General features: G+C 74.0%; 58 protein-coding genes and 1 pseudogene (1 of these 59 cut by a window edge). 29 read left to right on the top strand and 30 right to left on the bottom strand.

Going from position 1 to position 55357, the window contains the following annotated elements:
* The 3 genes from NFX44_RS17905 to NFX44_RS17895 all read right to left on the bottom strand — a co-directional run.
* Positions 1–229 carry the beginning of a sodium:solute symporter family protein gene (locus tag NFX44_RS17905; protein ID WP_262284697.1) on the bottom strand. It extends 1427 nt beyond the left edge of the window, so 229 of the gene's 1656 nt are visible here — the first part of the coding sequence; it begins with the start codon at positions 227–229; the stop codon falls past the left edge of the window.
* Between the two features lie 131 nt (positions 230–360).
* Positions 361–1311, bottom strand: coding sequence for a hypothetical protein (locus tag NFX44_RS17900; RefSeq protein WP_262284696.1), 951 nt, complete (start codon positions 1309–1311; stop codon positions 361–363).
* Positions 1312–1324: 13 nt separating this feature from the next.
* A complete protein-coding gene (locus tag NFX44_RS17895) occupies positions 1325–1918 on the bottom strand; it encodes a hypothetical protein (RefSeq protein WP_262284695.1) in 594 nt (197 codons plus the stop codon).
* Positions 1919–2368: 450 nt separating this feature from the next.
* Here NFX44_RS17895 and NFX44_RS17890 point away from each other — a divergent pair, with 450 nt between their 5' ends.
* The 7 genes from NFX44_RS17890 to NFX44_RS17860 all read left to right on the top strand — a co-directional run bounded on the left by NFX44_RS17890 (position 2369) and on the right by NFX44_RS17860 (position 10941).
* Positions 2369–4789 (top strand): nitrate- and nitrite sensing domain-containing protein, encoded by a 2421-nt coding sequence (locus NFX44_RS17890; protein ID WP_262284694.1) that lies wholly within the window; start codon positions 2369–2371, stop codon positions 4787–4789.
* On the top strand, positions 4789–5205 hold the full coding sequence (locus NFX44_RS17885; protein WP_262284693.1) for a roadblock/LC7 domain-containing protein: 417 nt from the start codon (positions 4789–4791) through the stop codon (positions 5203–5205). The genes NFX44_RS17890 and NFX44_RS17885 overlap by 1 nt, the downstream gene beginning before the upstream one ends.
* The gene (locus NFX44_RS17880; RefSeq protein WP_262284692.1) at positions 5195–5581 is read left to right on the top strand and encodes a DUF742 domain-containing protein; all 387 of its coding nucleotides are present in this window, start codon (positions 5195–5197) and stop codon (positions 5579–5581) included. Before NFX44_RS17885 ends, NFX44_RS17880 begins: the two co-directional genes overlap by 11 nt.
* Entirely contained in the window at positions 5562–6164 is a 603-nt protein-coding gene (locus NFX44_RS17875) for an ATP/GTP-binding protein (RefSeq protein ID WP_107078959.1), read from the top strand. Before NFX44_RS17880 ends, NFX44_RS17875 begins: the two co-directional genes overlap by 20 nt.
* Positions 6165–6280: 116 nt before the next feature.
* Positions 6281–7315 (top strand): lactonase family protein, encoded by a 1035-nt coding sequence (locus NFX44_RS17870; RefSeq protein WP_262284691.1) that lies wholly within the window; start codon positions 6281–6283, stop codon positions 7313–7315.
* Between the two features lie 177 nt (positions 7316–7492).
* The gene (locus NFX44_RS17865; RefSeq protein ID WP_262284690.1) at positions 7493–9253 is read left to right on the top strand and encodes a VWA domain-containing protein; all 1761 of its coding nucleotides are present in this window, start codon (positions 7493–7495) and stop codon (positions 9251–9253) included.
* 203 nt (positions 9254–9456) lie between these two features.
* On the top strand, positions 9457–10941 hold the full coding sequence (locus tag NFX44_RS17860; RefSeq protein WP_262284689.1) for a sugar transferase: 1485 nt from the start codon (positions 9457–9459) through the stop codon (positions 10939–10941).
* 22 nt (positions 10942–10963) lie between these two features.
* On the opposite strand, the gene NFX44_RS17855 is transcribed toward NFX44_RS17860, so the two are convergent.
* Complete coding sequence (locus NFX44_RS17855; protein WP_262284688.1) at positions 10964–12094, bottom strand: PP2C family protein-serine/threonine phosphatase; 1131 nt, start codon at positions 12092–12094, stop codon at positions 10964–10966.
* A gap of 95 nt (positions 12095–12189) precedes the next feature.
* Between NFX44_RS17855 and NFX44_RS17850 the strand changes: the two genes are divergently transcribed.
* Complete coding sequence (locus NFX44_RS17850; RefSeq protein ID WP_262284687.1) at positions 12190–12714, top strand: MarR family winged helix-turn-helix transcriptional regulator; 525 nt, start codon at positions 12190–12192, stop codon at positions 12712–12714.
* Here the strand turns inward: NFX44_RS17850 and NFX44_RS17845 are convergent.
* Both NFX44_RS17845 and NFX44_RS17840 read right to left on the bottom strand, forming a co-directional pair.
* A complete protein-coding gene (locus tag NFX44_RS17845; protein ID WP_262284686.1) occupies positions 12679–14337 on the bottom strand; it encodes a PP2C family protein-serine/threonine phosphatase in 1659 nt (552 codons plus the stop codon). The two genes, NFX44_RS17850 and NFX44_RS17845, sit on opposite strands and share 36 nt — an antisense overlap.
* A gap of 131 nt (positions 14338–14468) precedes the next feature.
* Positions 14469–15728: an ROK family protein gene (locus NFX44_RS17840; RefSeq protein ID WP_262284685.1), complete on the bottom strand. Its 1260-nt coding sequence runs from the start codon at positions 15726–15728 to the stop codon at positions 14469–14471.
* Positions 15729–15780: 52 nt separating this feature from the next.
* On the opposite strand from NFX44_RS17840, the gene xylA reads away from it, so the two are divergent.
* From xylA to NFX44_RS17825, 3 genes are all read left to right on the top strand, one after another.
* Positions 15781–16968 (top strand): xylose isomerase, encoded by a 1188-nt coding sequence (gene xylA / locus NFX44_RS17835; RefSeq protein ID WP_262284684.1) that lies wholly within the window; start codon positions 15781–15783, stop codon positions 16966–16968.
* Between the two features lie 11 nt (positions 16969–16979).
* Entirely contained in the window at positions 16980–18428 is a 1449-nt protein-coding gene (xylB, locus tag NFX44_RS17830) for a xylulokinase (protein WP_262284683.1), read from the top strand.
* Positions 18429–18497: 69 nt separating this feature from the next.
* Complete coding sequence (locus NFX44_RS17825) at positions 18498–19913, top strand: MFS transporter (RefSeq protein ID WP_262284682.1); 1416 nt, start codon at positions 18498–18500, stop codon at positions 19911–19913.
* A 40-nt stretch (positions 19914–19953) separates the two neighbouring features.
* Here the strand turns inward: NFX44_RS17825 and NFX44_RS17820 are convergent, their stop codons facing one another.
* The 5 genes from NFX44_RS17820 to NFX44_RS17800 form a co-directional block, all read right to left on the bottom strand.
* Entirely contained in the window at positions 19954–21597 is a 1644-nt protein-coding gene (locus tag NFX44_RS17820) for a glycoside hydrolase family 13 protein (protein WP_262284889.1), read from the bottom strand.
* 36 nt (positions 21598–21633) lie between these two features.
* Complete coding sequence (locus NFX44_RS17815; protein ID WP_262284681.1) at positions 21634–22704, bottom strand: LacI family DNA-binding transcriptional regulator; 1071 nt, start codon at positions 22702–22704, stop codon at positions 21634–21636.
* A 61-nt stretch (positions 22705–22765) separates the two neighbouring features.
* The gene (locus NFX44_RS17810) at positions 22766–23725 is read right to left on the bottom strand and encodes a carbohydrate ABC transporter permease (RefSeq protein WP_262284680.1); all 960 of its coding nucleotides are present in this window, start codon (positions 23723–23725) and stop codon (positions 22766–22768) included.
* A gap of 1 nt (position 23726) precedes the next feature.
* On the bottom strand, positions 23727–24773 hold the full coding sequence (locus tag NFX44_RS17805; RefSeq protein WP_262284679.1) for a carbohydrate ABC transporter permease: 1047 nt from the start codon (positions 24771–24773) through the stop codon (positions 23727–23729).
* 71 nt (positions 24774–24844) lie between these two features.
* The gene (locus NFX44_RS17800) at positions 24845–26185 is read right to left on the bottom strand and encodes an ABC transporter substrate-binding protein (protein ID WP_262284678.1); all 1341 of its coding nucleotides are present in this window, start codon (positions 26183–26185) and stop codon (positions 24845–24847) included.
* A 262-nt stretch (positions 26186–26447) separates the two neighbouring features.
* On the opposite strand from NFX44_RS17800, the gene NFX44_RS17795 reads away from it, so the two are divergent.
* Complete coding sequence (locus NFX44_RS17795; protein ID WP_262284677.1) at positions 26448–27221, top strand: peptidoglycan DD-metalloendopeptidase family protein; 774 nt, start codon at positions 26448–26450, stop codon at positions 27219–27221.
* A gap of 36 nt (positions 27222–27257) precedes the next feature.
* Here NFX44_RS17795 and NFX44_RS17790 read toward each other — a convergent pair whose 3' ends face one another.
* The 5 genes and pseudogenes from NFX44_RS17790 to NFX44_RS17770 all read right to left on the bottom strand — a co-directional run bounded on the left by NFX44_RS17790 (position 27258) and on the right by NFX44_RS17770 (position 29668).
* Positions 27258–27752: a TspO/MBR family protein gene (locus NFX44_RS17790; protein ID WP_262284676.1), complete on the bottom strand. Its 495-nt coding sequence runs from the start codon at positions 27750–27752 to the stop codon at positions 27258–27260.
* A gap of 143 nt (positions 27753–27895) precedes the next feature.
* Positions 27896–28042 carry a GPGG-motif small membrane protein gene (locus NFX44_RS17785; RefSeq protein WP_165949678.1) on the bottom strand — a complete coding sequence of 49 codons (147 nt, stop codon included), beginning with the start codon at positions 28040–28042 and terminating at the stop codon, positions 27896–27898.
* Positions 28033–28810: pseudogene (locus NFX44_RS17780) on the bottom strand (metallophosphoesterase). Before NFX44_RS17780 ends, NFX44_RS17785 begins: the two are co-directional and overlap by 10 nt.
* 10 nt (positions 28811–28820) lie before the next feature.
* Positions 28821–29030, bottom strand: coding sequence for a hypothetical protein (locus NFX44_RS17775; RefSeq protein WP_225853614.1), 210 nt, complete (start codon positions 29028–29030; stop codon positions 28821–28823).
* A 56-nt stretch (positions 29031–29086) separates the two neighbouring features.
* The gene (locus NFX44_RS17770; RefSeq protein ID WP_262284675.1) at positions 29087–29668 is read right to left on the bottom strand and encodes a nucleotidyltransferase family protein; all 582 of its coding nucleotides are present in this window, start codon (positions 29666–29668) and stop codon (positions 29087–29089) included.
* A gap of 152 nt (positions 29669–29820) precedes the next feature.
* Between NFX44_RS17770 and NFX44_RS17765 the strand changes: the two genes are divergently transcribed.
* On the top strand, positions 29821–30552 hold the full coding sequence (locus NFX44_RS17765; RefSeq protein WP_262284674.1) for a dTMP kinase: 732 nt from the start codon (positions 29821–29823) through the stop codon (positions 30550–30552).
* Here the strand turns inward: NFX44_RS17765 and NFX44_RS17760 are convergent.
* Entirely contained in the window at positions 30537–31226 is a 690-nt protein-coding gene (locus NFX44_RS17760; protein ID WP_262284673.1) for an SDR family NAD(P)-dependent oxidoreductase, read from the bottom strand. The two genes, NFX44_RS17765 and NFX44_RS17760, sit on opposite strands and share 16 nt — an antisense overlap.
* Before the next feature lie 302 nt (positions 31227–31528).
* On the opposite strand from NFX44_RS17760, the gene NFX44_RS17755 reads away from it, so the two are divergent.
* The 3 genes from NFX44_RS17755 (at position 31529) to NFX44_RS17745 (ending at position 34837) form a co-directional block, all read left to right on the top strand.
* Positions 31529–32443, top strand: a complete 915-nt coding sequence (locus NFX44_RS17755; RefSeq protein WP_151461072.1) for a MurR/RpiR family transcriptional regulator — start codon at positions 31529–31531, stop codon at positions 32441–32443.
* Complete coding sequence (gene murQ / locus NFX44_RS17750; RefSeq protein ID WP_262284672.1) at positions 32440–33387, top strand: N-acetylmuramic acid 6-phosphate etherase; 948 nt, start codon at positions 32440–32442, stop codon at positions 33385–33387. Before NFX44_RS17755 ends, murQ begins: the two co-directional genes overlap by 4 nt.
* Before the next feature lie 460 nt (positions 33388–33847).
* Positions 33848–34837 (top strand): RNA polymerase sigma factor RpoD/SigA, encoded by a 990-nt coding sequence (locus tag NFX44_RS17745; protein WP_208602949.1) that lies wholly within the window; start codon positions 33848–33850, stop codon positions 34835–34837.
* 68 nt (positions 34838–34905) lie between these two features.
* On the opposite strand, the gene NFX44_RS17740 is transcribed toward NFX44_RS17745, so the two are convergent.
* Entirely contained in the window at positions 34906–35874 is a 969-nt protein-coding gene (locus tag NFX44_RS17740) for a C40 family peptidase (protein WP_262284671.1), read from the bottom strand.
* A gap of 493 nt (positions 35875–36367) precedes the next feature.
* Here NFX44_RS17740 and NFX44_RS17735 point away from each other — a divergent pair, with 493 nt between their 5' ends.
* Complete coding sequence (locus tag NFX44_RS17735; protein ID WP_262284670.1) at positions 36368–36883, top strand: DUF6232 family protein; 516 nt, start codon at positions 36368–36370, stop codon at positions 36881–36883.
* Between the two features lie 9 nt (positions 36884–36892).
* Here the strand turns inward: NFX44_RS17735 and NFX44_RS17730 are convergent, their stop codons facing one another.
* Both NFX44_RS17730 and NFX44_RS17725 read right to left on the bottom strand, forming a co-directional pair.
* Positions 36893–37222 (bottom strand): DUF3817 domain-containing protein, encoded by a 330-nt coding sequence (locus tag NFX44_RS17730; RefSeq protein ID WP_262284669.1) that lies wholly within the window; start codon positions 37220–37222, stop codon positions 36893–36895.
* A 25-nt stretch (positions 37223–37247) separates the two neighbouring features.
* Positions 37248–37664 (bottom strand): hypothetical protein, encoded by a 417-nt coding sequence (locus NFX44_RS17725; protein WP_262284668.1) that lies wholly within the window; start codon positions 37662–37664, stop codon positions 37248–37250.
* A 122-nt stretch (positions 37665–37786) separates the two neighbouring features.
* On the opposite strand from NFX44_RS17725, the gene NFX44_RS17720 reads away from it, so the two are divergent.
* From NFX44_RS17720 to NFX44_RS17710, 3 genes are read left to right on the top strand one after another with little or no spacing between them, the layout of a single operon-like run.
* On the top strand, positions 37787–38086 hold the full coding sequence (locus tag NFX44_RS17720) for a DUF6158 family protein (protein ID WP_262284667.1): 300 nt from the start codon (positions 37787–37789) through the stop codon (positions 38084–38086).
* Positions 38086–38409 (top strand): hypothetical protein, encoded by a 324-nt coding sequence (locus NFX44_RS17715; protein ID WP_262284666.1) that lies wholly within the window; start codon positions 38086–38088, stop codon positions 38407–38409. The genes NFX44_RS17720 and NFX44_RS17715 overlap by 1 nt, the downstream gene beginning before the upstream one ends.
* Positions 38410–38440: 31 nt before the next feature.
* Positions 38441–38980, top strand: a complete 540-nt coding sequence (locus NFX44_RS17710; protein ID WP_262284665.1) for a DUF1360 domain-containing protein — start codon at positions 38441–38443, stop codon at positions 38978–38980.
* Positions 38981–39042: 62 nt separating this feature from the next.
* Here the strand turns inward: NFX44_RS17710 and NFX44_RS17705 are convergent, their stop codons facing one another.
* The 3 genes from NFX44_RS17705 to NFX44_RS17695 are packed head-to-tail and all read right to left on the bottom strand — an operon-like array spanning position 39043 to position 40653.
* On the bottom strand, positions 39043–39252 hold the full coding sequence (locus tag NFX44_RS17705; RefSeq protein WP_262284664.1) for a hypothetical protein: 210 nt from the start codon (positions 39250–39252) through the stop codon (positions 39043–39045).
* A 42-nt stretch (positions 39253–39294) separates the two neighbouring features.
* Positions 39295–39519 (bottom strand): hypothetical protein, encoded by a 225-nt coding sequence (locus NFX44_RS17700; RefSeq protein ID WP_262284663.1) that lies wholly within the window; start codon positions 39517–39519, stop codon positions 39295–39297.
* Positions 39520–39567: 48 nt separating this feature from the next.
* A complete protein-coding gene (locus tag NFX44_RS17695) occupies positions 39568–40653 on the bottom strand; it encodes a 3-deoxy-7-phosphoheptulonate synthase (protein WP_262284662.1) in 1086 nt (361 codons plus the stop codon).
* Positions 40654–40916: 263 nt separating this feature from the next.
* On the opposite strand from NFX44_RS17695, the gene NFX44_RS17690 reads away from it, so the two are divergent.
* Entirely contained in the window at positions 40917–41132 is a 216-nt protein-coding gene (locus tag NFX44_RS17690) for a hypothetical protein (protein WP_262284661.1), read from the top strand.
* Here the strand turns inward: NFX44_RS17690 and NFX44_RS17685 are convergent.
* Positions 41099–41821 carry a phosphodiesterase gene (locus NFX44_RS17685; RefSeq protein WP_262284660.1) on the bottom strand — a complete coding sequence of 241 codons (723 nt, stop codon included), beginning with the start codon at positions 41819–41821 and terminating at the stop codon, positions 41099–41101. The two genes, NFX44_RS17690 and NFX44_RS17685, sit on opposite strands and share 34 nt — an antisense overlap.
* A gap of 81 nt (positions 41822–41902) precedes the next feature.
* On the opposite strand from NFX44_RS17685, the gene NFX44_RS17680 reads away from it, so the two are divergent.
* The 7 genes from NFX44_RS17680 (at position 41903) to NFX44_RS17650 (ending at position 49373) form a co-directional block, all read left to right on the top strand.
* Complete coding sequence (locus tag NFX44_RS17680; protein WP_262284659.1) at positions 41903–43195, top strand: pitrilysin family protein; 1293 nt, start codon at positions 41903–41905, stop codon at positions 43193–43195.
* The gene (locus NFX44_RS17675; RefSeq protein ID WP_262284658.1) at positions 43192–44538 is read left to right on the top strand and encodes a pitrilysin family protein; all 1347 of its coding nucleotides are present in this window, start codon (positions 43192–43194) and stop codon (positions 44536–44538) included. The genes NFX44_RS17680 and NFX44_RS17675 overlap by 4 nt, the downstream gene beginning before the upstream one ends.
* A gap of 279 nt (positions 44539–44817) precedes the next feature.
* Positions 44818–45843: an aspartate-semialdehyde dehydrogenase gene (locus tag NFX44_RS17670; protein WP_262284657.1), complete on the top strand. Its 1026-nt coding sequence runs from the start codon at positions 44818–44820 to the stop codon at positions 45841–45843.
* 5 nt (positions 45844–45848) lie between these two features.
* Entirely contained in the window at positions 45849–46289 is a 441-nt protein-coding gene (locus tag NFX44_RS17665; RefSeq protein WP_262284656.1) for a PPOX class F420-dependent oxidoreductase, read from the top strand.
* A 73-nt stretch (positions 46290–46362) separates the two neighbouring features.
* Entirely contained in the window at positions 46363–46779 is a 417-nt protein-coding gene (locus NFX44_RS17660; protein ID WP_262284655.1) for a CBS domain-containing protein, read from the top strand.
* A gap of 162 nt (positions 46780–46941) precedes the next feature.
* Positions 46942–47310, top strand: coding sequence for an SCP2 sterol-binding domain-containing protein (locus tag NFX44_RS17655; RefSeq protein WP_262284654.1), 369 nt, complete (start codon positions 46942–46944; stop codon positions 47308–47310).
* Positions 47310–49373 (top strand): glycogen debranching N-terminal domain-containing protein, encoded by a 2064-nt coding sequence (locus NFX44_RS17650; RefSeq protein WP_262284653.1) that lies wholly within the window; start codon positions 47310–47312, stop codon positions 49371–49373. Before NFX44_RS17655 ends, NFX44_RS17650 begins: the two co-directional genes overlap by 1 nt.
* Positions 49374–49422: 49 nt before the next feature.
* Here NFX44_RS17650 and NFX44_RS17645 read toward each other — a convergent pair whose 3' ends face one another.
* Positions 49423–49815: a VOC family protein gene (locus NFX44_RS17645; protein ID WP_262284652.1), complete on the bottom strand. Its 393-nt coding sequence runs from the start codon at positions 49813–49815 to the stop codon at positions 49423–49425.
* 19 nt (positions 49816–49834) lie between these two features.
* The gene (locus NFX44_RS17640; protein WP_262284651.1) at positions 49835–50482 is read right to left on the bottom strand and encodes an alpha/beta hydrolase; all 648 of its coding nucleotides are present in this window, start codon (positions 50480–50482) and stop codon (positions 49835–49837) included.
* A 111-nt stretch (positions 50483–50593) separates the two neighbouring features.
* Here NFX44_RS17640 and NFX44_RS17635 point away from each other — a divergent pair, with 111 nt between their 5' ends.
* Positions 50594–51343, top strand: coding sequence for a 1-acyl-sn-glycerol-3-phosphate acyltransferase (locus NFX44_RS17635; protein WP_262284650.1), 750 nt, complete (start codon positions 50594–50596; stop codon positions 51341–51343).
* A 108-nt stretch (positions 51344–51451) separates the two neighbouring features.
* Here the strand turns inward: NFX44_RS17635 and NFX44_RS17630 are convergent, their stop codons facing one another.
* The 4 genes from NFX44_RS17630 to NFX44_RS17615 all read right to left on the bottom strand — a co-directional run bounded on the left by NFX44_RS17630 (position 51452) and on the right by NFX44_RS17615 (position 55322).
* Positions 51452–52195, bottom strand: a complete 744-nt coding sequence (locus NFX44_RS17630) for a hypothetical protein (protein ID WP_262284649.1) — start codon at positions 52193–52195, stop codon at positions 51452–51454.
* A 73-nt stretch (positions 52196–52268) separates the two neighbouring features.
* Positions 52269–52985, bottom strand: coding sequence for a response regulator transcription factor (locus NFX44_RS17625; protein WP_262284648.1), 717 nt, complete (start codon positions 52983–52985; stop codon positions 52269–52271).
* Positions 52955–54106 (bottom strand): hypothetical protein, encoded by a 1152-nt coding sequence (locus NFX44_RS17620; protein WP_262284888.1) that lies wholly within the window; start codon positions 54104–54106, stop codon positions 52955–52957. Before NFX44_RS17620 ends, NFX44_RS17625 begins: the two co-directional genes overlap by 31 nt.
* A 40-nt stretch (positions 54107–54146) precedes the next feature.
* Positions 54147–55322, bottom strand: coding sequence for a sensor histidine kinase (locus tag NFX44_RS17615; protein ID WP_262284647.1), 1176 nt, complete (start codon positions 55320–55322; stop codon positions 54147–54149).
* Positions 55323–55357: the final 35 nt, after the last annotated feature.

Here is a 55357-nt window from a genome sequence, read left to right as displayed (position 1 = left end):
ACTGGGCGCCGTTGGCCGCCATGCCGATGATCTCCAGGGCGCCCAGGTTCGCCGAGACGAACGCGAGGCCGGTGACCCAGGCGGGCAGTGACCGCCCGGAGAGGAAGAAGTCCACACTGGTCCGGATGGCCCGGCGTGCGGCGAAACCGATGCCGAGGACCGTGATGAAGTAGAGCGCCAGGATCAGATAGTCCAGGGCGTTCATGTCCAACCGAAGGCCGTCACCCATCCCGTGCTCCCTCCCTGGCGACACTGCGCCCGCACGTACCCACTTTGGGAATTTTCATGCCGGGAGTGCGGTCTGTCGCACATGGTGGAGCCCCGGCCGTTCACCGGCCGGGGCTCCGCGGAGAGGTGTCATCAGCGGCCCAGGACCCGGTCCAGGAAGTCCCGGTAGCCGCGCACGGCGACCCTGAGCTGCTCGGTGTCGGTCGAGCCGGACTCCTGCCAGCTGCCCAGCCTGGTCTTCTGCTCGCGCAGCGCGGCGGAGAGCGCCTCGATGGCCTCCTCCACCAGCGACTGCGCCTCGCCGACCGCCGCCTGCGGGTCGTCCACGAAGCGGAGCTGGACGTCCCGCCAGCGGTCCCGGAAGTCCTGGGCGGTCTCCTCGGCGAAGAGGGTGGCCGCGTCCGCCGGCACGGCGCCCGGCGTGGGCCGGGCCGCACCGGCCAGGGCGGCGCCGGCCGCGCCCGCGCCGGCCGCGGCGGTGCTCGTGTCCGGGTCGACCATCGCCGGCTCGGCGCTGCCGTACCCGGCCCCGGCGGCGGCCGGGCCGTCGTCGGGCGCCGCGCCGGAGTGGGCCGCCTCCCAGCGGTCCGGGTCGTGCAGCCGGTCGCCCGCCGTCGGGTCGGCCCGCTCGTCGTCGAACGCGTCGGTCCGGCCCGGAGCGCCGTCGCCCGGCGCGGCGGTGTCCTCGCCGCGCGGGTCCCGCTCGTCCTCGGGCCGGCCGCTGGCCATCGCCGAGGCGGCCACCGCGTCGCCCACCGAGGTCGCCCCGAAGGCGGTCGGCAGCGGCGCGGGGTCGTGGTACACCGGACGGTCGTCGGCGTCGGCGGCCTCCGCGTCGCTGAGTTCCCCGGCGTCGTACGCCCGGGTCTCGTCGGATCCCGCGTCCCGGCGCTCGGCGCGCTCGTCGGCGACCGCCGGGTCGTCGAAGGTGCCCCGGTCGTCCAGGGCGTCCTCGGGCACGTCGGCCCGGTCGGCGTCGGGCCCGTCGCCGGCGGCCCGGTCGCCCGAGGGCGGGACCGGCACCGGCGTGGACCGGACGGCCTCGGGGTGGTCCTGCGTGACCTGCTGCTCTTCCTGACGCATGGCGGCGGCCTCCTCAGCGGCTCGTGGCGTCGTGCTCGTGGTCGGGGTCGCGCTGCTCCGGCGGCTGGTGCCCGACCGGGTCCTCGCCGAGCAGGTCGGCGAAGAGGGCGCGGTAGTGCACGAGCGCCTGTCGGAGATCCTCGGTGCCGGCCTCGCCGCGCTCGTTGCGCAGCCGGATGTCGTGGGCGTCGCGGTAGTGGGTGAGGGTGCGGGCGTGCTCGACGGAGAGGTGGGCGATCTGTTCGGAGAAGTCCCCGGTGGGGTACCCGCGCTCCGCGATCAGCCGGGTGACCAGTTCGTCGGCGTCGCCGACGGTTTCCGCGGGGGAGTCGACGAAACGCACCTGGAGTTCCTCCCAGGCGGCGGCGTAGCGGGCCCGGGACTCCGGGCTGAGCGGGGTCAGCTCCAGCTCGGCGTGGCGGCGCTCCCGCTCGCGCAGCTCCCGCTCGGCGGCGCCGCGGCTGTCCTGCTCGGCGACGGCCCGGTCGTACTCGGGGCCGAAACGCTGCCTGAGGGCCCGGCGGCGGCTGGCGACCACGGCGACCGCGGCGAGCGCCGCGAGCACCAGAACGACGATGACTATGACGACTACCTGGGTGGGCGACATGGCTCCTCCTTCGCCCGCTGGTATTCCCTCCGGTCCGTGATCGTCAATCCCGATCGGCGGTACTTTCCTGCGCGATCGTGCCCCCGGAGCCTGCCCACGGCACGGCCGGCCACACATCCGTTCCGCGCCGGGAAAGGTGGACCGGCCCCAGAAGCGGCGTTCGGGTGACGAACCGGGCGTCCGCTCCGGGCGGCGCGCGACGGGGCCGGCGAGCCGGTCTCCCGTACGCCCCTTGTGGACGAAATCCCGCCGGTCCCTTCCGGCGGTGCTCTGCCGTCCAACGGTGTCCACAGCGAACATTCCGGACCGTAGTGAGGGGCGAGACGGCCGGTAGTGCATCCGGCTGGGATTACGTATCCTGCCCAAGGCGCCCGGGCCGGGGCCCGGCGTCGCGGCCCTCCGGCCGGTGCCGGCGCCACCCCTGCGACACCTTCCCCCGGGCGAGGTTGGATGAACACCCGAGACTGGCCGATCCGCGCCAAGCTGACCGCGCTGGTCATCGGTCCGGTGACCGGGCTGCTGGCACTGTGGATCTTCGCCACCACGCTGACCTTCGGGCCGGCCCTCGACCTGCTCGCCGCCCGCACCCTCCTCTATGACCTGGGCCGGCCCGGTGAGAGCGTGGTCGCCGAGCTGCAACGGGAACGCCGGCTCTCGGTCGTCCAGCTCGCCGGTGACACCGCCGTGCCGGCCCTGGCCGAGCAGCGCGTCCGCACCGACCGGGCGATCGCCGAGCTGCGCCGCCGGGTCGACGGGGACAAGCTCCGCGACGCCGCCGACGACCTTCTCGACGCCCGGCTCGACCAGCTGGTGTCGGCCCTCGACGCGCTGCCGGCGGGACGGGGCTTCATCGACGGCCGGAAGGTGGACCAGGCCGGCGCCGTCGGGCTCTACAGCGGGATGATCGGCTCCGCCTTCCAGACCTTCGCGGCCATGGCCACGCTGCCCGACGCCCAGCTCAACCGGCAGGCGCTGGCGCTCACCGGGCTCGGCCGGTCCCGGGAGCTGCTCGGCCAGGCCGACGCGCTGCTGGCCGGCGCGGTCACCGCCGGCCGGTACGCCGAGGGTGAGCACGAGCAGCTGGTCCGCACCATCGAGAACCAGCGCTTCCTGGCCGAGAACGCGGTGGCCGACCTGCCGCCCGCCGAGCGGACCGGCTACCAGCGGCTCACCGAGGGGGAGGCGTTCGTCCGGCTGCGCGCCCTCCAGGACACCCTGGTCCGCGCCCGCGACCTGCCGGCCGGGTTCGACATCCGGGCCTGGGAGACCAGCCACGCCGCGGTCTCGCAGGGCCTGCGGGACTTCGAGCTGCGCGGCGCGGACACCCTCACCGAGCGGTCCGTGCCCATGGCGGTCCAGATCCTGGTCCGGCTGGCCGCCGCCGGGGTGCTCGGCCTGGTCGCCATCGTGGTCTGCGTGCTGGTGGCGCTGCGGGTCGGCCGGTCCCTGGACCGCCGGCTCACCGGCGTCCGCACCGCCGCGCTGGAGATGGCCGAGCACCGCCTGCCCGACGTGGTGGCCCGGCTGCGCCGCGGCGAGGAGGTCGACGTCGCCCGCGAGGCGCCCGAGCTGGACCACGGTGGCGACGAGATCGGCCAGGTGGGGCGCGCCTTCAACGAGGTGCGCCGCACGGCCGTGCAGGCGGCCGTCGACGAGGTCACGCTGCGCCGCGGCCTCAACGAGGTCTTCCTGAACATCGCCCGGCGCAGTCAGGGCCTGGTGCACCGGCAGCTGGCCCTGCTGGACCGGCTGGAGCGGCGGACCGAGGACCCGGACGAGCTGGCCGGGCTGTTCCAGGTCGACCACCTCGCCACCCGGCTCCGGCGGCACGCCGAGGACCTGGTCATCCTGGCCGGCGCGGCCCCCGGCCGGGGCTGGCGCAACCCGGTCGCCGCGGTCGACGTGGTGCGCGGCGCGATCTCCGAGGTCGAGTCGTACGACCGGATCGACGTGGGCGAGGTCCAGCCGGCCGGTGTGCTCGGGCGTGCCGTCGGCGACCTGATCCACCTGCTGGCCGAGCTGGTCGAGAACGCCACCGTCTTCTCTCCGCCCGGCACCCGGGTGGACATCACCGGCCGCACGGTGCCCGGCGGCTACACCGTCGAGATCACCGACCGGGGGCTCGGCATGTCCCCGACGGCCCTGGCGGACGCCAACCGCAAGCTGTCCCACGCCCCGGAGTTCGACCCGACCGACAGCGCCCGGCTCGGCCACTTCGTGGTCGCCCGGCTGGCCGCCCGGCACGGCGTCCGGGTCGAGCTCCGGCCCGCCGCGCCCGGCGGGATCACGGCCGCCGTGTTCGTCCCGTCGGACCTGATCACCGCCGAGCCGGCGATCGGCCCGACCGGCCCGGACGCCGACCGACCCGGGCGGGACGACCGGCGGATGGCCAAGGTGACCCGGCTGGCCACGGTCCCCCGGACACGGGCTTCCCGGCCCGGCCGGGACCGCCCCGAGTCGGCGGTCGTGCCGCTGCCCAACGGCCGTCCCTCCAGCGTCGAGACGCCGGCCGACGCCGACGGCCTGCCCCGCCGGGTCCGTCGGCGCGGGCCGGCGGCCCGGCCCCGGCCGGTCGTCGCGGACAACCCGGCGCACCGTCCGCCCGAGGAGGCCCGGCGAGCCATGTCCGCGCTCCAGGCCGGCACCGCCCGGGGCCGCCGTGACGGCTCCCGCGCCGCCACCGACCCCGGCGCGGCCCGCAGCCGGCCCGCCCCGGCGGCGGCCGGCGGACCGGCCGCCGACCCCACCGCCGCCCCGGGCCGGGCCGGCGCTCCGCCCACCGACGCGGCCCGTACCCGGGCCACCGAGCCCTCCCCGCCCGAACCGGCGGCGGCTCCGGACCAACGAACCGCGACTGAGAGGGACGCCTAGTGGTGCACACGACGCGGCAGAACGCCGATCTCGACTGGTTGCTCGACGACCTGGTGGAGCGGGTGCCGGGCGCCCGCCAGGCGGTGGTGCTGTCGGCGGACGGCCTCCTGCTCGGCGCGTCCGCCGAGCTGGACCGCACCGACGCGGAACACCTCTGCGCCCTGGCCTCCGGTTTCTCCAGCCTCGCCAAGGGGGCCACCCGGCACGTGGGTGGCGGTGCGGTCCGGCAGACCGTGGTGGAGATGGAATCGGCCTACCTGTTCGTCACGGCCGCCGGGCAGGGCGCCTGCCTGGCCGTGGTGAGCGACGCCGACGCCGACATCGGCCTGGTGGCGTACGAGATGGCCATGCTGGTCATCCGGGTCGGCGAGAACCTCAGCGCACCGGCCCGCACGGCGGCGACCGATGCGGGCTGAGTCGCCGGGGCCCCAGCATGAGTGGCTGGACGCCGCCGCCGGCCCCGTGGTCCGCCCGTACACCGTGACCGGCGGCCGGGTGCGCCCCCCGGTCGACGGCTTCGACCTGGTGGCGTTCGTGCTGACCACGCCGGGGGCCGATCCGGCCGGCGTGCCCGGTCTCCAGCCGGAGCACCGGCGCCTCGCCGAACTGGCCCGCCGACCGGTGGCCGTGGCCGATCTCGCCGCCGACCTGGATCTCGCCGTCGGCGTGGTCCGGGTGCTGCTCGGCGACCTCCTCGCCCGGGGGCTGGTCACGGTGCGCCGGCCGGCCGCCGCCCACCTGCCCGACGACAACATCCTCAAGGCGGTGGTCAGTGGACTCCGTGCGCTTTGACCGGGAGCCGGCCGCGCCGCGGGTGCCGCTGGCTCTGAAGATCCTCATCGCCGGCGGCTTCGGCGCGGGCAAGACGACGCTGGTGAGCGCGTTGAGCGAGGTCCGGCCGTTGCAGACCGAGGAGGTGCTGACCGGCGCCGGCATCGGCACCGACGACGTCTCCGGGGTGGAGCAGAAGTCGACCACCACCGTGGCGATGGACTTCGGCCGCATCACCATCAACGACGACCTGCAGGTCTACCTCTTCGGCACCCCCGGGCAGGACCGGTTCTGGTTCCTCTGGGACGAGCTGGCGTTCGGGGCGCTCGGCGCCGTGGTGCTGGCCGACACCCGGCGGCTGGCCGACTGCTTCCCCTCGATCGACTACTTCGAGCAGCGGGGCATCCCGTTCGTGGTGGGCGTGAACTGCTTCGACGGGTCCCGCCGGTTCAGCCTGGAGGCGGTCCGCGACGCCCTGGACCTGGACCCGGACGTGCCGCTGGTGCTCTGCGACGCCCGGGACCGGCAGTCCGGCAAGCTGGTGCTGATCTCGCTGGTCGAGCACGTCGCGCGGCAGCGCGGCGAGCCGGTGCCGGTGGGCTGATCCCGCCGCGCCCACCGGTCCGGCCGGAAAGCCGGCGCCGGGAATGACGCCTAACCTGCCGGCTGACCGGGAAGGCTCTGGTTGGATCAACGGTGGGACGGCGGAAGGTGGGAGTGGTGAGCGGGCAGGACGCGATCGTCCACATCGGGGGCTACACGGCGGAGTCGGGCGGGCGGGCCGAGGGCATCGTCGCCGCCCGGCGCGACCCGGCGACGGGGGCGCTGACCCCGCTCGGCACGGTGGCGGTCACCCCGTCGCCGTCGTTCCTCGTCCGGCATCCGGCGCTGCCGGTGCTCTACGCGGTCAACGAGCTGGCCGAGGGGCAGGTCAGCGCCTTCCGGACCGGTCCGGAAGGCGACCTGGACCCGCTCGGAGTACGCCCGACCGGCGGGGCGGAGCCCTGCCATCTGGCGGTGGCACCGGACGGCCGGCACCTGTTCGTGGCGAACTACGGCGGCGGGAGCGTGGCGGTCTTCCCCCTCGACGCCGACGGCACGCCGGGGGAGCGCAGCGACCTGGTCCGGCACGAGGGGCACGGCGCCGACCCGGACCGGCAGGAGAAGGCGCACTGCCACATGGTCTCGCCCGACCCGGCCGGCGGTCCGCTGCTCGCGGTCGACCTGGGCACCGACTCGGTCTACCGGTACGACCTCGACGCCCCCTCGGGGCGGCTGGTGCCTCGCGCCCCCCGGCTGCGGACGCCGGCCGGCACCGGGCCCCGGCACCTGGCCCGGCACCCGGACGGGCGGCGCTGCTGGCTGGTCGGCGAGCTGGACGGGACGGTCACCGCGTACGACCTGACACCGGACGGGCTGCACCAGCGGGTCCGGGTGGACGCCAGCGGCCGGGCCGGGCACGTGCAGCCCTCCGAGGTCGCCGTCGGGCCGGACGGTCGCTTCCTCTACGTGGGCAACCGGGGCGTGGGCACGGTCGCGGTGTTCGCGCTGGACGGGGAGGCGCCCGAGCTGGTGGCCGAGGTGGACACCGGTGGGGAGTGGCCCCGGCACTTCGCCCTGACCGGCGAGCACCTCCACGTGGCCGACGAGCGGGCCGGCATGATCAGGATCTTCCGGGTGGACCCGGGCACCGGCGTGCCGGAGCCCGTGGGAGAGCCGGTGCCGGTGGCGAGCCCCACCTGTGTCTGTCCGTGATCGGGCGGTCACCGGAACACCGTCCGCAGTGGACCTTGATCACCTGGGATGACTGATCGCTCACTCAGTGTGATGATTTGGCGATCAACTGTTTCTCCTGCGTAACTTTCGTCCGAACGGTTGTGGCACTAACCCCACGAGATACGCAAGATGGTCACCGTGTCTGGCCGCCATCGCATGCGTTCGAACCTCCGTGGGGCAGGTGCCGTTGCCGCGGCGACCGCGCTCGTCGTCGTCGTAGCCGGCTCCTGGTTCGGTTATCAGCAGCTGGCCGGCCCGAACTGCTCGGGGCGGATCGAGCTGTCCGTCGCGGCGGCCCCGGAGATCGCCCCCGCCGTGCGCGGAGCCGCCGATCAGTGGGTCGCCGACGGCGCGGCGGTCGGCGAGACCTGCATCGCCGTGAATGTCTCCTCCGCCGAGCCGGTCGATGTGGCCGCCGCGGTGGCGAGCAAGCACGGCGCCACCCTGGCCGGGGTCGGGCAGGCCAGCGGCACCGTGGTCACGCCGGACGTCTGGGTGCCGGACTCCTCCACCTGGCTGCTGCGGCTCAAGAGCGGCGGCGCCACCGCGTTCGCGCCGGCCAACGGCGCCTCGATCGCCCGCAGCCCGGTGGTGGTCGCGCTGCCGGAGCCGGTGGCCCGGTCGCCCCGGATCGGGTGGCCGAACAAGAAGCTCCACTGGACCGACCTGTTGGCCCAGGTCACCAGCGGCAAGCCGCTGCGCGCCGGGATCGTCGAGCCGACCCAGGACGCCGCCGGCCTGTCCGGGCTGCTCTCGTTGACCGCCGCCGCGAGCGCCACGGGCGCCGCCGGCTCGGCGAAGGCCCAGGAGGCGATGGTCGGCGCGCTGCGGGCGCTGGCCACCAACCGGTCCTCGCTGCGGCAGGACCTCCTGGCCCGCTTCCCGCGCTCGTCCGACCCGACGGCCATCGCGAACGCGCTCGGCGCGGCGGCGCTGTCGGAAGAGGACGTGATCGCGTACAACAACACCAAGCCGCCGATCCCGCTGGCCGCGCTCTACCTGGAGCCGGCGCCGATGCCGCTGGACTACCCGTTCGCGGTGCTGCCCGGCATCGAGCCGACCAAGGCGTCGGCCGCCCGGGTGCTCTTCGAGGTGCTGCGGACGGGTGGCTTCAAGAACCGGCTGGCCGGCCAGGCGCTGCGGGCGCCGGACGGCAACTGGGGCGACGGGTTCAAGGCGCCCCAGGGTGCGCCGAGCCCGGCCAACGGCGGCGCGAGCGCCGTCCCGCCGTCCGGCCAGGGTGGCGCGGCCGACCTGGACCCGGTCGCCATCCAGAAGGCGACCACCACCTGGTCGGTGGCCACCCAGTCCGGTCGCATGCTCTGCGTCATCGACGTCTCCGGCTCGATGAAGAAGGCGGTGGCCACCGCCAACGGCGCCAGCCGGGAACAGGTCACCGTCGCCGCCGCGAGCCAGGGCCTGGGCCTCTTCGACGACTCCTGGTCGATCGGCCTGTGGACCTTCTCCACCAACCTGAACGGTTCGCAGGACTACCAGGAGCTGATCGGGATCAAGCCGCTGTCGAGCAACCGGGGCCCGATCCAGCAGCGCCTGGCCGGCATCCGGCCGTCGGACGGCGACACCGGTCTCTACGACACGATGCTGGCGGCGTACAAGAAGGTCCAGCAGGACTGGGAGCCCGGCAAGGTCAACTCGATCGTGCTGTTCACCGACGGCAAGAACGACGATGACAACGGCATCTCCCAGAAGGACCTGCTGAACCAGCTCAAGCAGCTGCGCGACGAGGAGCAGCCGGTCCAGGTGATCATCATCGGCATCGGCACCGAGGTCAGCCGCACCGAGCTCAAGTCGATCACCGATGTGACCGGCGGCGGCTCCTTCGTCACGACCGACCCCAGCAAGATCGGTGAGATCTTCCTGCAGGCGATCGCGCTGCGGCCGCCGGCGCCGCGCTGATCCGGCGCTCAGTGAGGGTGTTCCGCCGTACCGGCAGATCCGGTACGGCGGAACGCTTCTCGGTAGAAGAGAACTGACGGCAATGTGTCCGAAGCAATCGGTAACCATAATTGTCGAGGCAAGATGACCGGGTGCTCCGAACCGCGTGATCCCCACCGGGCCCGCGCGGCGCGGGGTCGTCCTGAGCGAAGTGGGGAGGGCCGGTGACCTCGGCGACGCTGTTGACCCCCGCCAGCACGTCGTCGCGACCCGGTGGCGACCGCCCCGGACCGACGACCCGCGCTGCGGAGCGGGCGTACATCCGGGTCCTGGCGGTGCTGGACACCGCCGTGCTGACCGTGGCCATCCTGATCGGGTACGTGGCCCGGTTCGGCGACGAGGAACCGAGCGGCTCCGAGATCCCCTACGTGGTGGTCGCGCCCGCCCTGCTGCTGGTCTGGCTGGTCTCGCTCAGGGCGATGCGCTGCTACGACGACCAGGTGCTGGGCTACGGCGCCGACGAGTACCGGCGGGTCAGCGCGGCGAGCCTGCGGCTGGCCGGCGGCATCGCCATCGCCGGCTACATCGCCGACGTGGGGGTCTCCCGGGGCTTCCTTGCCATCTCCTTCGCGGTCGGCACGCTCGGCCTGGAGGTGGCCCGGTTCGCCGCCCGCAAGCGGCTGCACCGCGCCCGCTACCGGGGCGCCGGCTGGTCCCGCAAGGTGCTGGTGGTGGGCGACACCGCGCACGTGCTGGAGCTGGTGCACACCCTGCGCCGCGAGCCCTACGCCGGCTACCAGGTGGTCGGCGCCTGCATCCCGGACGCGCTGCTCGCCCCGGTGCCCCAGCGGCTGGGCGACGTGCCGGTGGTGGGCTCCTTCCGGGGCATCCCCGAGGCGGCCACCGCGATCGGCGCGGACACCGTGGCGGTCACCGCCTCGGGCGAGCTGACCGCGACCCGGCTGCGCCGGCTGGGCTGGCAGCTGGAGGGCACCGGCGTCGACCTCGTGGTGGCCCCGGCGCTCACCGACGTTGCCGGCCCGCGCATCCACACCCGGCCGGTGGCCGGCCTGCCGCTGATCCACGTCGAGGCGCCCGAGTTCCGCGGCGCCCGCAAGCTGGTCAAGGGCTTCGTCGACCGGTCGATCTCGCTGATCGCCCTGCTCCTGCTGTCGCCGCTGCTGGTGGTGATCGCCCTGGCCATCAAGCTGGACAGCCGCGGCCCGGTGCTCTTCCGCCAGACCCGGGTCGGTCAGGGCGGCAAGGAGTTCGGCGTCTTCAAGTTCCGCACCATGGTCGTCAACGCCGACGCCCTGCTCGCCGAGCTGGCCGCGCGCAACGAGACCGACGGCCTGATGTTCAAGATGCGCGACGACCCCCGGGTGACCCGGGTGGGCCGGCTGCTCCGCAAGTGGTCCCTGGACGAGCTGCCCCAGCTGGCCAACGTGCTGCTCGGCCAGATGAGCCTGGTCGGTCCGCGCCCGCCGCTGCCCTCCGAGGTGGCCCGCTACGACGGCGACGTGGCCCGCCGGCTGCTGGTCAAGCCCGGCATGACCGGCCTCTGGCAGGTCAGCGGCCGGTCCGACCTGAGCTGGGAGGACGGCATCCGGCTCGACCTCTACTACGTGGAGAACTGGTCCCTCGCCGCCGACCTGACCATCCTCTGGAAGACCTTCGGCGCGGTGCTCAACAGCCGCGGCGCGTACTGAGCCGGCGGGCGACCGGGGCGGGTCAGGGCTGCGGGCCGAGCCAGTCCAGGCAGACCACCACCGCGTCGTCGACCAGGTCGCCGGCCACGAACGCGCGCAGGTCGCCGATCAGCGACCGGACGGCGTCCAGCGGCTCCATCGGCCCGGTGCGCCGCAGGAAGCGGTCCAGCGCGGTCTCGCCGTAGCGGATCCGCTCCGAGGTGGCGTCGATGACCCCGTCGCTGACCACGAAGAGCCGGTCCCCGCGCCGCAGCTCGAAGCGCTGCTCCCGGTAGTCGGTGCCCTCGAACATGCCGAGCGGGAACTGCTTGTCCAGGACCTGCTCGGTGACCTCGCCGTCGCGCAGCAGCACCAGACGGGGCGAGCCGGCGTCGACCACGTTCAGCGTCCCGGTGGCCAGGTCCAGCTCCAGCAGGAGCGCGGAGAGATGCTGCTCACCCCGGTGCAGCGCGTAGGTCGCCTGGTCCGCCAGGGCGGCCTGGTCGGCCAGCCCCAGCTGGGCGCGGCGGGCGTTGCGCAGCGCGTGGGTGGCCAGCGAGGTGAGCATCGAGGCGGCCACCCCCTCGCCCGAGCCGTTGATCACCGACAGCCAGAGCCGGTGGCCGTCGTCGGACCAGTCGAAGCCGTCGCCGCGCACCGCGTACGCCGGCTCCAGCTGCCCGGCCAGGCTGAAGGAGGGACGGATGCGGCTGCGGCCGGGCAGCAGCTCCCACTGCATCTCGGCGGCCAGGGTGAGCCGGCGGCTGCGCCGGGCGGTCAGGTAGATGTCCGTGGTGGCCGCCACGGCGGCCAGCTCGTGCCCCAGCGCCGTGGCGACGGCGTCCAGCTCGGCCAGGGCGGCCGGGTCACCCGGCACCGGTGCGATCCGGAGCACCCCGCGCCGCTCGCCGCGCATCCCGACCGGGAACCAGCCGGTGCCCTCCGACACGATGGGTTCCTGGTGGTCGAAGCAGCGCCAGGCCGGATGGCCGGGGGTGACGATCGACTCACCGCCGCCCAGCGGCAGCAGCGCGGCCAACCGGTAGTCGACCTGGTAAAGCTCGGTGTCGGTGATCCCGTACGACCGTTCCAGCTCGGCGGCGAGCCGGTCGACGAGCTGGTCGGTCGGCGCCTCGGTGAGGCTCCGCCGTGCCCGATCCTCCGGTCCGCTCATCTTTGCTCCTTTGCACAGGTCGTCGGCCTGGTGAGGCGGGTAGTCTCGGGCCCACCATGGCCGAAGAACGCGGTCCCCAGGGACCTGATGCGAGTATGGCTGCCGACCTCGACGAGGCGGCGGGCACCCTGCTGGCTGTCTGGGAGGCGGCCCGGGAGCGGACCACGAGCCGGCTCTCGGGTGCCCAGTTGCGCGCGGTCATGGTCGTCGAGCAGTACGACGGGATCAACCTCCGCCGGCTCGCCACGCTGACCGACATGCTGCTGTCCTCCGCCAGCCGGCTCTGCGACCGGCTGGTGGCGGCCGGCATGCTGGAGCGGGAACCGGGCCGGTACGACCGGCGCGAGATCGCCCTGCACCTCACCCCGGCGGCCACCCGGCTCCTCGGCGAGCTGCGCGCCGACCGGCGTCAGCGGCTGGACCGGATCCTGGTCGGCATGAGTCCGGAGGGGCGGGCGGCGCTGGTGCGCGGGATGCGCGAGTTCGACGAGGTCGCCCGGCGCGGGGAGGCCGCCGCGGCCGAGGGCTGGCCGGTGCTCCAGCCCTCCGGGGAGCGGATCGGCGACCCGCAGCCCGATGCGGAGTCACCCGGCGAGCCCCCGGTGGCCCGCACCGCCTGACCGGCCCGGGCCGGGTCCTCCCGCCGCCACGACCAGCATGGCGACGTCGTCGTGCACCTGGCCGTCGAGCCACTCGTCGACGAGCTGGAGCAGCCGGTCGACCAGCGCGGCGGGCGGCAGACCGGCTCCGGACGCGAGGGCCCGCCGCAGCCGGGCGTCGCCGAACATCTCCAGCTGGCGGGGCCCGCCCCGGGCCTCGGTCACCCCGTCGGTGTACGCCACCAGCACGTCGCCCGGAGCCAGGCGTACCGCCGCCTCGACGAAGCGGGCCGCGGTCAGCGCGCCGACCGGCATGCCGCCCACCGGGACCGGCTCGATCCGGCCGTCGGTGCGGACCACCAGCGGGGCCGGGTGGCCGCCGCCGGCCACCCGGACCAGCAGCCCGCCGCCCGGCTCTCGGGTCAGGGCGCCCAGCAGGAGGGTGGTGAACTGGGCCCGGCGGGCCGCGTCGGGTGCGTCCAGCAGCGCGCGGTTGAGCAGTTCCATCAGCTCTCGCGGGCGCTGCTCGACCAGCCGCAGGGTCTGCAGCGACTGGCGTACCCGCCCGGTCAGCACGGCCGCGCCGACCCCCTTGCCGCACACGTCGCCGAGGGCGAAGAGGCCGCCGCCGGGGGTGGGGAAGAGGTCGTAGAAGTCGCCCCCGATGCGCAGCGTGTCGCCGGCGGCGCGGTAGCCGCCGGCCAGCGTCATCCCCGGCAGCGGCGGCAGGTCCGGGGGGAGGAGGCTGTTCTGGAGCACGCGGGCCAGGTGCGCCTGCTCGCCGTAGAGGTCGGCCGCCGCCAGCGCGGCGCCCGCCCGGGCGGCGAACTCCCGCGCCAGCTCGACCTCGCGCGGGTCGAAGCCGCTCCGCCCGGGGCGGCGGGCAAGGATGAGCGCGCCGGCCGGGCCGCCGGCGCTGCGCATGGGGCTGATCAGCACGGCGCCGGGCCGGCCGAAGTCCGCGGGCAGCACCTCGGCCAGCTCGGCCAGCCCGGCGTCGAGCCAGGGGCCCGGCTCGCTGCCGTCCCCGTCGAGCGCCTCGACCAGGCCGGGCGCCGACTCGACCACCGGCCAGCCGGCGACGCCGGTGACCGGGCCGGGCTCGTCGGCGGCGTACCGGACCCAGTGCGGCAGGTCCTCGGCGGGCGGGGACGGGCGGTGCACGACCACGGCGGCGTCGGCCAGGTAGGGCACCGGGAGGGTGACGGCGGCGCGCAGCGTCTGGTCCCGGTGCAGGGAGAGCCCGAGGCGGCTGCCCGCCTGGGCGAGGAACGCGGTGCGGGACCGCTCGGCCCGCAGCGCGTCGTCGCGCGACTGCTCCTCGGTGACGTCCCGTACGTACCAGGCGCAGGTGCCGGTGGCCAGGCGGCGCCGGACGCCGCGCAACCGCCGGCCGTGGTGCTCGGTGTCGAAGGTCCCGCCGTCGCCGCGCACCGCGTCCGCCAGCGCGGGCACCGGGCAGTCGGTCAGGTCGACGCCGGGGGAGAGTTCGGGGAGGAGCGCCGCGGCCGCGGCGTTGACCAGGGTGACGACGCCGCCCCGGTCGGTGGTCACGACGGCCTCGGCGAGCCCGTCCAGCAGTTCGCGGGCGAGCCGGGAGTCGTCCGGCAGCGCGGCCCGCGCCGACGGTCGGGCGGTCCTCATCGCCGGTGGCGGGGCGCTTCGGTCTGTCGAACCGTGCGCATGCTGTCGGTGCACTCCTCGATCGCGGATTTGTTGCCTGGCGGCAAGCGTACCGAGCGGGGGCGCCGGAAGCCCATGGAGGAGCGCTGCGGTCAGCCTGCTCCGGCCAGCCAGGTGACCGGCCGGTCCAGCACCCGGCGGACCACCGAGGCGGCCCCACCGACCGCCGCGGAGCGCGCCCCGAGCGCCGCCGGGCGCACCGTCACCGGGGACCAGGCGGCGGTGAGCACGCGCCGGGAGATCTCCGCGACCACCGGCGGGCGGAGCCAGGGGGCGAGCGGGGCGTATCCGCCGCCGAGCACCACGGTGTCCAGGTCCAGCAGGTTCACCACGCCCGCCACGGCCACTCCGAGCGCCGTTCCGGCGTCCGCCAGGGCGGTCAGCGCGGCCGGGTCGCCCGCCCCGGCGAGGTCGGCCAGCCGGGTGGCGGCGGTGTCCGCGGGCAGGTCGGCGCCGGTCAGGCCGGCGGCGGCCAGGATGGCCTCCTGGCCCGCGTACCGCTCCAGGCAGCCCTGGCCGCCGCAGCGGCACGGCCGCCCCTGCGGCTGCACCGGGATGTGACCGATCTCGCCGCTCCAGCCGCGCGCGCCCCGGTAGAGCACCCCGTCCAGCACGATCCCGGCGCCGATGCCGATCTCGCCGGTGATGTGCAGGAAGCTGGTCGAGCCGGGTGGGCCGGCGTGCAGCTCGCCGAGGGCGGCCAGGTTGGCCTCGTTGTCCACCACCAGCGAGGGGATGCCGGCGACCGGCTCGGCGAGCGGGCGTCCGGCGAGCAGGGCGGGCACGTCGACGTCCCGCCAGCCGAGGTTGGGGGCGAGCCGGACCAGGCCGCCGTCGTCGACCAGGCCCGGCACGGCGAGTGCCGCGCCGGCCAGGGTCAGCCCGTCGCGTACGGCGGCGGCGCGGGCCTCGGCGGCCAGGGCGGCGAGCCGCTCCAGGGCGTCGGCGGGGGAGACCGGGCGCAGGTCGGCGCGGCGCACCAGGTGGTGCCGGACCGCCCCGGTGAGGTCGACCACGCAGGCGGCCAGGTAGTCGACGTTCACCTCCAGGCCGAGCCCGGCCGGCCCGTCGGAGGCGAGCACCAGCCCGCGGGCGGGCCGCCCGGCCCCGGTGCGCGGCGCGGGTTCCGCCTCGGCGACCAGCCGGCCGGCGATGAGGTCGTCCACGACGGCGGAGACGGTGGCCCGGGTCAGCCCGGTCCCGGCGGCGATCCCGGCGCGGGACGGCGGTCGGTCGGCGGTGGCGATCCGCCGGAGCACGACGGCGAGGTTGAGCTCGCGCAGGCTGCCCTGGCGGACCGCGCCGCCGGTGCTGGGGCTGGTCACCCCTTGACACTGCCACAGCGGGGTCATTTAATTCAACCACTGAACAAATTGCGGACGACACCACCACCCGGAGGTCCCCATGGCACCCCGTCCCACCCCCGCGGACAAGTTCTCCTTCGGTCTCTGGACGGTGGGCTGGACGGCCCGCGACCCGTTCGGCGACGCGACCCGGCCCGACCTGGACGCCGTCGAGGCCGTCCACCGGCTGGCCGAGCTGGGCGCGTACGGGATCACCTTCCACGACGACGACCTCGTCCCGTTCGGCGCGGACGCCGCCACCCGCGACGCCCACCTGTCCCGGTTCCGCAAGGCCCTCGACGAGACCGGCCTGGTGGTGCCCATGGTCACCACCAACCTCTTCACCCACCCGGTGTTCAAGGACGGCGGCTTCACCAGCAACGACCGCTCGGTACGCCGCTACGCGCTGCGCAAGGTGCTGCGCAACGTCGACCTGGCCGCCGAACTCGGCGCCCGCACCTTCGTCATGTGGGGCGGCCGGGAGGGCGCTGAGTACGACCTGGCCAAGGACATCCGCGCCGCGCTGGACCGCTACCGCGAGGCGGTCGACCTGCTCTGCCAGTACGTCGTCGACCAGGGCTACGACCTGCGCTTCGCCATCGAACCCAAGCCGAACGAGCCGCGTGGCGACATCCTGCTGCCCACCGTCGGCCACGCGCTCGCGTTCATCTCCACCCTGGCCCGCCCGGAGCTGGTGGGCCTCAACCCCGAGGTCGGCCACGAGCAGATGGCCGGGCTGAACTTCGCGCACGGCATCGCCCAGGCGCTCTGGCAGGGCAAGCTGTTCCACATCGACCTCAACGGGCAGCGCGGCATCAAGTACGACCAGGACCTGGTCTTCGGGCACGGCGACCTGCTCAACGCGTTCGCCCTGGTCGACCTGCTGGAGCACGGCGGCCCGAACGGCGGCCCCGCGTACGACGGCCCCCGGCACTTCGACTACAAGCCCTCCCGCACCGAGGACATCAGCGGGGTGTGGGCCTCCGCGGCGGCGAACATGAGCACCTACCTGCTGCTCAAGGAGCGGGCCGCGGCGTTCCGGGCCGATCCGGAGGTGGCCGAGGCGCTGGCCGCCAGCAAGGTCTCCGAACTCGCCGCCCCGACCCTGGGTTCGGGCGAGAGCTACGCCGACCTGCTGGCCGACCGGGCCGCGTTCGAGGAGTTCGATCCGCAGGCGGCCGGTGCGCAGGGCTACGGCTTCGTCCGGCTCAACCAGCTCGCCGTCGAGCACCTGCTCGGCGCGCGCTGAGGCGGGTCGCCATGCCGCTCGTCGCCGGGATCGACTCGTCGACCCAGTCCTGCAAGGTGGTGATCCGGGACGCGGAGACCGGCGCGCTGGTCCGGCAGGGCCGCGCGCCGCACCCGGAGGGCACCGAGGTCGACCCGCACGCCTGGTGGGACGCTCTGCGGGCAGCCGTCGCCGAGGCCGGCGGGCTGGCCGGCGTGGCCGCCGTCGCGGTCGGCGGCCAGCAGCACGGCATGGTCTGCCTGGACGAGGCGGGGCAGGTGGTCCGCCCGGCGCTGCTCTGGAACGACACCCGCTCCGCCGACGCCGCCCGCGAGCTGGTCGAGGAGGCCGGCGGCGGGGAGGCCGGCCGCCGGTTCTGGGCCGACGCGACCGGCGCCGTGCCGGTGGCCAGCTTCACCGCCACCAAGCTGCGCTGGCTGGCCCGGCACGAGCCGGCCAACGCCGACCGGGTGGCCGCCGTCTGCCTGCCGCACGACTGGCTCACCTGGCGGCTGGCCGGCGCACCCGGGCTGGGCGCGCTGCGCACCGACCGCGGCGATGCCAGCGGCACCGGCTACTGGTCGCCCCGCACCGGCGAGTACCGCCTCGACCTGCTGGAACGCGCCTTCGGCCGGCGGCTGCGGGTGCCGGTCGTGCTGGGCCCGGCCGAGGTGGCCGGCCACCTCGACCCGGCGGCGCTCGACGCCGGCGCGGGCCCCGGCGGCCCGGTCCTGCTGGGGCCGGGCACCGGCGACAACGCCGCCGCCGCGCTCGGCGCCGGGGCCGGTCCGGGCGACGTGGTCGTCTCGATCGGCACCTCGGGCACCGTCTTCGCGGTCGCCGACACGCCGGCCGCCGATCCGAGCGGGGCGGTGGCCGGCTTCGCCGACGCGACCGGCCGGTTCCTGCCGCTGGTCTGCACGCTCAACGCCGCGCGGGTGCTCGACGCCGCCGCCACGCTGCTCGGCGTCGACCTGGCCACCCTGAGCGAGCTGGCGCTGGCCGCCCCGCCCGGTGCCGGCGGGCTGGTCATGGTGCCGTACCTGGAGGGGGAACGGACCCCGGACCGGCCCACCGCCACCGGCGCGCTGCACGGCCTCACCCTGGGCACCTCGACCCCGGCGCACCTGGCCCGGGCCGCCGTCGAGGGCATGCTCTGCGCGCTCGCCGACGGCCTCGACGCGCTGACCGCGCAGGGCGCCCGCGCCGACCGGATCATCCTGGTCGGCGGCGGGGCCCGCTCCGCCGCCGTGCGGCGGATCGCCCCGCAGGTCTTCGGCCGTCCCGTGGTCGTGCCCCCGCCCGGGGAGTACGTCGCCGACGGGGCCGCCCGCCAGGCCGCCTGGGTCGCCCTGGGCGGTGCGGCGCCGCCCACCTGGTCGGTCGGCGACACCGAGGAGTACGCCGGTGAGCCGGTCCCCGCCATCCGCGCCCGTTACGCGGAGGCCCGGGAGCGCATCGTCGACCGGCTGCCGGAGTGAACCGGAGCCCGGGCGGTTGACCGGCGGGTCGTGTTCCCGCCGTGATCTCCGCCTGGTTTGCTGCCCGGCATGAGCAGCGGCACGAGGGTCTCCCGGCGGGGGAACGCGGGGCACCGGTTCTACAGCGTGGTGGTGTTCGTGGTGCTCGCCTCGCTGGACAACGTGGCCATCGGCCTGGTGCCGCCGCTGTACGGGCCGATCTCCGGCGCGCTCGGGGTGTCGCAGCGGCTGCTCGGCCTGGTCACCGCGGTCAGCTTCCTGGTCAGCGCGGTCGCCGCGGTGGCCTGGGCGTACGTCGGTGACCGGACCGACCGCAAGCCGCTGCTCATGGTCGGCACGCTGATCTGGGCGGCCGGCACCGGGGGCAGCGCGCTGGCCCAGCACTACCCGGCGTTCCTGGCCGCCCAGCTCGTCGCCGCGATCGGGTTGGGCGCGGTCGGCTCGGTCGGCTTCTCCGTGGTCACCGACCTGATCTCGCCGCGCCGCCGGGGCCTGGTGATGAGCTTCTGGGGGCTGTCCCAGGGCGTCGGCACGCTCGCCGGCACACTGACCGGCGGCCTGCTCGGCGCCACGGACTGGCGGCGGCCGTTCCTGGTGCTCACGGCGGTCGGCCTGCTCGCCACGGTGGCCTACCTGTTCACGTACGACATCCGGCGCGGGCAGAGCGAGCCGGAGCTGGCCGCGGCGCTCGACGCCGGTGGCGAGTACGACTACCGGATCAGCCGCGCCGACCTGCCCCGGATCCTGGCCCGGCGGACCAACCGCTGGCTGGTCCTCCAGGGGCTGACCGCGCAGGCCGCCTTCGGCTCGCTGGTCTGGCTGCCCGTGCTGTTCAGCCAGCGGGCCGAGGCGCAGGGCTACTCGGCCGCCACCGCCGTGGTGGTGGGCAGCGTCTTCGCCACCCTGTTCCAGCTGGGCGGGGTGCTCTCCATCGTGGGCGGCCTGGCCGGCGACGCGCTGCAACGGCGTACGCCGAGCGGCCGGGCGCTGGTCGCGGCCGTCGGCATCCTCGCGGCCGTGCCGTTCTACCTGGTCCTGTTCCTCGTGCCGATCCGGATCGACGTGCCGGACGGCGGCAGCTCCGGCGCGGTCATCGCGGCGGTGCTGAGCAGCGTGTTCACCGAGCCCACGGTGGGGCTGAGCCTGCTCACCGCCGTGATCGCCCTCGCGCTCACCTCGGCCAACTCGCCCAACTGGTTCGCGCTGATCGCCGACGTCAACCCGCCGGAGCACCGGGGCACGGTCTACAGCCTCGGCAACCTGGTCAACGGGGTCGGCCGGGCGGCCGGCAACGGGCTGGTCGGGGTGGCCTTCGGGGCGCTGCGGGCGGCCTTCCCGCCGCCGCTGAACTACGCCGTCGGGCTGGCCGCGTTCCAGCTCTTCTTCATCCCGACGGGGTTCATGTACTGGCTGGCCGCCCGCACCTCACCGGGGGACATCGAGTCGGTCCACGACCTCCTGCACACCCGCGCCGACCGCCTGTGAGGAGGGGCCCCTGGTAAAAGGGAACCCCTCCTCGCCGCTGTCAGGCGCGGTACCAGACGGTCACGTCGGTCGGGACGGCGTCGTCGTCCAGCGGGGCGCTGGACGCCAGCACCTCGGCGCCGGCGGGCAGCGGCACCGGCTCCGCGCCGAAGTTGGTCAGCACGGTGAGCCCGCCGTTGGTGAAGGTCAACACCTCGTCGCCGGAGGAGAGCCACCGCAGCGGCCCCCGCGCCAGGCCGTGCTCGCGGCGCAGCCGCAGGGCCGTCCGGTACAGCTCGTAGGTCGAGCCATCGACGCCGCGCTGCCGGTCGAGCGCGTACTCGGCCCAGCTCGGCGGCTGGGGGAGCCAGCTCGCGTCGGTCGGCCCGAAGCCGTACGACGGCGCGTCGGCCTCCCACGGGATCGGCACCCGGCAGCCGTCCCGGCCGCGCTGGGTGTGCAGGCTGCGTTCCCAGGTGGGGTCCTGCCGGGCCTCGTCGGGCAGCGTGGTGTGCTCCGGCAGCCCCAGCTCCTCGCCCTGGTAGAGGTAGGCGGAGCCGGGCAGGGCGAGCATGAGCAGGCTGGCCGCCCGGGCGCGGCGCAGGCCGAGCGCGGCGTCCGGCTGCGGGTCGCCGATGCCGATGCCGTTGGGGCGGCCGCCGCCGACGGCGAGCCCGAGCCGGGAGGCGTGCCGGACCACGTCGTGGTTGGACAGCACCCAGGTGGTCGGGGCCCCCACCGAGTCGGTGGCCTCCAGCGAGCGGGTGATCACCGCGTACTGGGCGGGGGCGGACCAGGCGGCCAGCAGGTATTCGAAGTTGAACGCCTGGTGCATCTCGTCCGGCCGCACGTAGCGGGCCAGCCGCTCGGCCGGCTCCACCCACGCCTCGGCGACCAGGATCCGCTCGCCGTCGTAGGAGTCGAGCAGCCGCCGCCATTCGCGGTAGATGTCGTGCACGCCGTCCTGGTCCCACATCGGCGGGCGCGGCTTGTCCACCTCCTGGCCGGAGAGGATCTCCTGCGGCTCCTGCCAGTCGGCCAGGTCGGCCTGTTTGATGAGGCCGTGCGCCACGTCCACCCGGAACCCGTCGACGCCCCGGTCCAGCCAGAACCGGAGGATGTCCAGGAACTCGGCGCGCACTTCCGGGTTGCCCCAGTTGAGGTCGGGCTGGCCGGTGTCGAAGAGGTGCAGGTACCACTGGCCGTCCGGCAGCCGGGTCCAGGCCGGCCCGCCGAAGACGCTCTCCCAGTCGTTCGGCGGCTCGGCGCCCTGCGGGCCCTTGCCGTCCCGGAAGATGTAACGCTGCCGCTCCGGGCTGCCCGGCGCGGCAGCGACGGCGGCCTGGAACCAGCGGTGCCGCGACGAGGTGTGGTTCGGCACCAGGTCGACGATCACCCGCAGGCCGCGCGCCTTCGCCTCGGCGATCATCTTGTCGGCGTCCGCCAGCGTGCCGAAGAGCGGGTCGACGTCCCGGTAGTCGGCCACGTCGTAGCCGGCGTCCGCCTGCGGGGAGGGGTAGAACGGCGACAGCCAGATCGCGTCGACGCCCAGCTCACTGAGGTGGTCGAGGCGTGCCGTGATGCCGGGGAGGTCGCCGATCCCGTCGCCGTTCGCGTCGGCGAACGAGCGCGGGTAGATCTGGTAGATGACGGCCTCGGTCCACCAGCCGGTGGCCGGGGTCTCCTGCGTCGCGTCGGTGTTCAGCGCCTTCTCCCTGTCGTGCGTACGGGACGAATCTGATCAGTTTGCCCGGGGCGGCGCGGTCGATTCGCGCACCACCAGGCGAGTGGGCAGGATCACCGAGGCCGGCGACCGGGGGTCGGCGTCCGGGTCGCGCGGCGCCGGCACCAGCCCGGCGTACGGGCTGGCGACCCGCCCGCCCAGCGGGTCGAGCAGCATGCGGGCGGCGAGCAACCCCTGCTCCGCCGCCGGCTGGGCGATGGTGCTCAGCCCCAGCACCCCGGCCAGGTCGTGGTCGTCGATGCCGATCACGCTGACGTCCTCGGGCACCCGCAGCCCCGCGTCGCGCAGCGCGGTCATGGCGCCCATCGCCATCTCGTCGCAGGCGGCGAAGATGGCGGTCGGCGGCTCGCCCCGGGCCAGCAGCTCGGCGGTCGCCCGGGTGCCGCCGTCGACGTTGAACTGCGACTCGACGTCGAGGCTCGGGTCGGGCCGGAGTCCGGCGGCGCGCAGTGCCTCCTCGTAGCCGCGCCGCCGGTCCAGGTGGGTGGTGAAGGCCAGCTCGTCGTCCGGGTCGCCGGAGATGTGCGCGATCCGGGTGTGGCCCAGGTCGAGCAGGTGCCGGGTGGCGGTCCGCGCCGCGGCCACGTCGTCGATGCGGACGCAGGGCCAGCCGGGCACCCCGCTGCCGGAGCTGATGGTCACGCCGGGCAGGGCCAGCCTGGTCAGCGCGGTCAGGTCGGCCGGGCGCAGCGGGGTGGCGACCAGGATGATCGCGTCCACCCGCTTGTGCAGGCTGGCCGGGTGCAGCACCCGCTGCCGGATCTGCTCCCGCCCGCCCAGGTTGTAGAGCAGCAGGTCGTAGCCGTTCTGGTGGAGGTAGTCCTCGACCGCCTCGACCACGGTGCCGAAGAACCAGCGGGTGATCCGGGGGACCACCACGGCCACCGTGCCGGTCTTCCCGCCGGCCAGCCGGGAGGCGCTCGGCGAGACCGCGTACTGGAGCTGCTCGGCGGCGGCGAGGACCCGCCGGCGCGTCGCGGCCGAGACCGTCGGCAGGCCGCGCAGCGCCCGGGAGACGGTGGCCGTCGACACCCCGGCCAGGCGGGCGACATCGTCAATCTTCGTCATCGGTTCCCCGCTCCGACCCGCGCCCGCCGCCGCCGGAAACCGGCGGCGGCGGAGCAACGGATCAGCCCTTGACGCTGCCGGCGAGCAGGCCCCGCACGAAGAAGCGCTGGAGGGACAGGAACACGATCAGCGGTACGACGATCGACACGAACGCGCCGGCCGTCAGCCGTTGCCACTCGTTGCCCCGGGTGCCGGCCAGCTCGGCGAGCCGGACGGTCAGCGGGGCGGTCTCGTTGCTGCCACCCGCGAAGATCAGCGCGACCAGCAGGTCGTTCCAGACCCAGAGGAACTGGAAGATGCCGATCGCGGCCAGCGCCGGGGTGATCAGCGGCAGGACGATGGTCCGGAAGATCTTCGGGTGGGTGGCCCCGTCGACCCGGGCCGACTCCATCAGCTCGCCCGGCAGCTGCGAGATGAAGTTGTGCAGCAGGTAGACGGCGAACGGGAGCGCGAAGCAGGTGTGCGCGAACCACACCTGCGCGAACTTCTGCTCGTCGACCAGACCCCAGGCGGGGAGCACCTGGATCCCGGCGATGGTGACGCCGGTGGAGAAGAACTTCAGCAGCGGCACGAGCGCCATCTGCAGCGGCACGATCTGCATCGCGAAGATCGCGATGTAGACCCAGTCCCGCCCCTTGAAGTTGATCCACGCCAGCGCGTACGCGGCCAGTGAGGCGAAGGCGATCGGGAAGAGCACCGACGGGATGGTGATCGCCAGCGAGTTGATGAAGTAGCTGGCCAGCTGCCCGGACGAGCCGTTGCTGAACAACACCTCCCGGTAGTTCTCCAGGGTGAACTGCGGGTCGCTGAAGAACGTCCACCAGCCGGTGGTCTTGATCTGGTCCTCGGGCCGGAACGAAGAGATGAACAGGCCGAAGGTCGGGACCGTCCAGAGCAGTGCGAGCACGATCGAGACCAGCGTGGCGGTCCGGCTGTTCAGCCGCTTGCGGACCCGGGCGGCCCGGCCGGGCGTCCCGGTGGCCTGGACGCCGGCTCCGACGGTGGGGGTGGCGGTGGTCATCTCAGCCCTCCCGCTGCTGACGCAGGTTGCGGATCTGGTAGATCACGATCGGGATGACCAGGACGAAGAGGAAGACCGCGAGTGCGGAGCCCTGCCCGGGCTGGCCGTAGCGGAACGCCTGGTTGTACATCTCGTTCGCGATGACGCTGGTGTCGTAGTTGCCGTTGGTGGCGGTCCGGACGATGTCGAAGACCTTGAGCGTGGCGATCGAGAGCGTCACCGCCACGACGATCAGCGCCGGCCGGATGGTCGGCATGGTGATCTGCCAGAACATCTGCCAGGGGCTCACGCCGTCCAGCCGGGCCGCCTCGACGATGTCGGCCGGGATGGCCTTGATCGCCGCGGAGAGCACCACCATGGCGAAGCCGGCCTGGATCCAGATCATGATCACGATGAGCAGCAGGGTGTTCAGCGGCGACTCGAGCAGCCACTGCTTGGGTTCGCCGCCCAGGCTCACGACGATCTGGTTGAGCAGGCCGATCTGGTCGCCGTCGCCCCGGTAGGCGTAGACGAACTTCCAGATGATGGCGGCGCCGACGAACGAGATCGCCATCGGCAGGAAGATCAGGGACTTGGCCACCGACTCGAACCGGGCCTTGTCCACGAGGACGGCGTAGATCAGGCCGAACCCGGTGGCCACCAGCGGCACGAGGACCACCCAGATCAGGCTGTTGATCAGCACTCGGACGATCGAGTCCTCGGAGAACATCCAGCTGTAGTTGGCCAGGCCCACCCAGTTGCTGCTGTCCTTGTCCATGAACGAGAGGAGGGTGGTCCGGATCGCCGGCACCACCAGTCCGACGACGATAAACAGCAGTGTCGGCAACAGGAAGAAGAGCGCGATCAGCCCTTCCCGCGGCTTGCGTCGGCGGGGCAGGGGCGTGCCGCTCGCCACGGCGGCGACCAGCTGCTCGTCCCGCCGGCGGGCGAACCAGGCCGGCACCACGTCGAGGAGCAGGAGCAGCCCGCCCACCACCGCGACGAAAGCGATCAGCCCGTACATCAGCATGAGGAACTTCGGCTGTTCCGCCGCGAAGTCGAACTCCATCGACCCTCCCTCAAGGGTTCGGTTGCGGGCGGTGGCCCGGCCCGCGTCGCGGACCGGGCCACCGCCTCAGATCACTTCCAGCTGCTCTCGATGCCGTTCAGCACCGTGGTGGTGTCCTTGCCGTTGATCCAGTCGACCATGCCCTTCCAGAAGGTGCCCGCGCCGACCGCGGCCGGCATCAGGTCCGAGCCGTCGAACCGGAACTCGGTCTTCGGGTCCTGCAGGATCTGGACGGAGAGCTTGTCCACCGGGTTCGGGACGTTGTTGATGTCGAGCTTCTTGTTCGCCGACAGCCAGTCGCCGATCTTGGCGCGGCTGTTGACGTACTCGCCGGAGGCCAGGTAGGTCTGCACCGCCTGGACCTCGGGACGGTCGGCGAACGCCGAGACGAACTCGCCGGCACCCAGCACCGGCTTGCCCTTGGCCGGGTCGACGGCCGGGAAGTAGAACGCGAAGACGTCGCCGTCCTCGGCCACCTTGGTGCCCTCCGGCCACTGGTTGGCGTAGAAGGACGCCTGGCGGTGCATGGCGCACTTGCCGGTGGTGATCGGCGTGCCGGCCTCCTGGAAGGAGGTGGTGGCGATGCTCTTCACGCCGCCGAAGCCGCCGTTGACGTACTTCTCGTTCTTGAGGATGCTGCCGGCCTTGTCGACCGCGTCGGCGACCTTCGGGTCGTTGAACGGGATGCCGTGGGTGGTCCACTGGTCGTAGACCTCCACCCCCTGGGTGCGCAGCAGCACGTCCTCGATCCAGTCGGTGGCCGGCCAGCCGGTGGCGTCACCGGACTCGATGCCCGCGCACCACGGCTTGGTGCCGCTCGCCGCGATCTTGTCGCTGAGCGCGATGAGCTCGTCCCAGGTGGTCGGGACGGTCCAGCCCTTCTCCTTGAAGGTCTTCGGCGAGTACCACACGTAGGACTTCACGTTGGAGCCGAGCGGGACGCCGTAGAGCTTGCCGTCCACGGTGCTGTACTTCAGCCAGTCGGGGGAGAAGTTCTGCTCGGCCAGCGCCTTGGTGTCGGCGCCGACCGTCTTGAGCTTGCCCGCGTCGGCGAACCGCTTGAGCAGGCCCGGCTGCGGGATGAAGGCCAGGTCGGGAGCGTTGCCGCCGTCGACCCGGACGCCCAGCTGGGCCTCGAACTCACCCGAGCCCTCGTGGTCGATGTCGATGCCGGTGCAGTCCTCGAACTGCTTCCAGGACTGGTCCAGGCGGTCGGCCTCGATGTCCCGGATCGACGAGTAGATCGTGACCTTCTTGCCGTCGTGGCCCTGGTACTTCTCGTATGCGGCGCACTCGGGCGAGCTCGCCTTGCTGCTCTTCTTGTCGTTGCCGGTGCCGCAGGCGGTGACGCCGAGCGCCAGCCCCAGAACGCCGGCGATCGCGAGAGCCTGGCGTGATCTGGCAAACGCCATGCCGATCTCCTTCCTTGCCGGCGCGTGGAGGAAATCGAACTCGCGCCGGTCCGATGGTCGTCCACACATGTAAGCGCTTGCATCGCGCCGGGTCCACCCCCTGCCGGACACGGCCCGGTAACAATCCCGAAACCCGCTCACCGGCCGTGGGCGCGCTCCCACGCTGCGCTGACCGATCCCAGGTGGGACCCCTTCCCATCGATGGAACTTTCTGCCACCCTGTCCGTATCGGATCGAAAACTTTCAACATAGGAGGCAGTGGATGCGCAAACGCTGGTTCAGCCTCGCGGCGGTGACCGCCGTCCTCGTGGCCCTGATCCCGGCGGCACCGGCCATGGCCGCGCCGACGTTCAAGGTTCCGTTCCCCTGCAACCAGGCCTGGTCCGGCCAGACGCGCTCGGACCACAGCCCGGCCTACGCCGTGGACTTCAACCGGACCGACGACCTGGGCGACCCGGTGGTGGCCAGCGCCCCCGGCACCGTCGACCGGGTGACCGACCTCGGCGGCACCAGCTACGGCAAGTACGTGCGGATCGACCACGGCAACGGATACACCACCTACTACGCCCACCTGAGCAGCTTCAACGTCTCGGTCGGGCAGACCGTCGGCTACGGCCGGGTCATCGGCTACGTGGGCAGCACCGGCGGCTCCACGGGCCCGCACCTGCACTACGAGCAGCGGCTGAACGGCAGTGACATCCAGGTCCGGTTCAACGGGGCCCTCGCCCTCTACTGGGGCACGAAGACCTACACCAGCGACAACGGCTGCTCCGGCACGAACACCGGGGCGGGCACGGTGAACACCGCGGGCGCGGCCCTGACCGTGCGCTCCGGCCCGGGCACCGGCTACAGCGCGGTCGGCTCGGTGGCCGACGGCGCCAACGTCACCATCTACTGCCAGACCAGCGGCACCAGCGTCACCGGCACCTACGGGACGAGTTCGATCTGGGACCGGATCGGCTCCGGCCGGTTCATCTCCGACGCGTACGTCTACACCGGCTACGACGGCTACATCCCCGGCGTGCCGCGCTGCTGACCGAGGTGGGCGCGGGGCCGACCGCCCCGCGCCCCCTCATCCGTTGAGCCGCCAGATGGCGAGGTTGAGCGCGCCGGCGAAGGTCACCCAGGCCCAGTAGGGGAGCAGGAGCAGCGCCGCCGGCCGGGACACCCGCCAGGACAGCGCCACGGTCACCCCGATGGCCAGCCACATCAGCACGAGGTCGGCGAACGCCAGGCCGTAGCGGCCGGCGCCGAAGAAGAGCGGGGTCCAGAGCGCGTTCAGCACGAGCTGGGTGACCCAGGCACCGAGCGCCGGCCCCCAGCCGGTCCGCTGCCAGACCAGCCAGCCGGACACCGCGATGAGCCCGTAGAGGACGGTCCAGACCGGGCCGAAGAGCCACGGCGGCGGCGCCCACGCCGGTTGGGCGAGGTCGGCGTACTCCTCCTGGGTGTTGCGCACGCCCAGCACGCCGACGGCCGCCGCGACGGTCACCGCGGCGCCGAAGCCCAGCAGCGCCCACCACCTCCGGCCGCGCCCGACCCGCCGGATGGTCCCCGAGAGCGTCATGCCGTCGGGATGCCCGCCGGCCCGGGGAGGCAAACCGGCCGGCAGCACGGCGCCGGGGTCGCCGGGTCCGGAGGCCCCTGTCTGGGAGGACGGAGCTTCGGACCCGGCGACCCCGGCGGGTCAGGGTGGCGGGAGGTCGACGGCTAATTGTTGAAGATGCTGACGCCTCCCGGCCCCACCAGCAGGCCGACGACGATGAGGACGATGCCCCACAGGATCTGCCGGCGGAACAGCGCGAGGATGCCGGCGACCACCAGTACGACTGCGAGAATCCAGAGAATCAGCTCCATGTCGGCCGGATACCCGTTCGTCGGATCCGGGAAACCTGCTTCTCAGTCCAGTTGATCACCGAGGTGGAAGATGCTGTAGGCCTGCTTGATGACCGGGTGCGCGACGTTGCGGACGCGTACGCCGCCCGGGGTGGTGCCCCGCTCGCTGCCGTGGTGGGCGTGCCCGTGCAGGGCCAGCGCGGTGGGCGCCGAGTCGATGGCCTGGCCGAGCTGGTAGCAGCCGAGGAACGGGTAGATCTCCAGGGGCTCGCCGGCGAGGGTGTCCGGCACGGGGGAGTAGTGGGTGAGCGCGACCAGCACGTCGCAGTCGAGCCCGCGCAGCGCCGCGCCGAGGGAGTCCGCGCTGTCCTTGGTCGTCTGGACGAACGCCTTCATTTCCGGCTCGCCGAAGTCGCTGGCGCACCGCCCGGCGAACCCGCCGCCGAACCCCTTCGCCCCGGCCACGCCGAGCCGGCCGCCCGCGCACTCCAGCACGATGCCCGTCCCCTCCAGGACGGTGATCCCGGCGTCCTCCAGCACCTTCACCACCTGCGGCACCTCGTCGCACTGGTGGTCGTGGTTGCCGAGGACGGTGATGACCGGCACGCCGAGGTCGCCGAACTCCTGCGCCACGCAGCGCGCCTCGGACTCGGTGCCGTGCCGGGTGAGGTCCCCGGCGAGCAGCAGCACGTCGGCGCAGTCGGGCAGCTCCTCCAGTGCCGGCCGGAACCGGCCGACCACGTCCTCGTCCAGGTGCACGTCGCCGACGGCGGCGATGCGGATCACGATCGAACCTCCCTCACGGCAGCTCCTCCACCTGGGTGGGCGCCTGCGTACGGATCACGCCGATGTCGCTGGTGACCGGCAGGTCCGGAAAGCGCTCGGCCACCCGGCGCAGGATCTCCTCGCGCCGGTGCGGGCTCTCCACCTCGCCGTAGAGGACCAGGCCGCGCTCGCGGCGCACCACGGTGATGCCCTGTTCGGCGACATCCGGGTCCTCGGCCAACATGCTCTGGATCTCCGCCTCGACGTACTCGTCGGGCGGCGGGTCGCCGTGGTGTGCGGTCACGGGTTCTCCCTCACTCCGGACGCGCCGCCGGGCAGCACGTCGAGCCGGTCGAGCAGCACCAGGAACGCCTCGGCGTACGGCGAGTGCTGCGTCTCCTTCCGTACCCGTTCCCAGTCGATCTGTTCCCGCAGCGAGCGGGCCAGCGGCAGGGCCCGGGCGAAGTCGCAGTAGTGCTGGGAGAAGCTCAGCAGCTTGTGCACCATGAGCTGGCTGGCCGAGAGCACCGGCATGTGGATGGCGTCGACCGGCCGCACGATGGTGTCGGCGAACGTCTCCTCGGTGACCGGAGTCTCGATCGGCCGGTGGATGAGGTCCACCATGCGGCCCTCGTCGTAGACCTTGACCAGCCAGTCCTCCGGCGGGCGCTCGGCCGTGAAGCCGGCCTCGACCAGGGCCTCCAGGGCTCGGTCCACGTCCTGTTGCCGGATCAGGAAGTCCACGTCGTGGTCGCTCGAGTGGCCGCCGTGGGCGTACACGGCGAAGCTGCCTCCGAGCGCGAAGGGAATCTCGGACTGCTTGAGCACGGCGGCGACCTTCTTGAGCGTGTGCACCAGGGTCTCGTCCCCGCGCTCGGCCATTCTGGGTCTCCCGTCGTCGTAGGTGGCGGTGGGAATGAAGTTGCGTACCCGGCGAACGGGTCGGCCACACCTGTTGGGGGCGCGGCCCGACGTGGCGGTGACAATCCGGACAAACCGCCGAAGGTGAGCACGGGTCGGATAACCTCGGGAGGGTGGCCAGGTCACTGCGGGTGCGGCGCGGCAGGGCCCGACTGCGCGCCGTCGCCCTGATCGGCATCGACGGCTCGGGCAAGACCACCCAGGCCCACCGGCTCGCCGAGGCGCTCACCGCCGCGGGCTATCCCGCCACCTACCACCGCAACGCCGGCGGCCGCCGCTGGCTCGGCCGGCTCGCGCAGCGGGTCGGACGGCCCGACGCGCAGCGGCTCGTCGGGCGCAACGGGCTGCTCGCCCTGGAATCCGTGCTCCGCTGGCTGGCCATCGCGCTCGCCCTGCTGACCTGCCTGGTGACCGGCCGGACGGCGGTGATGGACCGCTGGTCCGCCTGCCAGTACGCCAGCATCCGGGCGCACGGCGGGCAGCGCTGGGAGCGGCTGGCCCGGGCCGGCTACCGGGTCTTCCCGCCGCCCCGGGTCACCTTCCTGCTCACCCTGGACCCGGCCGAGGCGTACCGGCGGATCGAGCGGCGTGGCACCGACCACGAGAGCATGCGGTGGCTCAGCGCCGCGGCCACCGCGTACCGGACCCTGCCGGAGTACGGCAGCTTCGTGGTGGTGGACGGCAGCGGCACGCCGGAGGAGGTGTCCCACCGGATCCGGGCACACCTCGCCGAGTGGCTCCCGGGCGACCCGCCGGCCGCGGCCGGGCCGGGCCCGGACGGCACCGGCCCGCCGTCGGGCGGGGCCGGGCGTGGCGAACCGGTGCCGGCTCAGGCCCGCCCGTAGACCGGGACGCTCGCCCCGCTGGTCGGCGCCGACTCGTCGGAGGCCAGGAAGCGGATCACCGCGGCGATCTCGGCCGGCGGGACCCAGCGGCGGTGGTCGGCGTCGGGCTGGGCGGCCCGGTTGGCCGGGGTGTCGATCACGCTGGGCAGCACGGTGTTGCTGCGTACCCCGCGCTGCCGGTACTCCACGGCCACGGCGTTGGCGAAGGCCTGCACGGCCGCCTTGGCGGTGACGTAGCCGGCCGCGCCCGGGAAGGGCGCCACCGCCGCCCGCGCCGACACGCAGACCACCGCGCCGCCGCCGGCCGCCAGCAGGTGCGGCAGCGCGGCCTGGGTCACCAGGTACGTGGGCCGCAGGTTGAGCCGCAGCATCCGGTCGAACTCCTCGATCGGGGTCTCGTGCACCAGCCCGCCGCTGGCGTATCCGCCGACCAGGTTGACCACGGCCCGCAGCGGCGCGGCCGGCTCCTCGGTGGCGACGGCCACGGCCCGCGCGGCCCCGTCGGGGTCCAGCAGGTCCGCCGTGACCCGGACCGGCCCGGCCGCCGGCGCCGTCCGGCCGCCACGCTCCCGTCCGGGTACGACCACCCGCCAGCCGGCCTCCAGGAAGGCGGCGGTGACCGCACCGCCCAGCCCGCCCGTGCCCCCGGTCACCAGCACCGTGCGTTCCGCCATGCGCCCACGCTAGCCGCCCGGCGCCCCGGCCGGTGACCGGGGCACGCATCCGGGCTGGTCGATGCCGGTCGCCCCGGCGGGCCCGGCCGACCGGTGACCTCGGCGAGGCCGTCCGGCCGACCCGGCAGGCGCGACGGCCGAGCCGGCCGTCGGCCGGCGCGACGGAGTCGACCGGAGCGGGGGAGGCGGCCGGGCTGCGGGAATGGGACCCTTGGCACGGGAAGCGGGCGCGGAACGCGGTACTTTTCCGGATACGCGCCGTCATGGTTGACGGTCACGCCTCATGAAAGTAAGTTTCATCCGTGGCGAAGAGTCCGAAGATTTCTGCGAGTCACGAGCCCGGTGGACTGATCGTCCACATCAGCGGCCTGCTGCCCTCGCTGTCCCCGGCCGAGCAGCGGGTGGCCCGGCTGGTCGTCTCCGATCCGGCCGACGCCGCCCGGCGCACGATCACGGATCTCGCCACCGCCGCCGAGACATCCGAGGCCACCGTCATCCGGTTCTGCCGGTCGGTCGGCATGGACGGCTACCCGCAGCTGCGGATCCGGCTCGCCGCCGAGGCCGCCCGCCGGATCGAGCCGCCGGACGCCCGGGTGGTGGGTGGCGACATCCCGCCCGGTGCCGACCTGGCGCAGATCATCGCCACCATCGCGTTCAACGACGCGCGGGCCGTCGAGGAAACCGCCGAGCAGCTCGACCCCGCCGTCTGCGAGCAGGTGGTCGAGGCGATCGTCGCCGCCGGCCGGATCGACGTCTACGGCGCCGGCGCGAGCGGTTTCGTCGCGTCGGACTTCCAGCAGAAGCTGCACCGCATCGGCCGCACCGCCTTCTACTTCCCGGACGTGCACACCGCCCTCACCTCGGCCGCCCTGCTCGGCCGCGGCGACGTCGCGGTCGGCATCTCGCACACCGGCACCACCTCGGACGTCATCGAGGTGCTCGAACAGGCCCGCGCCCGGGGCGCCACCACGGTCGCGCTGACCAACTTTCCCCGCTCGCCGATCACCGAGGTCGCCGACCACGTGCTGACCACCGCGGCCCGCGAGACCACCTACCGCTCCGGCGCGATGGCCAGCCGGCTGGCGCAGCTGACCGTGGTCGACTGCCTGTTCGTCGGGGTGGCCGCCCGGAACCGCGCCAAGGCCAGGAAGGCCCTGGAGGCGACCGCCGAGGCGGTCCAGTCGCACCGGGTGGGTGCCGGCCGGAGGCGGGCATGACCGCGGGCCGGGTGGAGCCGGAGGAGATGGCCGCCGTGCGGCCCGTGGTCCGGGTGGGCGCCCCCACCGAGCGGCGCAACCCGCACAGCGTCGACCTCGATCTCATGTCGACCCGGGACGTGCTCACCGTCATCAACGAGGCGGACCGGCGGGTGCCCGCCGCGGTGGCCGCCGTCCTCGACGAGATCGCCGAGACCGTCGACCTGGCCGTCGCCGCGCTGCGCGCCGGGAACCGGGTGCACTACTTCGGCGCCGGCACCTCCGGCCGCCTCGGCGTTCTCGACGCCGCCGAGCTGGCACCCACCTTCAACTCGCCGCGGCACTGGTTCTGCGCCCACCTGGCCGGTGGCCCGGAGGCCATGTGGCGGGCCGTCGAGGATGCCGAGGACGACGAGCGCGGCGGCGCCGCCGAGGCCGCCGAGTGCGTACGCCCCGGCGACCTGGTGGTGGGGCTGGCCGCCAGCGGGCGCACCCCGTACGTCCTCGGGGCGCTCGCCGCATCCCGGGCGCAGGGGGCCGCGACCGTGCTGCTCTGCGCCAATCCGGAGGCCGACGCCGCCGGGTCGGTGGACGTCTTCATCGGGGTGGACACCGGACCCGAGGTGGTCACCGGGTCGACCCGCATGAAGGCGGGCACCGCGCAGAAGCTGGTGCTGAACACCTTCTCCACGGCGGTCATGGTGCGCCTCGGCCGGGTCTACTCGAACCTGATGATCGACATGGTGGCCACCAACGCGAAGCTGCGCGGCCGGATGATCTCGATCCTCATGGAGGCGACCGGCTGCGCCGAGGAGGTTTGCCGCGGCGCCCTCAACGAAGCCGACGGTGACCTGAAGACCGCCCTCGTCTCGCTGGTCTCCGGCGCCGAGGTCTCCGCCGCCCGGGCCGCCCTGGCCCGCTCCGCCGACCAGGTGCGCGGCGCGCTCGCCCTGCTCGCCTCCTGACGCCTCCGCCGGCCGGGTCCCCTCCCGGCCGCCACCGCACCACGGGTGCGACGCGCGTCACGTGGCGGGCGGGGACGACGCCAGCGCTGCGGATTGTTCAACCTGCCGTGGGGTAATCCTCACCCGTGGTTGAACCGACCGGCCTGCGAGCGCGTATCTCGCAGTGACCAGGATCGCAATGACGCGGTGACGCGGGTCGCTGTGTTCATGGAATTCGCAATGGTGCGATTTCCTGAGCGGACGACGATTCCGCTGCTCCGACGCCCTCCGATCGGGGCGTCCGTGAGCCACCCGGGCAGGGGTCCTGACAGCAAACATGGACCGGGCTCTCAGCTACTACTCAGGCATTCGTGACAGTTTCGACTCACGACATGGAATCCCCGACGCGTCTCATCTGTTGTGTAGGTGTCAGCACCTACGGGCACAGCGGAGGTTACGGGGAGGGCTGATGAACGTGGGGATGGCAAGGAACCGGGCAACCGGCGCGAGCGAGGGGACCGTGGCAATCGTGGACAAGAACATCGGCATGCGTACCGACGAGGTCGCCGAGGAGCGGGACCTGGTCGGCGTCTACCTGCACGAGATCTCCCGGACGCCGCTGCTGGACGCCGCCAAGGAGGTCGATCTCTCCAAGGCGATCGAGGCCGGCCTCTACGCCGAGCACCTGCTCGGCGAGGACCGCGTCCCCGCCGGCGTCGACCGGGAGGACCTGGAGCGGCTGGTCGTCGAGGGGGAGCGCGCGAAGGACCTCTTCATCCGCGCCAACCTGCGACTGGTCGTCTCGATCGCCCGCCGCTACGTGCGGTCGGGCATGCCCATGCTGGACCTCATCCAGGAGGGCAACACCGGCCTGGTCCGCGCGGTCGAGAAGTTCGACTACGAGCGTGGCTACAAGTTCTCCACCTACGCGACCTGGTGGATCCGCCAGGCCATCAGCCGGGCGATCGCCCAGCAGGAGCGCACCGTGCGCCTGCCCGTGCACCTGGTCGAGGACGTCAACCGGATGCGGAACGTGGCCCGGCAGCTCACCCGTGAGCTGGGCAGCGACCCGGAGCCGGAGCAGATCGCGGCGGCGCTCGGCGTCACCGTCGAGCGGGTCAACGAGCTGCGGCGCTGGTCGCAGGACACCGTCTCGCTGGACACCCCGGTGGGCGACGACGGCGACACCAACCTCGGCGACCTGGTCGCCGACAGCGACGCTCCGTCGCCGGAGGAGATCGTCCTCACCGGCCTGGAGCGGCAGCGGATCGAGGGTCTGCTCAACCACCTCGACGACCGTTCGGCCGGCATCATGCGGGCCCGGTACGGCCTGGAGGACGGGCGCGAGCACTCGCTGACCGAGGTTGCCTCGCGGTTCTCGCTCTCCCGGGAGCGGATCCGCCAGCTGGAGATCCAGGCCCTCGGCCGGCTCCGTGAGCTGGCCCGCGCCGAGGGGCTGCAGGCGGCCTGAGCTGGTAGTAATGGACTGAACGAACGGCCGGCGTCCGATAGGGGGACGCCGGCCGTTCGCCGTCCGGGTCAGCGCACCCGGCCGTAGCCGGCGATCGACATGATGTCCATGTCGCGCTTGTTGACGTTACGGCCCGCGCTGGGCGCGTCGATGATCTGACCGCCGCCCACGTAGAGGGCCACGTGCCCGAGACCGGAGTAGAACACCAGGTCCCCGGGTTGCAGCGAGCCGCGGCTGATCCGGGAGGTGGCGTCCCACTGCATCGCCGCGTTGTGCGGCAGGGACTTGCCGGCGGCCCGCCAGGCCGCCAGGGTCAGACCCGAGCAGTCGTAGCTGCCGGGACCGTCGTCGCCGTAGCCGTACGGCTTGCCGATCGCGCCGTAGGCGTAGCGCACGGCCACGCCGGCGGAACCGGAGATGGCCGGGGCGCTGCCGGCGGAGCTGGACCGCGCGGGCGCCTCGGTGGCCCGGCCGTACGCCTTGCGGCGCAGCTCGTAGAGACGGGCCAGGTCCGCCTCGATCTTCTTCTTGCCGGCGGTCAGCTGCCTGGCCTGCGCGGCCTCGCGGGCCAGCGTGGCGTCGAGCCGGGTCTTCTGGTCGATGAGCCGGCGCTGGCTCTCGGTGAAGCCGCTGATGGTCTGCTGCCGCTGGCGGGTCAGCTGGTCCAGGGTGCCCAGCCGGTCCGGCAGCGTGGCCGGCCCGCCCGGCTCCAGCAGGGCCTGCACGGTGCGCATGCCCCCGGTCTTGTACGCCGTCGCGGCGAGGACGCCCACGTCGGCGCGGCTCCGCTCGGCCTGCTCCTGCAACGGGCCGATCCTGGCCTGCAACGTGGCCGCGGTGGCCTTGTTGGCCTTGATCTCCTCGTTGAGCTTGTTGTACGACTCGACGATTCGCTCCAGCTCAGTCGAGGACTTCTCGATCTGCTTCGTCAGCTCGGCGGGGGTGGGCTCGGCCCGAGCCACCGACGCCGGGGCGAGCAGCGCGGCCGAGAGGCCCGCCACCGCCAGTGAGCGCAGCAGGATCCGTAAGGACGACAAGAGCGGAAAGCTCCTCTCCGACTCTCGCCGGTGCGGCGTGTGCCACCCGGCGACACCGGCCCGGGGCCATCCGGGTGGATGGCGGTCGACCGGACCGGCCTGCCCAACCTAACCCGTGACCGGAGTGACGGGGAGTTGAAGCAGGGGCGAAAGTTGGCAAAGTGTCAGGAAGTGCCGCCGATGCCGGTGACGCTTCGTGACCGTTTCGCGGGCGCGGCGTCGCGGCGCCGGGGCCGGGTGGGCGGATCGCACCAGTGGCCCGATTCGTCGTTCTGGGCGGATGTCGCCAGGCAACGCGCCGCCAAATGATGACAAAGGTGGAAATCACTCCCGTTTCCCGGCACCTGCCGCGCCCGGCGACAGGCGCGTGGCCAGGGAAAACGCCCGGTCCGGTGGCGCGCCCGCAACACAATGAAGCGCGGAGTTCGGGAATCCCGCCCTGCGGCAACGCCGACGGCGCGGCGGCCCGACCCGCGAATCCTGGGAGGCCGCCGTGCAGACCGATGGCTCCACCACCCGCCCGCCCCGGTCCCCCGGCGCGGTCTCCGCCACCCTGCTCTACGCCCGGCCCGGCATCGTGGTCACCGGCGAGCGCTTCACCGTGGGCCGCAACAGCTGGCCGGTCGCCGAGATCACCCAGCTCTGGACCGCCCGCGGCCCGCACGACCGCCTCGCCCTCCGCGCGGTCGCCGTCTCCGCGGCCCTGATCGGCGGCGTCGGTGTGCTGCTCGGCTTCACCGGCGGGCTGCAACGGCTCACCGCGGCCGCGTACCTCACGCTGGGCGCGGTCGGTTTGCTGCCGCTGCTGCTCGTGCTGATCGGGGACCGCTGGCGGCCCCCGTCGTACGAGCTGTGGGGCCGGCTCCGCGGCACCGAGGTGCTGCTGTTCAGCAGCGACAACGAGCGGCAGTTCGGCCAGGTCACCCGGGCCCTGCAACGCGCCCGGGAGGGGGTGCGCCACGGCGGTTGGGCCCCGCCGGTGGCCGAGGCCTGGCGGCCGAACCGCTGACCGGCCGGCTCAGCCGGCCACCGGCTCCGGGGTCCGGGGCGCCTGCTCGGCGGCCATCCAGTGGCTCACCCGGCGCTCGGCGTAGAACGAGACGAACGGCACGGTGCCCGCGAGCATCACGAGCAGCATCCGCTTGAGCGGCCAGTCGGCCCGCCGCGACAGGTCGAAGGTGAGGGCCAGATAGATCATGTAGAGCCAGCCGTGCGCGGTGCCGACCACGGCCACCACGGTCGGGTTGTCGAAGCCGTACTTCAGCGGCATGCCGATCAGGACCAGCACCACCAGCGCCACGCCCACGATCCAGGCGATCACGCGGTACCGGGTAAAGGCTCCGCCCACCGTCGTCCGTCCTTCCGCACCGGCCTCAGCCGGGATAGTCGCCGGGCCTCGCGCCCGGGTTGGCGTTCAACCATGCAAGGTAGCGGTTGTACGCGGCCAGTTCGCCGTCGTCGGCCCCGCCGGTCGGGGCGACCGGCACCCGGCTGACCCGCACCGGCCGGCGTACCGCCGGGGCGGCGGCCGGCTCGGCGTCGGCGGCCGCCGGCGGCGCCGGGCTGGCCCGCTCCTCGCGCGCCGCCCGCAGCGTGTGCCGCAGCTCACGCCACCAGACGAAGACCACGAAGGCGGCGAACACCGGCCACTCGATCGCGTAACCGAAGCTCAGCGTGTTGCCCCCGGCGGCCCGGGTGACCTGCCACCAGCCCAGCCCGAGAAAGCCCACCACCAGCACGACCATGGCCACGTGGCGAGCGATCCACGCCGGTGTCCAGAGCCGCTTCATGCCATCGAGGGTACCGGGCCCACCCGCCGTCTCCGACGCGGTGTCGTAGCCGGGACGGGTTTGGTGGCACCCCGGCTGGGCATCCGTCTAGACGCCAGCCCGAACGAGACGAGGGGGCGACGATGACCGAATCAGTACGCCGTGACGCCAGCCCGGAGCAGCGGGTGACCGAGTGGGACGGCGACCACGCGCGCACCCACGAGATCGACGGTGAGCTGCTCGGGGTGGACCCCGCCGAGCTCGGCGACGAGGACCTGATCCGGGAGATGCAGAGCCTGCACCGGACCCGCCTGGACACCCTCCGGCACGCCACCGACTCGGCGCTCGCCAACCACCTGCGCCGCACCGCCGAGCTGGAGACCGAGTACCTGGCCCGCAACCCGGGCCGGGAGGTCGACCCGAGCCGGCTCCGGGACGCCTGATGAGCAACCACGCCGAGCGCGGCATGTCCGCGCCCCCCGAGGTGGTGTTCAACACCGCCACCGACCCGGACCGGTCGTCGGCCTGGCTGCCCGAGGCGCTGCGCCGCTCCGGCACCCACCAGGTGGAGGTGGTCGACGCCGAGGACATGCGGGCCCGCTGGAGCTCCGAGTCCGCCGGCTGGTCCGCGGACATCGACGTGGAGCCGGCCGACGCCGGGGGCGCCCGGGTCCGGCTCGACCTGAACGGCACCGACCACGGCATGGCCGACGAGATCCTGTCCAACCTCGCCCGCGAGGTGTCCGACAACCTGAACGCCGGCTGAGCCGGTCGCCACGACGAGAAGAGGAGGCCGGGTGACCGGGAGTGGCCTGAGGCAGAAGGTGGCGCGGCTGCGCCAGGCGTACGCGCCGCACGAGTACCGGCCGCTGGGCGGCTACCTGGCGGCCATGGGCACCTACGGCGCCGTCACCGCGTCGCTGGTCGGCCTGGTCAAGGCGACCGGCCGCCCGGTGCCGGAGCGGCCCGCGCCCGCGGACCTGGTGCTGCTGGCCATCGCGACCCACAAGCTGAGCCGGCTGCTCTCCAAGGATGCGATCACCAGCCCGCTCCGCGCGCCGTTCACCCGCTACGACCACCCGATCGGCAGCGGCGAGGTGATGGAACAGGTGCGCGACCAGGGCAGCCCCACCCGGCACGCCGTCGGCGAGCTGCTGAGCTGCCCGTTCTGCCTGGCGGTCTGGGTCGCCACGGGCCTCACCGGCGGACTGGTGCTCGCGCCCCGGCTGACCCGGCTCGTCGCCACCGCGCTGACCGCGGTGGCCGCCTCCGACTTCCTCCAGATGGGGTACGCGGTGGCCCAGCAGGCGGCCGAGGGCGGGCACCGGAAGGAGTAGGGCGGGACGCAAAAGGGGGCCCGGCGCGCCGCGCCGGCCCCCCTTTCCCACGTCCGGTCCGCTCAGGTGGGGGTGGTGCCGTGGTCCTCGCCCGCCCAGCCGCGCGACGCCTCCGGCTCCCGCTCGTCCTCGTCCGACCCGGTGATCACCTCACGGTCCACAGCGGTGCGGTCGTGCTCGTTGGCGAAGTCCGGTTCCGGCAGCGTGTCGGTGCCCTCGGGCGGCTGGCCGAGCGCCGGGGGGTGCTCGTGTTCCTCGTTGCGGTCGGTCATTGCGCTGTCCTCTCCGTCCTCGGGCCGCGTCCGCCGGATGGCTCAGGCCACCGTCCCGCCGAGCAGGTCGGCCGCCTCGTCGACCGCGTACTCGCCCTCGGGCAGCGCGTCGATCCGGGACAGCAGATCGGCGGGGAGTTCGGCGGCCACCGCCCGGCGGTAGATGTCCGCCTGGCTCATCCGCTCCTGGCCACGGAAGATGTCGTCGAGCAGTTCGTCGAGCTGTCGGGTGTCCGGCTGCTCGGTCACGGGCGCGTCGTCGGTCACGCCGACCAGCTACCCGGGCCCGAATCGGTCAAACGTCCCCACCACCGCTCAGGCGGGTGTGGGGAGGGTGGCCCGGCGGGCGCGGACCGCCTGGGCGAGGTGGTCGAGGACGTCGGCCGTGGTGTCCCAGCCGATGCAGGCGTCGGTCACCGACTTGCCGTACTCCAGCTCGCGGGTGGGGTCGAGGTCCTGGCGGCCGGGCTGGAGGAAGCTCTCCAGCATGATGCCGACGATGCCCCGCTGGCCGGCGGCGAGCTGGGCGGCCACGTCGGCGGCGACCACCGGCTGGTTGCGGTGGTCCTTGCCGCTGTTGGCGTGGCTGGCGTCGATCACCACCCGCTCGGGCAGCCCGGCCGCGCGCAGCAGGTCCAACGCCCCCGCCACCGAATCCGCGTCGTAGTTGGGCCGGCCACCGCCGCCCCGCAGCACCAGGTGACCGTCGGCGTTGCCCCGGGTGTGCATGATCGCCGGGATGCCGGAGACGTCGATGCCCGGGAAGACGTGCGGCACGCCAGCCGCCCGGATGGCGTCCACCGCGGTGGAGATGCTGCCGTCGGGGCGGTTCTTCATGCCGATCGGCATGGACAGGCCGGAGGCGAGCTGGCGGTGCACCTGGCTCTCCACGGTCCGGGCGCCGATCGCGCCCCAGGCCACCGTGTCGGCGATGTACTGCGGGGTGATCGGGTCGAGGAACTCGCAGCCCACCGGCAGGCCCAGCCGCAGCACGTCGAGCAGGAGGGCCCGGGCGGTGCGCAGGCCGGTGTTCACGTCGCCCGAGCCGTCCAGGCCCGGGTCGTTGATCAGGCCCTTCCAGCCCACGGTCGAGCGCGGCTTCTCGAAGTAGACGCGCATCACCACGAGCAGGTCGTCGGCGAGCCGGTCGGCGACCTGGCGCAGCCGGCCCGCGTACTCCAGGGCCGCGGCGGGGTCGTGCACCGAGCAGGGGCCGACCACGACCAGCAGCCGGTCGTCGGCGCGGTCCAGCACCCGGCCGACCGCGCGCCGGCCGGCCACCACGGCCTCGGCGAGGGAGTGCTCCAGGGGCAGGTGGTGGTGCAGCAGGGCCGGGGTGGTCAGCGGCACGACACGGTCGATCCGCTGGTCGATGACCCGATGGGCGTCCGGGGTCGTCACGGTGGGATTCCTTCCGCCGACCGTGCCCGGGGCCGGCGCCCGGGATCGAGCCGGCTGCTCGTACGCGAAAGGGCAGGGAATCATCCCTGCCCGGCCGGCTCTAAGAGGAAGTGACGTCAGCTCATGGTCGAGTCACCGGCTCCTCAGCCGGCTGCCTAAACCATCGATACGACCGCGTCACGCCCGTCAGCGTACCCGACGGGCCGACCGGGTCCCACCCGCTCGTCGGGTACGCCACGCCCCGGCGGGGGTATGAGGACGGCATGAGCCACGACCAGAGCGATCAGGACCGGATCGAGTCCCGCGCCCACCTGCTGCCCGAGGAGGCCGCGGTGGGCAGCGAGGATCCCGAGGCGCAGGCCGACGCGATCCTCACCGAATCGGACATCCGGGAGGAGGACCGGAACGCCGCGCCGGACACGGTCCTGGAGCACCGGACCTCCGATCAGACCGTCACCCCCGTCGAGCCTCCCGACTGAGCGGACGCGCCGCGGGCCCGCCGGGACCCCCGGTAGGTGGTGGCCCGCAACCAGGCCAGCGGTCCGGCCACCCGCGCCCCCGGCGGCACGTTCCCGATCGGGTCGAAGGCCAGCGCGGCGTCCTCCCGGGCGCCGCGCCGGCCGTCCAGGCGTACCTCGCCGAACGGCCGCCACGGCCCGACCGCGGAGGCCACCGCCAGCACCAGCCGTGGCCCGTCGTCGCCGGCCACCGCCGGCAGCCCGGCCAGGCCGCGGCCCAGGTCCGGCGAGTCCGGGTCGGCCAGCACCGCCAGGTACAGCCGCCGGCGGCCGGCCCGGAAGGCCATGATCGAGCTGTATGTCCCGGTGAAGCCGCGCCGGGGCAGCGGCAGGTGGCGCAGCACCGGCGGGGCGGCGCTGGAACTGGCCAGCAGGTCCACCGGCGGCTCCGGATCGCGGTGCAGCCGGATGCCGACGCCCAGCACGTCCGGCCAGCTCCCCGGCGTGGGCACACCCTTCGAGAGGCGGACCGTCGCCGGCCACCGGCTCGGCAGGTCGAGCAGCGGCACTCCGGTCGGCGGGCCCGGCGTACCCCAGATCAGGACCTCGGCGGAGAAGGTGCGGCCGGCGGGGTGCAGCAGCCGGCCACGCCGGAGCCGCGCCAGCGCGGCGGCGGCGCGTTCGACCGCGGACGATGCGGGGGAGGACATGCCGGGCGAGTACCCCGGCGCGCGGCGACGATGCTCCCCGCACGTCACCTTTCCACCCGCGAGATCGGATAGCGTCGTGCCATGCCCGACAGCGGTTACCCCTGGCCGATCGAGACGACCCGACTGGACAACGGCCTGCGCGTGGTGGTGAGCGAGGACCGCACCGCCCCCGCCGTCGCCGTGAACATCTGGTACGACGTGGGTTCCCGCCACGAACCGGCGGGCCAGACCGGCTTCGCCCACCTCTTCGAGCACCTGATGTTCGAAGGCTCGGTCAACGTGGCGAAGACCGAGCACATGCGGCTCATCCAGGGCTCCGGCGGCTCGCTCAACGCCACCACCAACCCGGACCGGACGAACTACTTCGAGACGGTCCCGGCCGAGCACCTGGAGCTGGCGCTCTGGCTGGAGGCCGACCGGATGGGCGGGCTCGTCCCGGCGCTGACCCAGGAGACGCTGGACAACCAGCGGGACGTGGTGAAGAACGAGCGCCGCCAGCGCTACGAGAACGTGCCGTACGGCGACGCGTGGCTGCGGCTGCTGCCGCTGCTCTATCCGCCCGGGCATCCCTACCACCACGCCACGATCGGCTCGATGGCCGACCTGAACGCCGCCGACCTGGCCACGTTCCAGGCGTTCCACCGCACCTACTACGCGCCGAACAACGCGGTGCTCACCGTGGTCGGCGACACCACCGCCGCCGAGGTGTTCGCGCTGGCCGACAAGTACTTCGGCGGGCTGCCGCCGCGCGAGGACATCCCGGCGGCACCGGACGGGCGCGCCGTCCCGGCCACCGGCCGGCCCGCGGTGGAGACGGTCACCTCCGACGTGCCCGCTCCCCGCGTGTACGTCGCGCACCGCACCCACCCCTACGGCACCCCGGGATACGACGTGACGACCGTGCTCGCCACCGTGCTGGGCACCGGCCGGGGCAGCCGGCTCTACCAGCGGCTCGCCGACGGCGAGCGGATCGCCCAGCCGGACCTGGTCGGGGCGTACGGCGTGGACCTGGCGCACGCGCCGGCGCCGCTGATCGCCACCGCCACGGCCCGCCCCGGCGTGTCCGGCGACCGGCTGCGCGAGGGGCTGACCGAGGTGGTCGACGAGTTGGCCACCGTGCCGGTGACGGCGGCCGAGCTGGACCGGGCGAAGGCGCTGCTGAGCACCCAGTGGTGGCGGCACATGTCCACGGTGGATGGTCGAGCCGACGTCCTCGGCCGGTACGCCACCCAGTTCGGCGACCCGGCGAAGATCGGTGAGCGGCTGCCCGCCTGGCTCGCCGTCACCGCGGAGCAGATCGCCGAGCAGGCCACCGAGCTGCTCGGCGCGGCCGACCGGGCGACCCTCACCTACCTGCCCGAGGAGACCTCATGACGCTGATCGCCGCCCGTCCCGGGCCGGGCGCCGCCCGCCCGTACCGGTTCCCGCAGGTGGTCCGCCGGTCCGCCGCCGGCGGGCAGGTCGTCGCCGCGCACCTGCCCGGGCAGAACCTCGCCGTCGCGCTGCTGCTGCTCGACGGCGGCGCCGGCCGGGAGCCGGTCGGCAAGGAGGGGCTCGGCGGGGTGCTGGCCAAGGCGCTGGAGGAGGGCACCGCCCAGCGGGACGCCACCGCGTACGCCCTGGCCATCGAGGCGCTCGGCACCGAGCTGGTGACCGGCCTGGACTGGGACTCGTTCCAGGTCAGCGTGCAGGTGCCGGTGGACCGGCTGGGCGCGGCCGTGGAACTGCTCGCCGAGGCGGTGCGGACGCCGAAGCTCGACCCGGCCGACGTGCGGCGGGTCCGCGACGACGAGGTGACCGCCCTGCGGATGGACTGGGCCAACCCGGGCCCGCGGGCCGACGCCGTGCTGCGCGCCGAGCTGTTCGGCGCGGACAACCGCTGGGGCCGCCCCATGTACGGCGACCCGGAGAGCGTGGCCGGCCTGGACGTGGACGACGTGACCGTCTTCCACTCCGAGTGGTTCATCCGCCCCGGCACGCTGATCGTCGCCGGTGACCTGGACCGGATCGACCTCGACGCGCTCGCCGCGACGGTGTTCACCGGGGCCGGCGGCGCGGCGCCCGACAAGGGCGGCCCCATCGAGGTGACGCTGTCCGACCGGCGGCGGATCATCCTGGTCGACCGTCCGGGCTCGGTGCAGTCCACGCTCCGCCTCGGGCACCCGTCGCCGCACCGCGCCCACCCGGACCACGTGCCGATGACGCTGGCCGGCACGGTGCTCGGCGGGGCCTTCACCTCCCGGCTCAACCACCTGATCCGCGAGGTGCGCGGCTACACGTACGGGATCCGGGGCGACTTCGCCTCGTCCCGCCGGTTCGGCCGGTTCGCCATCAGCTCCGGGGTGCAGACGGCGGTGACCGCGCCGGCTCTGGTCGAGGCGGTCGGCGAGGTGTCGCGTACCCGGTTGACCGGGGTGACCGAGGACGAGCTGGCGGTGGCCCGCTCCTGGCGGGCCGGTCAGCTCTCCGTCGAGCTGCAGAGCCCCCGGGCCATCGCGTCGGCGTTGACCACGCTGGTCGTGCACGACCTGCCGGACGACTACCACGCCCGGCTGCGCGAGGCGCTGCTCGCCGCCACCGTCGAGGAGGTCTCCGCCGCGGCCGCCGCCCACCTGCACCCGGAGTCGCTCACCCTGGTCGTCGAGGGCGACTCGGCGGTGATCCGGGACGAGCTGGTGGCCGCCGGCCTCGGCGACGTGGTCGACCACCGGTCCTGACCCGCTCCGGCGCGTGGCGGTGCCCGCCGGGCACCGCCACGCCCGGGGCCCGGGATGTGATCCGCGTCGCGTCACGGTGCCGCCGCGCGTCCGGCCGGTGGACGCGGATGCTGCGGCCCGGGCCCCGGTTGGCGGAGGATTCTCCGTCTGCGGCCCGCCGCCGGCCGGTGTCGTTGCAGGTCGACGGGCCGATCGGCGAAGGGCCCGGCCGGCGGCCGGCGGCCCGCGCGCTGGGAAAGGCTTCCCGCCGCCCCCGCCCGGCTGGGTAGCCTCGCGGGCATGAGGATCGGCATTGTGGGGGCCACCGGCCAGGTCGGTGGCGTGATGCGGCAGGTGCTGGCGGAGCGCGACTTCCCGGCGGAGGAGCTGCGGCTGTTCGCCTCGGCCCGGTCGGCCGGGCGCACGCTGCCCTGGCGCGACGGCGAGGTCACCGTCGAGGACGCGGCCACCGCGGACTACCGCGGCCTGGACATCGTGCTCTTCTCGGCGGGCAAGGGCACCGCGAAGGAGCTGGCCCCCCGGGTCGCCGAGGCCGGCGCGGTCGTCATCGACAACTCCTCGGCGTTCCGGATGGACCCCGAGGTGCCGCTCGTGGTCGCCGAGGTCAACCCGCACGCCGTCGCCGACCGGCCCAGGGGCATCGTGGCCAACCCGAACTGCACCACCATGGCCGCCATGCCGGTGCTCCGCCCGCTGCACCGGGAGGCCGAGCTGGTCAGCCTGGTGGTCACCACCTACCAGGCGGTGTCCGGGGCCGGCCTGGCCGGCGTGGCCGAGCTGGACGAGCAGGTCCGCAAGGTCGCCGAGCACGCCGCCGGGCTCGCCTTCGACGGGTCGGCCGTGGAGTTCCCCGCGCCGCGTTCGTTCGCCCGTCCGATCGCCTTCAACGTGCTCCCGCTGGCCGGCTCGATCGTCGACGACGGCTCCTTCGAGACCGACGAGGAGCAGAAGCTGCGCAACGAGAGCCGGAAGATCCTGGAGATCCCCGGGCTCAAGGTCAGCGGCACCTGCGTCCGGGTGCCGGTCTTCACCGGCCACTCGCTCCAGATCAACGCGCGCTTCGCCCGCCCCATCACCCCGGCCCGGGCCCGTGAGCTGCTCGACGGCGCGCCGGGCGTGGCGTTCTCCGAGGTGCCGACCCCGCTGGAGGCCGCCGGCCAGGACCCGACCTACGTCGGGCGGATCCGGGCCGACGAGACCGTCGAGCACGGCCTCGCCCTGTTCTGCTCGAACGACAACCTGCGCAAGGGCGCGGCCCTCAACGCCGTGCAGATCGCCGAACTCGTCGCCACGGAAGGGCGCTGATCCCCGTGGCGGACGAGCAGACCCGGCAGGCGCTGACCGATCTCGTGGCGAGCCGCCGGCTCGGCGTGCTCGCCACCCTGAAGCGCGACGGCCGGCCCCAGCTGTCCACGGTGGTCTACTCCTTCGACCGGGACGCCGGGCTGATCCGGATCTCGGTGACCGACGGCCGGGCGAAGACCGCGAACCTGCGCCGCGATCCCCGGGCCAGCTTCCACGTCAGCAGCGAGGACGGCTGGGCGTACGCCGTGGCGGAGGGCCGGGCCGAGCTGGCCCCGGTGGCCGAGCGGCCGGACGACCCGACCGTCGAGGAACTGGTCGGGCTCTACCGGGCGGTGCAGGGCGAACACCCGGACTGGGACGACTTCCGGCGCGCCATGGTGGCCGAGCGCCGGCTGGTGGTGCGGCTGCACGTCGACCGGCTCTACGGGATGCCGCCGCGCGGCTGACCGGCGCCCGCTCCCGGTTACCTCGCCCGCGCCGCCGGGTAGACCGCGGTGCCGACACCGAGAGGGGAGCACCATGACAACGGTCGGAGAATTCATGACGACCCGGTTGGTGACGATGGACGGCAGCGACACCCTCACCGCCGCGGCGCAGGAGATGCGTGACAGCGCCATCGGCGACGTGGTGGTGACCGATGGCGACAACGTGGTCGGCATCGTCACGGACCGGGACATCACGGTCCGGGGCGTGGCCGAGAGCCTGGATCCCAGCACGACGAAGCTCGACCAGATCACCAGCAAGGACGTGGTGACGGTCAGCCAGTACGACGACGCGGTGGCCGCCGCCGACCTGATGCGCACCTACGGGGTCCGCCGGCTCCCGGTGACCGAGGACGGCCGCCTGATCGGCCTGGTCTCGATGGGTGACCTGGCCGTCGAGCGGGAACCCCAGTCGGTGCTCGCGGACGTCAGCGCCGACGACCCGAACAACTGACCCGTCGGCAACTGTGACGCCGGCCCCCGGTTCGGGGGCCGGCGTTCACGCGTCCGGGCTCCTGGCGGGCGACTCACCCGAACCGGGCGAGGTTGGTCCCGTACCCGGCGGGGACCCGTTCTCGGACGTCGGAGGGCCGCCGATCGCGGGAGGAGTCGCCCGATGGATGTGACCACGAGATTCTTCGAGGACCTGGACCGGCGGGAGTTCGAACCGCTGCTGGTCAAGGCCTCCGGAACCCTCCGGTTCGACCTGCACGAGGGGCCGCGGACCACGCACTGGCTGCTGGAGATCGACCGGGGAAAGGTCCGGGTCCGCCAGGAGGACCAGGAGGCCGACACCGTTGTCGGCGCCGAGCCGCGGCTCTTCGAGGAGCTGGTCACCGGCCAGGAGAACACGATCGCCGCGCTGCTGCGGGGGGACATGACGGTCTCCGGCGACCTGCGCCTCGTGTTGCAGGTCGAACGGATCTTCCCCGGCCCGGCGGAGTCACGGGGGCCGCACCACGAGTTCCAGAGGAGGGCCGCCTGATGGCCGCGAGCAACACCATCCGGATCCTGGACGGCAACACGTTCGTGGTCTCCGAGGACACCGGTGACATCGAGGCCACGCCGAGCGAGCCGACGGGCCTCTTCTCCCTCGACATGAGGTTCCTGTCGAAGTGGGTGCTGACCGTCAACGGCGAGCGGCTCAACGCCCTCTCCTACGACGACCTCCAGTACTACGAGGCCCGCTTCTTCCTGGTGCCGGGGATGGCCACCCACTACATCGACGCCAAGCTGTCGATCATCCGGGAGCGGGCCGTGGGCGGCAGCTTCCGGGAGTCGCTGACCATCCTCAACCACGACGAGAAGGCCGTGGACCTGGAGATCCGGATGGACGCCGGCGCCGACTTCGCCGACCTGTTCCAGGTCAAGGACGAGATCCTGAACAAGAAGGGCGAGACGTACGCCGAGGCGGAGGCCGACAAGCTCCGGCTCGGCTACCGGCGCGGCAACTTCCGGCGCGAGACCGTCATCTCCGCCTCCCGGCCGGCCCGCTACGACCGCAACGGCTTCGCCTGGACCCTCCACCTCGAACCGAACGAGCAGTGGGACGCCGCCATCGACGTGCAGACCCACGCCGTCGGGCCGGGCGGCCGGGACCTGCGGATGGGGCTGCGGGCGCACGGCACCGAGCGGCTGGCCCTCCAGCACGACCTCGACCAGTGGATCGCCAAGGCGCCGAAGGTGAACAGCGAGCACGGCCGGATGTCCTCGACGTACCGGCGCAGCCTCATCGACCTGGCCGCGCTGCGGTTCTCGCCGCTCTCGCTCGGCGGGCAGACCCTGCCGGCCGCCGGCCTGCCCTGGTTCATGACCATGTTCGGCCGGGACAGCATCCTCACCTGCCTCCAGGTGCTGCCGTTCGCACCGGAGATGTCGAAGACCACCCTGCGCATCCTGGCGGCGTTGCAGGGCACCCGGTTCGACGACTTCCGCGACGAGGACCCGGGCCGGATCCTGCACGAGATGCGCTACGGCGAGACCGCCGCCTTCGAGGAGCAGCCGCACTCGCCGTACTACGGCTCGGTGGACGCCACGCCGCTGTTCATCGTGCTGCTCGACGAGTACGAGAAGTGGAGCGGCGACGTCGCGCTGGTCATGGAGCTGGAACGGGAGTGCCGGGCCGCGCTGAAGTGGATCGACGAGTACGCCGACCTGGTCGGCAACGGCTACATCTGGTACGAGCGGCGCAACAACGACACCGGCCTGGAGAACCAGTGCTGGAAGGACTCGTGGGACTCCCTCTCGTACTCCGACGGCACGCTGCCGCCGTTCCCCCGCGCCACCTGCGAGGTGCAGGGGTACGCGTACGACGCGAAGATGCGGGCCGCCCGGCTGGCCCGGGAGTTCTGGGGTGACCCGGGGTACGCCGACCAGCTGGAACGCGAGGCCGCGGCCCTGAAGGAGCGGTTCAACCGGGACTGGTGGGTGGCCGACGGCGGTTTCTACGCCCTGGGGCTGGACCCGAACGGCCGGCAGTGCGACGTGCTCAGCTCCAACATCGGCCACCTGCTGTGGAGCGGGATCGTGCAGGAGGACCGGGCGGCGCAGATCGCCGAGCACCTGGTCGGCCCGCGGCTGTTCTCCGGCTGGGGGGTGCGCACGCTGGCCGAGGGCGAGGTGCGCTACAACCCGATCGGCTACCACAACGGCACGATCTGGCCGTTCGACAACTCGTTCATCGCCTGGGGCCTGCGCCGGTACGGCTTCGCCGAGGAGGCCGCCACCGTCGCGAGCGGCATCCTGGACGCGGCGCGCTACTTCGACGGGCGGCTGCCGGAGGCGTTCGGCGGCTACCAGCGGGACCTGACCAAGTTCCCGGTGGAGTATCCGACGGCGTGCAGCCCGCAGGCCTGGTCGACGGGCGCTCCGCTGCTGCTGATCCGGACCATGCTGGGGCTTGAGCCGCACGAGGGGCACCTCGCGGTGGACCCGCGGCTGCCGGCCGGCATGGGGCGGATCGAGGTGCTGGACATCCCGGGCCGGTGGGGCCGGGTGGACGCCTTCGCCCGGGGCCGGCTGGAGCTGGAACACCAGCCGACCTCCTGACGCGGACCGGCTCCCGCCGTCGCCGCAGGCCGGCGGGAGCCGCCGCGGCTCAGTGCCCGGGCAGCAGCGTGTCGCCGTGCGCCTCACTCCGGGGGAGCAGGCAGAACTCGTTGCCCTCCGGGTCGGCCAGCACGGTCCACCGGGGCAGCTCGCGGACGACGGTCGCGCCCGCCTCCAGCACCGCGGCCCGCTCCTCCGCGTCGCCGATCAGGTCCAGGTGGATCCGGCCGGCGCCGGGCAGGTCGTCGACCGGGCTGATCCAGACGTCCGGCCGCCGGCCGGCGGGGTCGCGCAGCAGCACCGACTCGTCCGGCTCCAGCGACCGGCCGGCGAGCTTCGCCCGGTCCTCCTCGACCACGGGCAACCCGGTCACCGTGCTCCAAAACGGGGCGAGCAGGTAGGGGTCGCGGCAGTGGATGACGATCGCGGCGAGATCGGGCATGCCCTGCACCGTAGTCGGCTCAGGCTGGCGGCAGGACGCTGTCCAGGAACGCGGCGGTGACCGCCCGGATGTCGGGGCGGGCGAGGTCCAGCTCATGCCCGCCGTGGGTGAGCCAGAGGTGCGCCGGGTGGCCGGCGGCGAGCAGCCGGCCGGCCAGCCCGACCGACTGGACGGCCGGCACCGCGGCGTCGTCGCGGCCCTGCACGAGCAGCACCGGCACGCCGGAACCCAGGTGGCTGGCCACGGTGGCGTCGGCCGTCGCCGCGTCGCCCTCGGCCGGTGGGTGACCGAGCAGGCCCGCCCAGGGGTCGTCGTGCCGGCGTCGCCGCCGCCACTCCGGGTCGAGCGGGTCGACCGGCGCCCAGTAGGCCAGGACCCCGCGGACGTCGCCCGGCCGGTCCACCCCGCGCAGGCCCAGGTGCAGGGCCAGCATCGCGCCGGCCGAGTCGCCGCCGACCAGCAGCGGCAGCCCGCCCGCCGTGGCGCGGGCCGCCCGCGCGGCGGCGCGTACGTCGTCGAGCTGGGCCGGCCAGCGGGCCTCGGCCGCGAAGCGGTAGGTCGCCGGCACCACCCGCAGGCCGAGCGGGGCGAGCGCCGCCCCGTCCTCGTCGGAGCGGGCCCGCCACCCGCCGCCGTGGATCCAGAGCAGTACGGCGCGATCGGTCATCCGGCCATACTGGTCCCTGTGCCCCCACCACGGCGAGCCGCTCTGCCAATGGCAGAGCGAGGCGACTTTCGCCCCTACGGTCGCGTAACCTACTCGGGGTAAAGTTGGCGGATGTCGGAACTCGTGTACCCGCCCGTCATCCTCGCCGCCAAGACGATGTTCCGCGCTCTCGACCTGCGCCTGCGCGTTGACGGCAGCCACCACGTGCCGCGCACCGGCGGCGCGGTGCTGGCCTCGAACCACGTCAGCTACCTCGACTTCATCTTCTGCGGGTACGGCGCGCACGAGTCCGGCCGGCTGGTCCGGTTCATGGCCAAGGAGTCGGTCTTCCGGCACAAGGTCTCCGGCCCGCTCATGCGCGGCATGAAGCACATCCCGGTGAACCGGGCCGCCGGCGCCGGCTCGTACGCCTCGGCGGTGAGCGCGCTGCGCCGCGGCGAGGTGGTCGGCCTCTTCCCGGAGGCGACGATCAGCCGCTCCTTCACGGTCAAGGACCTCAAGAACGGGGCGGCCCGGATGGCCCAGGAGGCCGCCGTGCCGCTGCTGCCCGTCGCGCTCTGGGGCACCCAGCGGCTGTGGACCAAGGGCCGGCCGCGCACCCTCACCCGCCGGCACACCCCGATCACCATCCTGGTGGGCGAGCCGATCGACCCGGCCGACCACCCGGACGGCAACGCCCTGACCGCCGAGCTGCGCACCCGCCTCACCGCGCTGGTCGACCGGGCCCAGCGGGAATATCCGGACCAGCCCGCCGGCCCGGACGACGCCTGGTGGCAGCCGGCCCACCTGGGCGGCACCGCGCCCACCCCGGAGCAGGCGGCCGAGCTGGACCGTCCGGGTCGCCGGACCGCCGCCTCCTGACCCGCGCCGGGCGGCCGTCGCGTCGCCGGACCGGTCCGCGTCCGGCCCTGTCGGCGTCTGCCGGCCGCACGGACCCGGCCGCGCCCCGGCTGGCCGGCTGAGCGCCGGTCAGCAGGCGGAACCGGGGCGGTCCCGCGCCGGGACGTCCTGGCGGGGCCAGGCCGGCGGGTCCGCCAGGGCCGGGCGGTAGTAGTCGTCCCGGGACAGGAACTCGACAGGCAGCGAACCCGGCAGGGTCACCCCACCCCGGGTCGGGCCGGGCGTCGGGCTCACCCGGGCCATCAGGGTGTCCCGCTCCGGCGGGGAGAGGTCGACCAGCTCGGGGCGGGCCAGCCGGAACGCGGCCACCGAGCGGCGTACCTGCCGGGCCAGCGCGGCGACCAGGTCGACCGGGCCGGCGAGCGCCAGCGCCGGCTGCCGGATGGTGCGCAACGCGTCGCAGACCACCCGCAGCTCGCCGGTGCCGTCGGTGCTCTCGGCCAGCTCCAGCCGGGACGGCCACTGCCACCGGATCTGGCCGCTGACCAGGCGGGACAGCCGGACCGGGCGCCGGTGCCGGGCGTCCGGCCGGCCGTCCCGCCCGGAGACCAGGGACAGCTCGGAGCCGGTGCAGACGTACGCGAGCCGCCGGTCGGTCACGGTGACCGCCGCCGGGTCGGGCAGCGCCCAGGACCGGAGGTCGTCGCTGGGGCCCAGCAGGTGACCGGCCACCAGCAGCCGGTGCTGCCCGAGCAGCTGTTCGCCCGGCTCCGGGAGCAGCGCGTGGCGCCGGTCGAGCAGGGGACGGGTGGGGTCGTCATCCGCGTCGAAGCGGTGGGGCCCGATGAAGAAGGGCGCGGCGTCCTCCTGCACGGTCAGGACCTCCCGGTGGCGGTTGGCGATACGTCGAGCCTGGCCCACCCGAGGTCAGCTGTCATGACACCCGTTAGGGGGTCGGCCGGTCGGCCGACGCCTGTGACCGGTAGATGCCGATATCTTCCGGCCGGACGAGGCCGTCCTCAATCGCCCGGGCGAGCAGGGCCGCCTTGGTGGCCGCCGGGCGCCCCGCCCGGGTGTATTTGATCCGCGCCCGGTCCACGTACTGCTTCACGGTGTGCTCGCTGATCCGCATCCGGCGCGCCACCGACGCCTTCGACATCGACTGGAACCACAGCAGCAGCGCCTCCCGCTCCTTGTCCGACAGGGCCGGCCGGTCCGGGCGCGGATCGCCCACGATCGCCCCGGCCAGCGCCGGCGGCACGTACGGGCGGTCGCTGGCCGCGGCCAGCACGGTGGCCACGCAGTGCTCCCGGCCCTCGTGCTTGGCCAGGAACGCCACCGCGCCGGCGTCGAGCGCGGCCAGCATGATCTCCGGGTCGGTGTGCTCGGAGTAGACCACCACCCGGCGGCCCGCGGCGCTCAGCTCGGCGAGCTTGTCGAGCACCATCCGCCCGTGCAGCCGCAGGTCGAGCAGGACCACCGCGGCTTCCGGGGCGGCCCGCAGCACCACGTCCGGGTCGTCCCCGGTGGCCAGCACCCGCAGCCGCGGCTCGCCGGCCAGCCAGGCCCGTACCCCGTCGATCACGACCGGATGGTCGTCCACGATCGCCACGCCCACCGGCGGCCCGCCGGTCACGTCCTCCGCCACCGCGTCTGCGTCCATCTGATCTCCCCGTCCCGCTCGTGCAGGTGTTCCACCGGCCCGTCCCCGTCTCCGCCGGGCGGGCCGGTCGCGTCCGGCCCGTCGTGGTCGGGGGTGACGAGGCTGACCACCACCTCGTCCGGCCCGGCCACCACGGTCAGCCGGGCCCAGCCCCGGGCGCCGGCGAGCGCCGCGGTCGCCGGGTCGGCCAGCCGCCGGCGGACCTCGACCGGCAGCTCCGGCGGCGCCCCGACGGCGACCAGCTCGATCGGCAGGCCGTTCCGTTCCGCCAGGTCCGCGGCGGCGCGCAACTCGTGCAGCAGGGGATCCGGCACGTCGTCCGACTCGGCGATCAACCGGCGCAGCCGGCCCGCCGCCAGCACGGCGCGGCGGCGTACCGCCGGGTCGGCCGGGTCGGCGTCACCGGCCGCGAGTGCGGCCAGCACCTCCTCGGCGGTGCCGCTGGCCAGAGCCAGGCGCGCCTGCCGCTCCCGCTGGGCCCGTTCCGCCGCGTCCCGCTCCGCCACCACGGCCAGGGCCGACGTGGCGGTGGAGGCCCGGTCCCGGGCCAGCGCGGCGATCGCCGCCGCCCCGGCGAAGACCGCCACCGGCAGCGACGAGGTGCCGTAGACGTACATCGCGTAGCGGCTGAGGTCGGCCGGGGCGGTCGCCCCGTGCAGGACCACCGCGACCAGGGCGATCGCCGCGTGCGCGCCGAGCAGCGCGAGCAGCCAGCTCACCGGGCGCCGCCAGAGCACCAGCAGGAAGAACCACGCGAGCCCGCCCCACACCCAGTTGCCCGTGGTGAAGAGCTGCCGCTCACCGGCCGCCGCGAAGACCACCCCGTCGACGACCAGCAGCGCCACCGCCAGCAGCCGGGCCGGTGGCAGCCCGCCGCGCAGCAGGCGTACGCCGGACCCGACGCCGATCGCCGCGGTCACCAGCCAGCCCGCTGCGACCACCGGTGGGGCGGCCAGCCGGGACCAGGAGTCGAGCAGCGCCGGCAACCCGATCGCCAGGTGCCAGGCCAGCGCGATGAGCACCGCCGCGATCCGGGCGCCCCGGTCCGAGGCGTCGCCCACCGCGTGCGCCGCATTCGCGGCCGCGCCCGGGCCGGCGCGCTCCGGCGCCCGCTGCCGCACGAGCGCCGGGACCGCCGTGCCGGTCCCGACCGCTCCCAACTCAGTGGACACCGGACCACTCCAGCCGGATCCGGGTGCCGGCGCCAGGGGCGGAGGTCACGACCGCGCGGCCGCCAACTGAGGCCATCCGGCCGTGGATCGACTCGCGCAGCCCGTACCGGTGGGCCGGGACGGCGGCCGGGTCGAAGCCGGGGCCGTCGTCGGCCACCTCGACCACGACGGCCTCCGCGTCCCCGGTCAGGCGCAGCGTGGTGGCGGCGCCCGGCGCGTGCCGGACCACGTTGGCCAGCGCCGCGGCGGCGCTGTCGGCGAGCGCCGCGGCGATCGTCGCGGGCACCCGGCACGGCGCGAGCGTCGCGTCCACGGCCAGCTCGGGCAGCCGGGCCAGGACCGTCCGCAGGCGCTCGTCCAGGGCCACCGCTCCGGCCGGCGTGGCGCGCGCGTCGGCCAGGGCGGTGAGGGTACGCAGATCGGCGGCGCACCGCTCGCGCAGCGCGGCGGACGGGCCGGGTACCGCGCCGAGCCCGACCATGGTCAACGTGGCGAGGACGGTGTCGTGCAGGTCCCGGTTCTGCCGCCGTTCGGCCTCCCGGGCGGCCCGCCCCACCAGGGCCTCCCGCGACAGCCGCTGGTAGTCGGCGAAGGCGGCGTCGGCGCGCCCGATCCGGCGGCGCATCACGGCGGTCATCACGGCCGTGCAGCCGGTCTGGACCAGCAGCGTCCCGGCGTGCGCACGCGCCTCGACCGGGTTGCCGGCGAGCGAGGCGCCGGTCGCGTAGCCGGCGGTGACCAGCAGCCCGGCCGGGATCGACCAGCGGGCCGGGGCGGTGGCTTGCGCGTTGATCACCGTCGTGCTGGCCAGCACCGCCATCCAACTCCCCTCGCCGGGCAGCACCTCCGGCGCGACCAGCCAGGGAATCGCCAGCCCGGCCACGGTGGTCAGCGCCACGTCGCCGGCCACCAGTGCGCCGGTGAACCCGTAGCGGAGCGAGCGGACGGCGTACCAGACGGACCAGGCGATGAGCGCGGCGATCGTCGGGACCAGCAGGGACACCCGGACCGGCGGGGTGCGCACGGTCAGCGCGACCACCGCGGCGACCAGCCCGCAGGTGAGCCGGAGCAGCGCCGGCAGGGTCGTGAAGATCAGGGTGAACGCGCCGCCCGCCGGCCGGTCCAGCGGGGACGGCGGCAGGGTCGTGGCGGCTACGACCGGCATCGGGGGAGGTGTCCTTCCGGCAGCGACCCGGTCGG

It is taken from the genome of Micromonospora sp. MA102 (assembly GCF_025460765.1).
Lineage (GTDB): Bacteria > Actinomycetota > Actinomycetes > Mycobacteriales > Micromonosporaceae > Micromonospora > Micromonospora halotolerans.
The sequence above is the reverse complement of the archived record's forward strand: the minus strand, read 5'-3'. Positions and strand labels throughout refer to the sequence as shown.

Coding starts and splice junctions, on each gene's coding strand:
- NFX44_RS17900 (WP_262284696.1), bottom strand. CDS start 1,311: ATGCGTCAGGAAGAGCAGCAGGTCACGCAGGACCACCCCGAGGCCGTC.
- NFX44_RS17895 (WP_262284695.1), bottom strand. CDS start 1,918: ATGTCGCCCACCCAGGTAGTCGTCATAGTCATCGTCGTTCTGGTGCTC.
- NFX44_RS17890 (WP_262284694.1), top strand. CDS start 2,369: ATGAACACCCGAGACTGGCCGATCCGCGCCAAGCTGACCGCGCTGGTC.
- NFX44_RS17880 (WP_262284692.1), top strand. CDS start 5,195: ATGCGGGCTGAGTCGCCGGGGCCCCAGCATGAGTGGCTGGACGCCGCC.
- NFX44_RS17865 (WP_262284690.1), top strand. CDS start 7,493: ATGCGTTCGAACCTCCGTGGGGCAGGTGCCGTTGCCGCGGCGACCGCG.
- NFX44_RS17855 (WP_262284688.1), bottom strand. CDS start 12,094: ATGAGCGGACCGGAGGATCGGGCACGGCGGAGCCTCACCGAGGCGCCG.
- NFX44_RS17850 (WP_262284687.1), top strand. CDS start 12,190: ATGGCTGCCGACCTCGACGAGGCGGCGGGCACCCTGCTGGCTGTCTGG.
- NFX44_RS17845 (WP_262284686.1), bottom strand. CDS start 14,337: ATGAGGACCGCCCGACCGTCGGCGCGGGCCGCGCTGCCGGACGACTCC.
- NFX44_RS17840 (WP_262284685.1), bottom strand. CDS start 15,728: ATGACCCCGCTGTGGCAGTGTCAAGGGGTGACCAGCCCCAGCACCGGC.
- xylA (WP_262284684.1), top strand. CDS start 15,781: ATGGCACCCCGTCCCACCCCCGCGGACAAGTTCTCCTTCGGTCTCTGG.
- xylB (WP_262284683.1), top strand. CDS start 16,980: ATGCCGCTCGTCGCCGGGATCGACTCGTCGACCCAGTCCTGCAAGGTG.
- NFX44_RS17825 (WP_262284682.1), top strand. CDS start 18,498: ATGAGCAGCGGCACGAGGGTCTCCCGGCGGGGGAACGCGGGGCACCGG.
- NFX44_RS17815 (WP_262284681.1), bottom strand. CDS start 22,704: ATGACGAAGATTGACGATGTCGCCCGCCTGGCCGGGGTGTCGACGGCC.
- NFX44_RS17810 (WP_262284680.1), bottom strand. CDS start 23,725: ATGACCACCGCCACCCCCACCGTCGGAGCCGGCGTCCAGGCCACCGGG.
- NFX44_RS17805 (WP_262284679.1), bottom strand. CDS start 24,773: ATGGAGTTCGACTTCGCGGCGGAACAGCCGAAGTTCCTCATGCTGATG.
- NFX44_RS17800 (WP_262284678.1), bottom strand. CDS start 26,185: ATGGCGTTTGCCAGATCACGCCAGGCTCTCGCGATCGCCGGCGTTCTG.
- NFX44_RS17795 (WP_262284677.1), top strand. CDS start 26,448: ATGCGCAAACGCTGGTTCAGCCTCGCGGCGGTGACCGCCGTCCTCGTG.
- NFX44_RS17790 (WP_262284676.1), bottom strand. CDS start 27,752: ATGACGCTCTCGGGGACCATCCGGCGGGTCGGGCGCGGCCGGAGGTGG.
- NFX44_RS17785 (WP_165949678.1), bottom strand. CDS start 28,042: ATGGAGCTGATTCTCTGGATTCTCGCAGTCGTACTGGTGGTCGCCGGC.
- NFX44_RS17775 (WP_225853614.1), bottom strand. CDS start 29,030: ATGTTGGCCGAGGACCCGGATGTCGCCGAACAGGGCATCACCGTGGTG.
- NFX44_RS17770 (WP_262284675.1), bottom strand. CDS start 29,668: ATGGCCGAGCGCGGGGACGAGACCCTGGTGCACACGCTCAAGAAGGTC.
- NFX44_RS17760 (WP_262284673.1), bottom strand. CDS start 31,226: ATGGCGGAACGCACGGTGCTGGTGACCGGGGGCACGGGCGGGCTGGGC.
- murQ (WP_262284672.1), top strand. CDS start 32,440: ATGACCGCGGGCCGGGTGGAGCCGGAGGAGATGGCCGCCGTGCGGCCC.
- NFX44_RS17745 (WP_208602949.1), top strand. CDS start 33,848: ATGGCAAGGAACCGGGCAACCGGCGCGAGCGAGGGGACCGTGGCAATC.
- NFX44_RS17725 (WP_262284668.1), bottom strand. CDS start 37,664: ATGAAGCGGCTCTGGACACCGGCGTGGATCGCTCGCCACGTGGCCATG.
- NFX44_RS17720 (WP_262284667.1), top strand. CDS start 37,787: ATGACCGAATCAGTACGCCGTGACGCCAGCCCGGAGCAGCGGGTGACC.
- NFX44_RS17715 (WP_262284666.1), top strand. CDS start 38,086: ATGAGCAACCACGCCGAGCGCGGCATGTCCGCGCCCCCCGAGGTGGTG.
- NFX44_RS17705 (WP_262284664.1), bottom strand. CDS start 39,252: ATGACCGACCGCAACGAGGAACACGAGCACCCCCCGGCGCTCGGCCAG.
- NFX44_RS17690 (WP_262284661.1), top strand. CDS start 40,917: ATGAGCCACGACCAGAGCGATCAGGACCGGATCGAGTCCCGCGCCCAC.
- NFX44_RS17685 (WP_262284660.1), bottom strand. CDS start 41,821: ATGTCCTCCCCCGCATCGTCCGCGGTCGAACGCGCCGCCGCCGCGCTG.
- NFX44_RS17680 (WP_262284659.1), top strand. CDS start 41,903: ATGCCCGACAGCGGTTACCCCTGGCCGATCGAGACGACCCGACTGGAC.
- NFX44_RS17675 (WP_262284658.1), top strand. CDS start 43,192: ATGACGCTGATCGCCGCCCGTCCCGGGCCGGGCGCCGCCCGCCCGTAC.
- NFX44_RS17670 (WP_262284657.1), top strand. CDS start 44,818: ATGAGGATCGGCATTGTGGGGGCCACCGGCCAGGTCGGTGGCGTGATG.
- NFX44_RS17660 (WP_262284655.1), top strand. CDS start 46,363: ATGACAACGGTCGGAGAATTCATGACGACCCGGTTGGTGACGATGGAC.
- NFX44_RS17655 (WP_262284654.1), top strand. CDS start 46,942: ATGGATGTGACCACGAGATTCTTCGAGGACCTGGACCGGCGGGAGTTC.
- NFX44_RS17650 (WP_262284653.1), top strand. CDS start 47,310: ATGGCCGCGAGCAACACCATCCGGATCCTGGACGGCAACACGTTCGTG.
- NFX44_RS17645 (WP_262284652.1), bottom strand. CDS start 49,815: ATGCCCGATCTCGCCGCGATCGTCATCCACTGCCGCGACCCCTACCTG.
- NFX44_RS17640 (WP_262284651.1), bottom strand. CDS start 50,482: ATGACCGATCGCGCCGTACTGCTCTGGATCCACGGCGGCGGGTGGCGG.
- NFX44_RS17635 (WP_262284650.1), top strand. CDS start 50,594: ATGTCGGAACTCGTGTACCCGCCCGTCATCCTCGCCGCCAAGACGATG.
- NFX44_RS17625 (WP_262284648.1), bottom strand. CDS start 52,985: ATGGACGCAGACGCGGTGGCGGAGGACGTGACCGGCGGGCCGCCGGTG.
- NFX44_RS17615 (WP_262284647.1), bottom strand. CDS start 55,322: ATGCCGGTCGTAGCCGCCACGACCCTGCCGCCGTCCCCGCTGGACCGG.